Source organism: Virgibacillus halotolerans (genome assembly GCF_016908515.1).
Classification (GTDB): domain Bacteria; phylum Bacillota; class Bacilli; order Bacillales; family Amphibacillaceae; genus Virgibacillus_M; species Virgibacillus_M halotolerans.
In genome coordinates this window covers 1-57,671 of the sequence record NZ_JAFBEA010000010.1, presented here as the reverse complement: position 1 = coordinate 57,671, position 57,671 = coordinate 1, and the positions used below count along the sequence as shown (strand labels likewise).

Annotated in this window: 59 protein-coding genes, 1 tRNA gene and 1 other RNA gene (1 of these 61 running past the window's edge); 57 read left to right on the top strand and 4 right to left on the bottom strand. The window is 39.9% G+C overall.

Annotated features, from left to right (window positions below):
* Both JOC34_RS18175 and JOC34_RS18170 read right to left on the bottom strand, forming a co-directional pair.
* A protein-coding gene (locus JOC34_RS18175; protein ID WP_205138213.1) for a glycoside hydrolase family 18 protein crosses the window boundary here: on the bottom strand, window positions 1-1,192 show its 5' portion. 98 nt of this gene lie to the left of the window's left edge; only the first 1,192 of its 1,290 coding nucleotides appear in the window; the start codon lies at window positions 1,190-1,192; its stop codon lies off the left edge, out of view.
* A 64-nt stretch (window positions 1,193-1,256) separates the two neighbouring features.
* Window positions 1,257-1,784: a cysteine hydrolase family protein gene (locus JOC34_RS18170; RefSeq protein ID WP_338062700.1), complete on the bottom strand. Its 528-nt coding sequence runs from the start codon at window positions 1,782-1,784 to the stop codon at window positions 1,257-1,259.
* Window positions 1,785-1,876: 92 nt separating this feature from the next.
* On the opposite strand from JOC34_RS18170, the gene tadA reads away from it, so the two are divergent.
* From tadA to rsmI, 18 genes are all read left to right on the top strand, one after another.
* Window positions 1,877-2,353 (top strand): tRNA adenosine(34) deaminase TadA, encoded by a 477-nt coding sequence (gene tadA / locus JOC34_RS18165; RefSeq protein ID WP_205138211.1) that lies wholly within the window; start codon window positions 1,877-1,879, stop codon window positions 2,351-2,353.
* A 339-nt stretch (window positions 2,354-2,692) separates the two neighbouring features.
* Window positions 2,693-2,958: signal recognition particle sRNA large type (gene ffs / locus JOC34_RS18160), an RNA gene on the top strand.
* Between the two features lie 190 nt (window positions 2,959-3,148).
* Complete coding sequence (dnaX, locus tag JOC34_RS18155) at window positions 3,149-4,846, top strand: DNA polymerase III subunit gamma/tau (protein ID WP_205138210.1); 1,698 nt, start codon at window positions 3,149-3,151, stop codon at window positions 4,844-4,846.
* A gap of 33 nt (window positions 4,847-4,879) precedes the next feature.
* Entirely contained in the window at window positions 4,880-5,197 is a 318-nt protein-coding gene (locus JOC34_RS18150) for a YbaB/EbfC family nucleoid-associated protein (protein ID WP_205138209.1), read from the top strand.
* Window positions 5,198-5,324: 127 nt separating this feature from the next.
* Entirely contained in the window at window positions 5,325-5,921 is a 597-nt protein-coding gene (recR, locus tag JOC34_RS18145) for a recombination mediator RecR (protein WP_205138208.1), read from the top strand.
* A 16-nt stretch (window positions 5,922-5,937) separates the two neighbouring features.
* Window positions 5,938-6,153: a YaaL family protein gene (locus JOC34_RS18140; RefSeq protein ID WP_205138207.1), complete on the top strand. Its 216-nt coding sequence runs from the start codon at window positions 5,938-5,940 to the stop codon at window positions 6,151-6,153.
* A 284-nt stretch (window positions 6,154-6,437) separates the two neighbouring features.
* Window positions 6,438-6,701, top strand: a complete 264-nt coding sequence (locus JOC34_RS18135) for a pro-sigmaK processing inhibitor BofA family protein (protein WP_205138206.1) — start codon at window positions 6,438-6,440, stop codon at window positions 6,699-6,701.
* A gap of 71 nt (window positions 6,702-6,772) precedes the next feature.
* A complete protein-coding gene (locus JOC34_RS18130; RefSeq protein ID WP_205138205.1) occupies window positions 6,773-6,964 on the top strand; it encodes a sigma factor G inhibitor Gin in 192 nt (63 codons plus the stop codon).
* 87 nt (window positions 6,965-7,051) lie between these two features.
* Entirely contained in the window at window positions 7,052-8,479 is a 1,428-nt protein-coding gene (locus JOC34_RS18125; RefSeq protein WP_205138204.1) for an aminotransferase class I/II-fold pyridoxal phosphate-dependent enzyme, read from the top strand.
* Complete coding sequence (tmk, locus tag JOC34_RS18120; RefSeq protein ID WP_205138203.1) at window positions 8,476-9,105, top strand: dTMP kinase; 630 nt, start codon at window positions 8,476-8,478, stop codon at window positions 9,103-9,105. The genes JOC34_RS18125 and tmk overlap by 4 nt, the downstream gene beginning before the upstream one ends.
* 14 nt (window positions 9,106-9,119) lie before the next feature.
* Window positions 9,120-9,449 (top strand): cyclic-di-AMP receptor, encoded by a 330-nt coding sequence (locus JOC34_RS18115; RefSeq protein ID WP_205138202.1) that lies wholly within the window; start codon window positions 9,120-9,122, stop codon window positions 9,447-9,449.
* Between the two features lie 33 nt (window positions 9,450-9,482).
* Window positions 9,483-9,917, top strand: a complete 435-nt coding sequence (locus tag JOC34_RS18110; protein ID WP_205138201.1) for a YaaR family protein — start codon at window positions 9,483-9,485, stop codon at window positions 9,915-9,917.
* An 18-nt stretch (window positions 9,918-9,935) separates the two neighbouring features.
* Window positions 9,936-10,925 carry a DNA polymerase III subunit delta' gene (holB, locus tag JOC34_RS18105; protein WP_205138200.1) on the top strand — a complete coding sequence of 330 codons (990 nt, stop codon included), beginning with the start codon at window positions 9,936-9,938 and terminating at the stop codon, window positions 10,923-10,925.
* A 7-nt stretch (window positions 10,926-10,932) separates the two neighbouring features.
* Window positions 10,933-11,754 carry a PSP1 domain-containing protein gene (locus JOC34_RS18100; RefSeq protein WP_205138199.1) on the top strand — a complete coding sequence of 274 codons (822 nt, stop codon included), beginning with the start codon at window positions 10,933-10,935 and terminating at the stop codon, window positions 11,752-11,754.
* A 15-nt stretch (window positions 11,755-11,769) separates the two neighbouring features.
* A complete protein-coding gene (gene yabA / locus JOC34_RS18095; RefSeq protein ID WP_205138198.1) occupies window positions 11,770-12,120 on the top strand; it encodes a DNA replication initiation control protein YabA in 351 nt (116 codons plus the stop codon).
* A 152-nt stretch (window positions 12,121-12,272) separates the two neighbouring features.
* Window positions 12,273-13,019: a tRNA1(Val) (adenine(37)-N6)-methyltransferase gene (locus JOC34_RS18090; protein ID WP_205138197.1), complete on the top strand. Its 747-nt coding sequence runs from the start codon at window positions 12,273-12,275 to the stop codon at window positions 13,017-13,019.
* Window positions 13,006-13,299 carry a GIY-YIG nuclease family protein gene (locus JOC34_RS18085; RefSeq protein WP_205138196.1) on the top strand — a complete coding sequence of 98 codons (294 nt, stop codon included), beginning with the start codon at window positions 13,006-13,008 and terminating at the stop codon, window positions 13,297-13,299. The genes JOC34_RS18090 and JOC34_RS18085 overlap by 14 nt, the downstream gene beginning before the upstream one ends.
* Window positions 13,277-14,152: a 16S rRNA (cytidine(1402)-2'-O)-methyltransferase gene (gene rsmI / locus JOC34_RS18080; RefSeq protein ID WP_205138195.1), complete on the top strand. Its 876-nt coding sequence runs from the start codon at window positions 13,277-13,279 to the stop codon at window positions 14,150-14,152. Before JOC34_RS18085 ends, rsmI begins: the two co-directional genes overlap by 23 nt.
* A 565-nt stretch (window positions 14,153-14,717) precedes the next feature.
* On the opposite strand, the gene JOC34_RS18075 is transcribed toward rsmI, so the two are convergent.
* Window positions 14,718-14,993: an AbrB/MazE/SpoVT family DNA-binding domain-containing protein gene (locus tag JOC34_RS18075; RefSeq protein ID WP_205138194.1), complete on the bottom strand. Its 276-nt coding sequence runs from the start codon at window positions 14,991-14,993 to the stop codon at window positions 14,718-14,720.
* Between the two features lie 271 nt (window positions 14,994-15,264).
* Here JOC34_RS18075 and metG point away from each other — a divergent pair, with 271 nt between their 5' ends.
* From metG to JOC34_RS17955, 24 genes are all read left to right on the top strand, one after another.
* Window positions 15,265-17,226 (top strand): methionine--tRNA ligase, encoded by a 1,962-nt coding sequence (gene metG / locus JOC34_RS18070; protein WP_205138193.1) that lies wholly within the window; start codon window positions 15,265-15,267, stop codon window positions 17,224-17,226.
* A 110-nt stretch (window positions 17,227-17,336) separates the two neighbouring features.
* Window positions 17,337-18,113, top strand: a complete 777-nt coding sequence (locus JOC34_RS18065) for a TatD family hydrolase (RefSeq protein ID WP_205138192.1) — start codon at window positions 17,337-17,339, stop codon at window positions 18,111-18,113.
* A 270-nt stretch (window positions 18,114-18,383) separates the two neighbouring features.
* Window positions 18,384-19,703, top strand: a complete 1,320-nt coding sequence (locus JOC34_RS18060) for a G5 and 3D domain-containing protein (protein ID WP_205138191.1) — start codon at window positions 18,384-18,386, stop codon at window positions 19,701-19,703.
* Window positions 19,704-19,878: 175 nt separating this feature from the next.
* A complete protein-coding gene (rnmV, locus tag JOC34_RS18055; protein WP_205138190.1) occupies window positions 19,879-20,448 on the top strand; it encodes a ribonuclease M5 in 570 nt (189 codons plus the stop codon).
* Window positions 20,441-21,316 carry a 16S rRNA (adenine(1518)-N(6)/adenine(1519)-N(6))-dimethyltransferase RsmA gene (gene rsmA / locus JOC34_RS18050; RefSeq protein WP_205138189.1) on the top strand — a complete coding sequence of 292 codons (876 nt, stop codon included), beginning with the start codon at window positions 20,441-20,443 and terminating at the stop codon, window positions 21,314-21,316. The genes rnmV and rsmA overlap by 8 nt, the downstream gene beginning before the upstream one ends.
* A 131-nt stretch (window positions 21,317-21,447) precedes the next feature.
* Window positions 21,448-22,317 (top strand): sporulation peptidase YabG, encoded by an 870-nt coding sequence (gene yabG, locus JOC34_RS18045; protein ID WP_205138188.1) that lies wholly within the window; start codon window positions 21,448-21,450, stop codon window positions 22,315-22,317.
* 341 nt (window positions 22,318-22,658) lie between these two features.
* Window positions 22,659-22,925, top strand: a complete 267-nt coding sequence (gene veg, locus JOC34_RS18040) for a biofilm formation stimulator Veg (RefSeq protein WP_205138187.1) — start codon at window positions 22,659-22,661, stop codon at window positions 22,923-22,925.
* Between the two features lie 185 nt (window positions 22,926-23,110).
* Entirely contained in the window at window positions 23,111-23,293 is a 183-nt protein-coding gene (locus JOC34_RS18035) for a small, acid-soluble spore protein, alpha/beta type (protein WP_205138186.1), read from the top strand.
* A 172-nt stretch (window positions 23,294-23,465) separates the two neighbouring features.
* A complete protein-coding gene (ispE, locus tag JOC34_RS18030; RefSeq protein WP_205138185.1) occupies window positions 23,466-24,317 on the top strand; it encodes a 4-(cytidine 5'-diphospho)-2-C-methyl-D-erythritol kinase in 852 nt (283 codons plus the stop codon).
* A 141-nt stretch (window positions 24,318-24,458) separates the two neighbouring features.
* Entirely contained in the window at window positions 24,459-24,755 is a 297-nt protein-coding gene (gene spoVG, locus JOC34_RS18025; RefSeq protein ID WP_205138184.1) for a septation regulator SpoVG, read from the top strand.
* An 855-nt stretch (window positions 24,756-25,610) separates the two neighbouring features.
* Window positions 25,611-26,984, top strand: coding sequence for a bifunctional UDP-N-acetylglucosamine diphosphorylase/glucosamine-1-phosphate N-acetyltransferase GlmU (glmU, locus tag JOC34_RS18020; RefSeq protein WP_205138183.1), 1,374 nt, complete (start codon window positions 25,611-25,613; stop codon window positions 26,982-26,984).
* Window positions 26,985-27,010: 26 nt separating this feature from the next.
* Window positions 27,011-27,964, top strand: a complete 954-nt coding sequence (locus JOC34_RS18015; protein WP_205138182.1) for a ribose-phosphate diphosphokinase — start codon at window positions 27,011-27,013, stop codon at window positions 27,962-27,964.
* Between the two features lie 138 nt (window positions 27,965-28,102).
* Window positions 28,103-28,738 carry a 50S ribosomal protein L25/general stress protein Ctc gene (locus JOC34_RS18010; RefSeq protein ID WP_205138181.1) on the top strand — a complete coding sequence of 212 codons (636 nt, stop codon included), beginning with the start codon at window positions 28,103-28,105 and terminating at the stop codon, window positions 28,736-28,738.
* Between the two features lie 75 nt (window positions 28,739-28,813).
* Window positions 28,814-29,377, top strand: a complete 564-nt coding sequence (gene pth / locus JOC34_RS18005; RefSeq protein WP_205138180.1) for an aminoacyl-tRNA hydrolase — start codon at window positions 28,814-28,816, stop codon at window positions 29,375-29,377.
* Window positions 29,378-29,500: 123 nt separating this feature from the next.
* Complete coding sequence (locus JOC34_RS18000; RefSeq protein ID WP_205138179.1) at window positions 29,501-29,731, top strand: anti-sigma-F factor Fin; 231 nt, start codon at window positions 29,501-29,503, stop codon at window positions 29,729-29,731.
* Window positions 29,732-29,932: 201 nt separating this feature from the next.
* Entirely contained in the window at window positions 29,933-33,457 is a 3,525-nt protein-coding gene (mfd, locus tag JOC34_RS17995) for a transcription-repair coupling factor (RefSeq protein WP_205138178.1), read from the top strand.
* Window positions 33,458-33,770: 313 nt separating this feature from the next.
* Entirely contained in the window at window positions 33,771-34,307 is a 537-nt protein-coding gene (gene spoVT / locus JOC34_RS17990; protein ID WP_205138177.1) for a stage V sporulation protein T, read from the top strand.
* Between the two features lie 148 nt (window positions 34,308-34,455).
* Window positions 34,456-36,090 carry a putative polysaccharide biosynthesis protein gene (locus JOC34_RS17985; protein WP_205138176.1) on the top strand — a complete coding sequence of 545 codons (1,635 nt, stop codon included), beginning with the start codon at window positions 34,456-34,458 and terminating at the stop codon, window positions 36,088-36,090.
* Window positions 36,087-37,535, top strand: coding sequence for a bifunctional methyltransferase/pyrophosphohydrolase YabN (gene yabN / locus JOC34_RS17980; protein WP_205138175.1), 1,449 nt, complete (start codon window positions 36,087-36,089; stop codon window positions 37,533-37,535). Before JOC34_RS17985 ends, yabN begins: the two co-directional genes overlap by 4 nt.
* A 5-nt stretch (window positions 37,536-37,540) precedes the next feature.
* Window positions 37,541-37,798 (top strand): RNA-binding S4 domain-containing protein, encoded by a 258-nt coding sequence (locus tag JOC34_RS17975; RefSeq protein WP_205138174.1) that lies wholly within the window; start codon window positions 37,541-37,543, stop codon window positions 37,796-37,798.
* Window positions 37,799-37,859: 61 nt separating this feature from the next.
* Complete coding sequence (gene yabP / locus JOC34_RS17970; RefSeq protein WP_205138173.1) at window positions 37,860-38,162, top strand: sporulation protein YabP; 303 nt, start codon at window positions 37,860-37,862, stop codon at window positions 38,160-38,162.
* Complete coding sequence (yabQ, locus tag JOC34_RS17965; protein ID WP_205138172.1) at window positions 38,159-38,758, top strand: spore cortex biosynthesis protein YabQ; 600 nt, start codon at window positions 38,159-38,161, stop codon at window positions 38,756-38,758. The genes yabP and yabQ overlap by 4 nt, the downstream gene beginning before the upstream one ends.
* Window positions 38,759-38,763: 5 nt before the next feature.
* Window positions 38,764-39,144, top strand: coding sequence for an FtsB family cell division protein (locus tag JOC34_RS17960; RefSeq protein ID WP_205138171.1), 381 nt, complete (start codon window positions 38,764-38,766; stop codon window positions 39,142-39,144).
* Window positions 39,145-39,217: 73 nt separating this feature from the next.
* Window positions 39,218-39,604 (top strand): S1 domain-containing RNA-binding protein, encoded by a 387-nt coding sequence (locus JOC34_RS17955; RefSeq protein ID WP_205138170.1) that lies wholly within the window; start codon window positions 39,218-39,220, stop codon window positions 39,602-39,604.
* Window positions 39,605-40,584: 980 nt separating this feature from the next.
* Here the strand turns inward: JOC34_RS17955 and JOC34_RS17950 are convergent.
* Window positions 40,585-40,658: transfer RNA gene (locus JOC34_RS17950), tRNA-Met, on the bottom strand.
* Window positions 40,659-41,011: 353 nt separating this feature from the next.
* Between JOC34_RS17950 and spoIIE the strand changes: the two genes are divergently transcribed.
* The 15 genes from spoIIE to lysS all read left to right on the top strand — a co-directional run bounded on the left by spoIIE (window position 41,012) and on the right by lysS (window position 56,986).
* Complete coding sequence (gene spoIIE, locus JOC34_RS17945) at window positions 41,012-43,465, top strand: stage II sporulation protein E (protein ID WP_205138169.1); 2,454 nt, start codon at window positions 41,012-41,014, stop codon at window positions 43,463-43,465.
* An 83-nt stretch (window positions 43,466-43,548) separates the two neighbouring features.
* Window positions 43,549-44,289, top strand: coding sequence for a VWA domain-containing protein (locus JOC34_RS17940; protein ID WP_205138168.1), 741 nt, complete (start codon window positions 43,549-43,551; stop codon window positions 44,287-44,289).
* Window positions 44,252-45,190 (top strand): protein kinase domain-containing protein, encoded by a 939-nt coding sequence (locus tag JOC34_RS17935; RefSeq protein WP_205138167.1) that lies wholly within the window; start codon window positions 44,252-44,254, stop codon window positions 45,188-45,190. Before JOC34_RS17940 ends, JOC34_RS17935 begins: the two co-directional genes overlap by 38 nt.
* Before the next feature lie 60 nt (window positions 45,191-45,250).
* Entirely contained in the window at window positions 45,251-46,645 is a 1,395-nt protein-coding gene (tilS, locus tag JOC34_RS17930) for a tRNA lysidine(34) synthetase TilS (protein ID WP_205138166.1), read from the top strand.
* Window positions 46,646-46,657: 12 nt separating this feature from the next.
* Complete coding sequence (gene hpt / locus JOC34_RS17925) at window positions 46,658-47,206, top strand: hypoxanthine phosphoribosyltransferase (protein ID WP_205138165.1); 549 nt, start codon at window positions 46,658-46,660, stop codon at window positions 47,204-47,206.
* A gap of 153 nt (window positions 47,207-47,359) precedes the next feature.
* A complete protein-coding gene (gene ftsH, locus JOC34_RS17920) occupies window positions 47,360-49,399 on the top strand; it encodes an ATP-dependent zinc metalloprotease FtsH (RefSeq protein WP_205138164.1) in 2,040 nt (679 codons plus the stop codon).
* A gap of 162 nt (window positions 49,400-49,561) precedes the next feature.
* Complete coding sequence (locus JOC34_RS17915; protein WP_205138163.1) at window positions 49,562-50,329, top strand: type III pantothenate kinase; 768 nt, start codon at window positions 49,562-49,564, stop codon at window positions 50,327-50,329.
* A gap of 37 nt (window positions 50,330-50,366) precedes the next feature.
* A complete protein-coding gene (gene hslO, locus JOC34_RS17910) occupies window positions 50,367-51,236 on the top strand; it encodes an Hsp33 family molecular chaperone HslO (protein WP_205138162.1) in 870 nt (289 codons plus the stop codon).
* A gap of 18 nt (window positions 51,237-51,254) precedes the next feature.
* Window positions 51,255-52,154 carry a peptidylprolyl isomerase gene (locus JOC34_RS17905; protein WP_205138161.1) on the top strand — a complete coding sequence of 300 codons (900 nt, stop codon included), beginning with the start codon at window positions 51,255-51,257 and terminating at the stop codon, window positions 52,152-52,154.
* A 107-nt stretch (window positions 52,155-52,261) separates the two neighbouring features.
* Complete coding sequence (cysK, locus tag JOC34_RS17900; RefSeq protein ID WP_205138160.1) at window positions 52,262-53,194, top strand: cysteine synthase A; 933 nt, start codon at window positions 52,262-52,264, stop codon at window positions 53,192-53,194.
* Between the two features lie 339 nt (window positions 53,195-53,533).
* Window positions 53,534-54,358 carry a dihydropteroate synthase gene (gene folP, locus JOC34_RS17895; RefSeq protein WP_205138159.1) on the top strand — a complete coding sequence of 275 codons (825 nt, stop codon included), beginning with the start codon at window positions 53,534-53,536 and terminating at the stop codon, window positions 54,356-54,358.
* The gene (gene folB, locus JOC34_RS17890) at window positions 54,351-54,716 is read left to right on the top strand and encodes a dihydroneopterin aldolase (RefSeq protein ID WP_205138158.1); all 366 of its coding nucleotides are present in this window, start codon (window positions 54,351-54,353) and stop codon (window positions 54,714-54,716) included. The genes folP and folB overlap by 8 nt, the downstream gene beginning before the upstream one ends.
* Window positions 54,713-55,213 carry a 2-amino-4-hydroxy-6-hydroxymethyldihydropteridine diphosphokinase gene (gene folK, locus JOC34_RS17885; RefSeq protein WP_205138157.1) on the top strand — a complete coding sequence of 167 codons (501 nt, stop codon included), beginning with the start codon at window positions 54,713-54,715 and terminating at the stop codon, window positions 55,211-55,213. Before folB ends, folK begins: the two co-directional genes overlap by 4 nt.
* The gene (locus tag JOC34_RS17880) at window positions 55,195-55,416 is read left to right on the top strand and encodes a helix-turn-helix domain-containing protein (protein ID WP_205138156.1); all 222 of its coding nucleotides are present in this window, start codon (window positions 55,195-55,197) and stop codon (window positions 55,414-55,416) included. Before folK ends, JOC34_RS17880 begins: the two co-directional genes overlap by 19 nt.
* Window positions 55,417-55,528: 112 nt before the next feature.
* Entirely contained in the window at window positions 55,529-56,986 is a 1,458-nt protein-coding gene (lysS, locus tag JOC34_RS17875; protein ID WP_205138288.1) for a lysine--tRNA ligase, read from the top strand.
* Window positions 56,987-57,671: the final 685 nt, after the last annotated feature.

The following is a 57,671-nucleotide window of genomic DNA, read 5'->3' as shown; positions in this document are numbered from 1 at the left end:
ATTCTTTAATCAAATTAAATTTTGCTTGAATGGATCTCGCATCCTCAAACCACACCTCATGCTGATTCCCTTGTTCGTCTGTATAAATAAAAAATGGCGCTTGTGCTCCTTCATCAAATTGGATCTCGGCATGTTGCTGTCGTGCTAACGTAATAGCTTGTTGCGGACTCAGTGCCCGTGCAAGTTCGCCACCTGGAACATGTGGAAGCGTCCAGTCATAGCCATATAAATTTTGTCCTAACAAAATCTTATTTGCTGGTATCTCTGTTAATGCGTAATCGACTACTTTTCGGACTTCGCTAATTGGCGAAACAGCCATTGGTGGACCACCACTATATCCCCATTCATATGTCATAAGCACGACGAAGTCAGCAATTTCACCGTGTGCCTTGTAATCGTGTGCTTCATACCATTGTCCGCTCTGTGTTGCGCTTGTTTTTGGTGCTAGCGCTGTTGACATCTGTAATCCTGCCTGGGATAGACGATCCTTGGCTGTTCTTAAAAAGGTATTATAGGCTTCCCGATCCGCTGCAGGTAAAAATTCAAAGTCAAAATGTACATCTGTAAAGCCAACTGTTTGAGCAGTATTAATAATATTGTCTAACAATGTAGTTTGAACGGCTTGAACGGTCAAAATGATGTGACCTAATTCCGCATTAAACGCCCCCGCTTCTAAATTAGTAACAACGAGCATTAAAGCGGTATTATTCCCATCAGCGATTTGCTTCAAGTCATCCAGTGGTGGCGCAGTTAATGTACCATCACGATTCACATTGTAGCTAAAAGTGGCCAGGTACGTTAAATAAGGAGTGGTCTTGGTTGCTGCGTTGATCAATGTTTCGGAAACAGTATTTCCAAATGGTTCGATGTAGGCACTGGACGTGATTTCTCGCTTTGGTTGTGGTGGAATATATAAACTGTATCCGACTGGAATAATGTTATCAACGGGATAATTGTTTATGCTCGCTAATTCCTGATAGGACATTCCAAACTTTTGTGCGATAGAATAGAGGCTATCCCCAGGTTGGACAAAATAAAATTGCCCGACAATCGGAATAACCAGTGTTTGACCAACAACAAGGTTATTCGGTGCATCCAACTCGTTTGCATCGGATAGTTTTTGGATAGATGTATTGTATGTATTTGCGATATTAAACAAATTATCCCCTTGCTGTACAACGTGTATTTGCAAAATGATCCCTCCCTCGTAAATAGATTTGCTACTTACACTTTATGAGGGGTTGCTTTAGAATATGCTAGATCGGTTCAATATTTGCCTTCATCACCGAACGCATTAAATAGAGTGCGTAATTGTTGGTCTCCTTTTCTTCTGAGGCCATACAATTTTCCGGGATATGCATATTGAACTGATACATATAGGCATCCTTTGCGGTAAACAAAATACAAATATCACCGGCAATCCCTGCCATCATCAAATGGGTTTTTCCTAAATCATTCAGCAATGATTGCAGTGGTGTTTGGAAAAAAGCGGAATGCTGTGGTTTAATTAAAAAGTAATCATCTTCATCAGGCTTTAATTTTTCAATAATATGTTTGCTTCTATCATTCGTACAATGGGCAATGATTTTATGAAAGTCCGCTTGCCATATACCGTAATGATCATTAACATAGATCGTGGGTAAATTGTTTTTCTTAGCAAAAGCTTTTAATTTTATAAGGTTTGGTAAAATTTCTTCGGTGTGTTTATTTAACTTCTCCCCGCCATCGAAATTAAAATCGTTAATAATATCTATAAATAATACAGCAGTATTTACAAGTGAAATAGTCATAAGCAGCTCCTTTTTATTGCTTGGTCTTTACTTATTTATTTCCTACTATGCTATTTTCAAACTATAAATGAAAAGTTGTGATCAATATGACAGATGAAAAATTTATGCGTGCTGCTATAGAGCAAGCAAAAAAAGCAGGCGAAATAGACGAGGTCCCAATTGGTGCTGTTATTGCGTACAATGATGAGATCATTGCGACAGGATACAACCTTAGGGAGACATCGCAAACGACCCTATCTCATGCAGAATTGATTGCGATTCAGGAGGCGAATAGGAAAAACGGCAGCTGGCGTTTGGAAGATTGTACACTATACGTGACGCTTGAACCATGCCCAATGTGTGCTGGTGCGATCATTCAATCGCGAATTAAACGAGTGGTTTTCGGTGCATCAGATCCAAAAGCGGGCTGTGCTGGTACATTGATGAATTTGCTTGATGACGAGCGATTCAATCATCAGGTGGACATTACACAAGGCGTGCTGGAGCAAGAATGTGGGGATCTATTAAGGGATTTTTTCAAAGCGTTAAGAAAAAATAAAAGTAATGATGCTTTATCAAACTGATTCTTCAATAAAAACCAGGGAAACACTTGGTCCTTTTAAACATTGGTGTTCTTGCCGTGAGGATGTTCGCTATGGGAAGTCGCTTTCCGCGGACAACACTTCAGCTTCCTCGAAAGCAAAGTACGCTTTCTGCGGGATCTTCAGTTGTTGCTTTTCCCGCAGGAGTCGACTTCCCTCCGCTCCCATCCTAGATGATATATTTTTAGTTTGCTTTCTTGTAACGACACGTGTAGATAACGCCCTTCGTTTATACATTCTTTACCTGGAACAAAAAATTACCAGATAGGAATTTCTTCTTTTCATTGCATTTTTTAAGTAGAATCGTTATAATGAATCATGTCGTGCTAGGTGGGGAGGTAGCGGTGCCCTGTACTCGCAATCCGCTATAGCGAGGCTGAATTCCCATCCGAGGTGAGGCGACTTTATGGTCTGCCTTAAGGGAGTGGTGTTGACGCTCAGGTCCCGCGCAACAGGAACCTACGAAGTCTGTCAGGTCCGGAAGGAAGCAGCAGTAAGTGGAATTTTCTGTGTGCCGTGGGGAAGCCTAGGCTGAGCCATGAACTTAAGTAACGCATAGGGACGTCACATCAACGGTGGGTGCATGGCTTACATATGAGAAAAACCTTTGTCAGATTTATTTTCTGGTAAAGGTTTTTTATTTATCGCAGTTTGGCGGGCGGTAAAGCTCCCACTGAATGAAGTTACACTTTATAAAAGGATTTATTACTTTTGTATTCACATTCACCCCCGAAATCGGGTATAATTAGATAGAGATCTTAGAGGGGACCGTATATTATGAGCTATCAAGCATTGTATCGCGTTTGGCGTCCGAGAAATTTTGCCGACGTTGTTGGACAAACACATATTACCCGGACACTGCAAAATGCGATTGTTCAGGAAAAATTCTCTCACGCTTATTTATTTTCCGGCCCACGTGGAACGGGAAAAACAAGTGCGGCGAAAATTTTTGCGAAAACGATCAACTGTGAACGTTCGCCGGTTAAAGAACCATGTAATGAATGCGCCGCATGTCGTGGTATTCAGGATGGTTCGATTTCTGATGTGATAGAAATCGATGCTGCGTCAAATACAAGTGTGGATGATATTCGGGAAATCCGTGATAAAGTAAAATATGCATCAAGTTCTGTTCCATACAAAGTGTACATCATTGATGAAGTGCATATGATCTCCGTGAATGCATTTAATGCGCTCCTCAAAACACTAGAGGAACCACCGGGTCATGTTGTATTTATACTAGCAACTACCGAACCGCACAAAATTCCGCTAACGATTATTTCAAGATGTCAGCGTTTTGACTTTAAACCAATTTCAAATCAAGCAATTGTAGATCGTATGAAAACGATTATAGATGTGGAAGATGTTTCCGTTTCACCTGAAGCGCTAGAAACCGTTGCACTAACCGCAGAGGGCGGTATGCGCGATGCATTGAGCATTTTAGATCAGGCGATTTCATATAGTGAAGACAATGTTGAATTAGATGATGTACTGGCAGTGACCGGTGGCGTTTCCCAGCAAATTCTAACCGATATTGTAAAATCAATGCATGAAAAGGATGTGAAGCATGCATTAAAACAATTGGATGAATTAATCAGTGGTGGTAAAGATCCGGGACGTTTTGTGTATGATCTGATATACTTTATGCGTGATTTATTATTATATAAAAGTGCTCCATCCTTGGAAGGATTGTTGGAAAGGGCACGTGCAGATGAAAGCTTTCATGCCCTGACAGAAGCGGTATCAATCGGTTGGATTCAGGATGCGATTATGCAATTAAATCAGTGTCAGCAGGAAATTAAATGGACGAATAGTCCAAAGGTATTTATTGAAATTGCTATTTTAACCATTACGAATCGCTATCAAGCGCAAGAGACATCATCCAGCCCGGCTGATTCCGAGGCAGTTACAAAGCTTTCCTCAAAAATGGAACAGTTGGAAAAGGAATTGCGCACACTGAAACAAAACGCAACTGCGGCTAACCAATCTGCAGTACCAAGAGAACCGAAAAAAGCCCAAGCAAGAATGACGAAAAGTAGTTTTAAAGTTCAGTTCGAGAAAATCCGTCATGTATTGACGCAAGCTGAAAAGCCTGCGCTGAAAAATGTACAATCACAATGGGCAAATTTTTTAAGCAAACTGAAGGCGCAAAATGCACCAGCACATGCAACCATCCAGGATAGCAAACCTGCAGCTGCCTCAGATGAAGCACTTGTAGTTGCTTTTAAATATGAAATTCATTGTTCCCTTTTCCTAGATAATCGGGAGACAATTGAATCTGTACTAGCAGGTGTGATGGATAAACCATTAACCATCATCCCGATTCCAGAAAATAACTGGACAGAATTGCGTACAGAATATATAAACAAACAGGAAAAATCAACAAGCGAACAGACAGGGGAAAACGAACAATCAGATCCACTTGTCGATGAAGCCAGAAAGCTTGTTGGTGATGACTTACTCGAAATACATGATTAAAAAACAAATGAGACTTTGAAGGAGGCGTTTTCCATGAAAGGTGGAAATATGGGCGGTATGATGAAGCAAATGCAACAAATGCAAAAGAAGATGATGAAGGCACAAGATGAGCTGCATGAAATGAGTTTTGAAGCATCTGCAGGCGGTGGCATGGTTACGGTTATTGCAAATGGAAAAAAAGAAATTACAGATGTACAAATTAAAGAAGATGTTGTAGATCCGGATGATATCGATATGCTACAGGATCTTATTTTAGCAGCAACAAATGATGTGCTTAAACAAATTGACGATAAGACAAATGATACGATGGGTAAATTCACGAAAGGCTTGAATATGCCTGGAATGTTCTAGGTTTTATAGTGGTTGTTCAAAAGGTCCGGTAAAAATGACACATCGCATTTCTTTGTTAGCTATGCTGCGTCGAACTGCTTGGTCCTTTTTTCCTCCCTTTTGAACGCGACTTTAGGAGGCACATTAGATGTATTATCCAGAACCGATTTCTAAACTGATTGACAGTTTTACAAAATTGCCGGGGATCGGACCAAAAACTGCTGTCCGGCTGGCTTTTTTTGTTTTAAATATGAAAGACGATGATGTACTGGGCTTTGCCAATGCTTTGGTAAATGCGAAGCGAGAATTGACCCATTGTTCGATATGCGGGCATATTACAGATCAGGATCCATGCTCGATTTGTCAGGATACGTCAAGGGATTCATCGATTATCTGTGTCGTACAGGATCCGAAAGATGTTATTGCGATGGAGAAGATGAAGGAATACAATGGAAAATACCACGTACTTCATGGCGCAATTTCACCCATGGATGGTATAGGACCAGAAGATATCAATGTACCTGATTTGCTGAATCGCTTAAAAGATGAAGAAGTAGAAGAGCTGATCTTAGCAACAAACCCGAATATTGAGGGAGAAGCAACGGCGATGTATATTTCACGTCTTGTGAAGCCATCAGGAGTGCGGACCACACGCATCGCACACGGGTTACCTGTTGGCGGCGATTTGGAATATGCAGATGAAGTAACGCTATCAAAGGCGTTAGAGGGCAGACGAGATTTGTAGAAGTTAGGTGGATCACATGGCTAAAAAGATAAAGAAAAGTGATATGGATGAAGAACTATTAAATACAATCTATGCTTTGCAGCTTGAATGGAAACAAATCGAATCGCTCGTTGAAAAAAGCATCGAACCAACTGCAGATAGTCAGTATCGGGAAAACCTTGCGCGTGCAAAATATTTATTTTTGCTCCGTGAAGCCAGACATCGGCAAATCAATGCAGCAGCACACCTTTAATAGATGAATAAAATAGAATAGAATAGTAAAATAAAAAGACAAATGCGGACCTTTCCCTTTTGTCTTTTTTACACTGATAGGAAAATATACCTTTTATAGGAAACCAGTATAAGTGCAACTAAGGCTTTCACCATTAAAGGCTTGGTGATAAGCCAAGTTTTCTAACACGGATAGGAAAGTATAACTTTTAGGAAACCAGTGTAAGGACATCTTTTTCCGCGTTCTTTTTTCCAAACTTCTAGCATATGTACTATTAAGAGGACAAGGAAGAGGAGATGTTTACTTTGAATTCTGTAATCGTTATTTCCATTATGGTTGCTTTAATTATCGTACTGCTATTTGTTGGTGCCCCGGTAAAGCCAATGCGGTTTATTGGACAGACAACGGTCAAGCTGGGAATTGGTATTTTGTTCTTATTTTTCCTTAATGTTTTAGGTGGGGCAGTTGGGCTGCATGTTCCTATCAATCTGTTTACGGTAGTTGTGTCAGGATTACTTGGATTGTTCGGTGTAGCCTCTCTTGCAGCCATTCACTTTTTTTTGATATAAAAGTTTCAAAGTTTCCTTGTATAGATTCCGTTAGATTAGGAGATACTATTTGCTAACGGAGGTGGGGAAACATGAAACAAACAATTCCATTGGAACGGTGCGGTATATGTGAGGAAGAAAAGGCGAAAGGAATTCATTTATACACCCTATTTATTTGTACAGACTGTGAGCATAATATGATTCACACAGAGCCAAGAGAAGAAAAGTATAGCTACTATCTAAGGAAGTTAAAAAATGTGAACCAACCTAAACTATACTCTTAGAAAATGAAAGTCTTTGCGCAATCACTTGCAAAGGCTTTTTTTGTTACAATGGTATTGTAATAGAAAATCGGAAGGAGGAATCATACCATGGATCAGCATCAAGTTCCTATCTACCAAATATTAAAACAACTTAATGAGACAAATCCTACATCCTTTCATGTGCCTGGTCATAAGAATGGAGATGTGTTCCCTGCCTATGCCCGATCCCATTTTGATGCAATTCTCAAGATGGATATGACAGAGATTCCAGGTTTAGATGACTTGCACGCCCCGACAGAGTCTATTGCTGAAGCGGAAAAGTTAGCAGCAGCATTTTTCCGCACTGAACATACCTTTTTCCTTGTCGGTGGAAGTACTGCGGGAAACTTGGCGATGATTCTAGCAACCTGCAACGCTGGAGATGAAGTGATTGTACAGCGTAATAGTCATAAATCGATTATGAACGGTTTGGAGCTAAGTGGGGCAAGCCCAGTTTTTATTGCGCCAGAATATGATGCTATCGTTGGTCGCTACACGAGCCCCTCTATCGACACGTTAGATAAAGCACTGCAAAGTCATTCGGATGCCAAAGCAGTTATACTAACTTACCCCGATTACTTTGGAAAAACTTATAACATCAAGGGAATGATTGAGCTGGCACATCATCACCATATTCCAGTGTTGGTAGATGAAGCACATGGTGTTCATTTCTCATTAGGAGGTCCATTCCCTGCCCCTGCTTTAGCATTAGGAGCGGATGTGGTTGTCCAATCCGCGCATAAGATGGCACCTGCAATGACAATGGCTTCTTATTTACATATGAAATCGACATTCGTTTCTAAAGAACGGATTGCACACTTTCTACAAATGATTCAATCAAGCAGTCCGTCCTATCCATTAATGGCATCTTTAGATATTGCACGTTCCTTTTTAGCAACCATGACAAAGGAAACAATGACAGACATACTAGAAAGCGTTGAACAAGTCAGAGAAGCATTAGAGGCGCCCGATAATTGGGATATCCATCTCTCAGATGATCCATTAAAGTTAACGTTACACGTGAAACAAGGGTTTTCGGCCAAAGAAATAGCAAATCTCTTTGAAAAAGAAGGCGTCTATCCGGAACTCGTTACCGATGATCAGATTTTATTTATCCATGGATTGGCACCATTTCAGAAAAGGAACAGGTTAATAAAAATAGTGAAAAGCGTGTGTGAACAATTAAAAAATAATGTAAATCATGCTACAATAGAGGTAACAGGGCTTTTTACACATCCTATTCAGGAATTGGCTTTGTCTTATCAAGCAATGAATCGATTACAAACGATACAAGTTCCTTTTCATGAAGGGGCAGGATATATCGCTGCAGAGGCGATTATTCCGTATCCACCCGGCATTCCTTTGATCCTTAAAGGAGAAACAATAACAGCGGCACATATTGAAGCAATCGAATATATGCTGAAGCAGGGTGTTCGCATACAGCAAAGGGAAGACGGCATCAAGGTTTACAGAAACAAAGGAGAAGTGAACACGTGAAAGGACAGTTTATAACGTTTGAAGGTGGCGAGGGTGCTGGCAAAACTTCGATTCTTTCTGCTGTAACAGCTAAATTAGATATGGCAGGTTATGACGTAATGACAACCCGAGAACCTGGCGGGATTGAAATTGCAGAAAAGATCAGGGACATCATTCTTGATCCGCTCCATATAAAAATGGAAGGACGAACAGAGGCATTGTTGTACGCCGCATCAAGAAGACAGCATCTCGTTGAAAAAGTATTTCCGGCGCTAAAACAAGGGAAAATTGTATTATGTGATCGATTTATAGATAGTAGTCTTGCATACCAGGGCTATGCGAGGGGTCTGGGAATCGATGAAGTGTTTGCAATGAACCAATTTGCCATTCAAGATTGTATGCCCGATTTAACATTATTTTTTGATATTGAACCAAAAAAAGGATTAGAACGCATCGCGGCGAATAAAGATAGAGAAAGAAATCGTTTGGATCTGGAGAAGCTCCATTTTCATGAACAAGTTTATGAAGGCTATCAGATTATCAAGGATAAATTCCCGGATCGTATTCAAACGATTAATGCCGATCAAACGATGGAAGCAGTCGAAAAGGATGCACTAGCCTGTATTGTTAAATACCTAAAAAAATAAAGGAGGTCTGCAACATGAAGTTAATTATTGCAGTAATTCAGGATAAAGATTCGAGCCGTCTTGTTGATGCGCTAGGGGAAGAGAATTTTCAAACGACAAAGCTTGCGACAACAGGTGGGTTTCTGAAGGAAGGAAACACAACACTGATGATTGGTTGTGAGGACGAGTATGTAGATGAGGCACTAAAAGTGATCGAGGACAATTGCTCGCACCGTGAACAAATGGTGGCTCCAATTTCACCAATGGGTGGCAATGCGGATTCTTATATTCCGAAGCCAGTTAAAGTGGAAGTTGGCGGAGCGGTTGTATTCATCCTGCCAATCGAGTCATTTTTTCAATTTTAATAGGGTTTAATCAGAGGGGAAGGGACTGAACACATGAAAATCAACCAAGAATTAAGGGCGCAGACAGAAGCGAACTTTACACGTACACCAGCCAGCGAGGCGCAGACATTTAACAAAATGGTTCAGTCCCAAACCAAACATTTGAAGCAGCAGGAATTACAGCAATTAATGAAAAATATTACATTACAAGGGAACAAACTAGCGCGATTTCATACCTTTCGTGATTTAGTAAAGTTCAAACGAATGGTGAAAGGATTTTTACAGGAAACAGTATCAAGTGGACTTGACTTACAAAAGTCAAACAGCTTTAATATTGATGGACAAAATCGTAATTTAGCACTTATAAAAGAAGTCGATGAAAAATTAATGGCGTTAACCGAGGAAATTATGAATCAAGAAAAAAAGACAGTAGACTTATTGGGCCTCATTGGCGAGATTAAGGGACTGCTGATTAACATATATGGGTAAGAGTAAGGAAGGGTATTTATGAAAACGTGGTCTGAGGTTGCAGAAGTTCAACCGTTAGCAAGTAAAATTATTACCAATAGCATCAAAAAGGACCGCATTTCTCATGCTTATTTACTTCAAGGAGAGCGTGGCACTGGAAAAGAAGCAATCGCCTTATTGATCACAAAGGGATTGTTTTGTGAGCATAAACAAGGGATTGAGCCATGCCAGGAATGTAATGCTTGTAAACGCATTGCCTCCGGGAATCATCCAGATGTTCATTGGATTATACCGGATGGACAATCGATTAAAATAGAACAGATTAGAAATTTACAGAGGGAATTTACGTATTCCGGACTTGAATCCAATAAAAAAGTATATATTATTAAAGGTGCTGACACCTTAACATTAAATGCAGCAAACCGGATTTTAAAGTTTTTAGAAGAACCAAGTAAACAAACAATAGCGATTATGCTAACAGAAAATAGTCAGTCCATTATCCCGACAATTCGCTCCCGTTGCCAAGTCATTGACTTGCAGCCGCTAAATCCGGTCTTGTTTGAGCAGCAATTAACAGAACAGGGCATGGGTGGAAAAGATGCGATATTAATGGGTGCTTTAACTAATAACCTGGATGAAGCTTTCTTATTGAACCAGGATACACGGTTTGCCACTGCAAGAAGCTTAGTGGTACAATTGATAGAAACATTTTCAGATCATCCGGAAGATGTTTTCCTATTTATTCATAGTCGATGGGTTCCCCATTTTAAGGAACGAAATGAGCAGGAGCAAGGGCTTGATTTGCTGCTGTTGGCATGTAAGGATATTCTATATTTCCATATAGGTAATGAAGAAGCGATGGTGTTTTTCGCTTCAGATGATACATTGCTTGAGAAAGCAGCGATGTCCTTTTCTCAGGAAAAATTAGTGGATGCTTTAAATGCTATTTTACAAGCAAAAAGAAATTTGAAGCAAAATGTCAATCCTACATTAGTGATTGAACAACTTACACTTCAAATACAGGGGTGATATTAGAATGATAGAAGTAATTGGTGTCCGCTTTAAAAAGGCGGGTAAAATATATTATTTTGATCCCGGCGTCTGCGATATTTCGCAAGATTGCTATGTGATTGTGGAGACGGTGCGTGGGATTGAATTTGGTAAAGTAGTTGTTACCAATAAACAGGTCGAGGAAGAAGATGTTGTACTTCCTTTAAAGAAAGTGATTCGCGTTGCGGATGAACAGGACAAGCGAACGGTTATTGAAAACCAGGAGCATGCAACAAAGGCCTTTCAAACCGGAACAAATAAGATTGTAGAACATAGACTGGATATGAATCTAGTAGAGGTAGAATATACATTTGATCGCAATAAAATCATTTTCTATTTTACGGCAGATGGAAGGGTGGATTTCCGTAATTTAGTAAAAGATTTAGCGTCGATGTTTAAAACACGTATAGAACTACGACAAATTGGTGTTCGAGATGAGGCGAAAATGCTGGGTGGCATTGGTCCGTGTGGCCGGATGCTTTGTTGCTCCACATTCCTTGGCGATTTTGAACCAGTATCCATAAAAATGGCAAAGGATCAAAACTTGTCATTGAATCCAGCGAAGATATCCGGATTATGTGGTCGGTTAATGTGCTGCTTAAAGTATGAAAATGATGATTATGAAGCAGCGAAGCGTGATTTACCGGATATGGGACAGGCTATTAGGACATCCTTCGGAAAAGGAAAAGTAGTTGGTTTAAACATGCTGGAACGACTCATCCAAATCGAAATTCCTGACAAAGAGCGTGTAATTGAATATACTCTAGATGAACTGATTGATGAAGGAATTATTTCTGCCACAGAATAATTGGGGTGAGATAGCATGAACAATAGACAAATATTTGATCAGGTATCAGATATGGAACAACAAATTGGTGAATTATATGAACAACTTGGTGATTTAAAGGGGCGATTGCGTGATTTATTGGAAGAAAATCACCGCCTGGCAACAGAAAATCACCATTTAAGAAACCGTTTAGATAATACAGATGCGGATATCATTAAAGAAGTTACCAATTCAAATGCTGCAAAGGGAGAAATCCCTGGTGAAGGATATGATAATTTAGCCAGACTGTATGATGAAGGCTTTCATATTTGTAACTTGGAATTTGGCAGCCCAAGACAAGACGAGGATTGTATCTTTTGCCTTGATTTCCTGAATAAAGCAAAATAACTTGTGAGTTGGCTGTCTCGAATGATGAGACAGCTTTTCTTTACACTGATAGGAAAATATAAACTTTTAGGAAACCCGTATAAGTTTAACGAAGGCTTCCGCCATTAAGACTTGGCGATAAGCCAAGTTTTCTAACGTGATAGGAGTTAAATATGGTTCAGTTATATCATGATGAACGATTTGATTATTTATTAGCAGATGAAAGTATGAAGATAATACAAAGTCCGTCCGCTTTTTCCTTTTCACTCGATGCTGTACTGCTTGCTGAATTTGCCTATGTACCGATAAAGCGGGGTAAAATTTTAGATCTATGTACAGGAAACGGCGTGATCCCGCTTCTGTTATCGAAGCGTACGCAGGCTAATATTACAGGTGTAGAGATACAGGAAAGAATATTTGGTATGGCGGAACGTAATGTGGCGCTTAATAAGCTATCAGATCAAATCAACCTGATTCATGGTGATTTGAAAGAAATGCAACCAATGCTCGGTCAGAGCAGCTTCGATGTAGTCACATGTAATCCACCCTATTTTCCGACGCCAGCGAAAACCGAGCATAATCATAATGAATTTCTGACGATTGCCAGGCATGAGGTTTATTGTACGTTAGAGGACGTTGTGAAGGCTTGCAAATTACATGTTCGTCCGGGCGGGAAAGTGGCCATGGTTCATCGACCTGGCAGGTTAGTCGATATCATCACATTGTTTCGCGCGTACAGACTGGAGCCTAAGCGGCTGCAATTGGTCTATCCAAAAAAGGGTAAAGAGGCGAATATGCTATTGGTAGAAGGCATTCGTGATGGGAAAGCGGATTTGAAAATTTTACCGCCACTATATATTTACAATAGTGATGGGACATATACAAATGAAGCAGAGGATATTATTTATGGAAGATCATGAGCATATTGTATATATGTTAAAATGTAAGGATAACACGCTATATACAGGATACACCAATGATTTGGAAAAGCGTCTGAAAATGCATACGAGTGGAAAAGGAGCAAAATATACCCGTGGAAGGGGTCCATTTCAAGTTGTTTTCATTGAAAAGTTTCCCAGTAAAGAAGCGGCATTAAAAAAGGAATATCAGATCAAACAACTGTCTCGCAAAAGAAAGTTCGAACTTATCCGGGATAAGCTGAAAGAAGTGATGCAATTTGAACATACAAAAAAGCTTTGATGATCCGACGAAAGGGGTACTATATGTGGTACCGACCCCGATTGGAAATTTAGAGGATATTACCTATCGTGCACTGAAGGTACTGAAATCTGTTAGCATCATTGCTGCTGAAGATACACGAAACACGAAAAAACTGCTCAACCATTTTGAAATCACGACATCATTGATTAGTTATCATGAACATAATAAAGCGTCACGTGCGGATCAATTGCTTGAGCGTGTACAAAGCGGTGAATCGATAGCGATCGTTAGCGATGCCGGGATGCCTGCCATATCTGATCCGGGGTATGAATTGGTAGAAGCGGCAATCGAGCATGATCAGTCCGTTGTTGTATTACCGGGTGCCAATGCGGCATTGTGTGCGTTGGTGGGTTCTGGTCTTCCAGCAAGAGAATTTTACTTTTATGGTTTTTTACCACGGAAAAAAAAGGATAAAGCAGCGGCATTAACCCAATTAAAAGATTTCCAGGCAACACTTTTATTTTATGAATCCCCCTATAGGGTAAAAGATACGTTAAAGACAATAAGTGAACAACTTGGTAATCGGCGGGTGGCGATCGCTAGGGAACTCACTAAACGTTTTGAGGAGTATGTCCGCGGAACAGTTGATGAACTCCTCGTATGGGTGGAGCAGCAGGAGCTAAAGGGTGAGTTCTGTCTTGTGATGGAAGGGAATACTACACCTAGAGAACAAGAGACATTGCTATGGTGGAGCCATTTATCTGTTCTGGACCATGTGAATTATTATATAGCTGAAGACAATGTATCAAGTAAAGAAGCTATAAAGCAAGTGGCAGCAGACAGGAAAATGCCAAAACGGGACGTGTATCAAATATTTCACGTGGATGAATAAAGCGGTGGAAAGAGGCTGACATATCAAATGTCAGTCTTTTTGTTAGGATCTTTTCTCAAAGATTGAGACTGCAGGATGGGTTCGTCCCGCCGAAAAGCTTTGTTGATTTTGACAGAAAAGAAAGTTTAAACCTTTCTTATCCAGCATAAGTACAACGAAGACTCTCGCTATGACAAAAACCAAGTTTTCTAAACAAAAAGCCTATAAACTGTGACAAGACGTAGCGCTCCGGAAATACACTACGCTTTCCGCGGGCTCGCAATGAGCTTCCTCACTCGCAAAGAACGCTCATTGCGGGGTCTCATCGTCTTCGCTGTTCCCGCTGGAGTCTTCGTGTATTTCCTCCACTGGCATTGAGTTTTGCAACTCATCACATTTATTGCTTGATTAAATCAAACAATGACTATTTACTCTTGTAATGGTTGAATGGAGCGAAGGGCAGTCGACTACAGCGGGAAAAGCAAAATCAACAAGACTTACGAAAAAGCGGTTGTTAATAGCAAAAAATACAACGCTTGAGCAAGGCGTTGTATTTTAAATAAGACAAATGCTGAAATGATTCCCTCTACTCAAATCTGGACTGAATTTCTGCAACTAACTCTTTCGCCCCTTCTGGACTAAGTACAAGCTTTCCATTCGCTAGTGAAAGATTGTTATCAGATGTTTCACCGGTGAGGTAACAGGTCATGTTCGGCTGATACTTTTTGAGAATAATCCTGTTTGTATCGGTATATATTTCCATGGCGTCTTTCTCATGAATATCAAGTGTACGTCTTAATTCAATTGGGATAACCACTCGTCCCAGCTCATCAACCTTTCTTACAATTCCAGTAGACTTCATCTTTTTTCCTCCCTAATAATAAACCCGGTATTTAGTATCTTCGAACAGTGAAAAGAATCGTCATATTCCGACAATGGTATATGCAATAGAATACCAACAATTCCTTTTTGTGTCAATATGATTTTTCCTAAAATGGGAAAATTTCAATTTATTTATATGATATTTCATAAAAAGAAGGAAGGAAAACTCACATTGCACAGTATTTGGCAAAAACGGTTATAATAGCTACAATAGGAATAGTTTAAACTTAAGGATCTTAGGAGGTAAATCAATGCCGGAAGATAAGAAAACATTTTATATAACAACACCCATTTATTATCCAAGTGGAAATTTGCACATAGGACATGCCTACTCTACAGTAGCAGGCGATGCAATTGCTCGCTACAAAAGAATGCGCGGCTATGACGTCATGTATTTAACCGGTACAGATGAGCATGGACAGAAGATTCAACGAAAAGCAGAAGAAAATGGACAATCCCCCATAGAATATGTGGACGGCATTGTGAGTGGTATTCAGGATCTTTGGAAAAAACTTAAAATCACGAATGACGATTTTATTCGTACAACGGAAGAACGCCATAAAAAGTCAGTCACGAAGATTTTTGATCAATTGTATAAACAAGGTGATATTTATCTTGATATGTATGAAGGCTGGTATTGTACTTCTGATGAATCCTTTTTTACGGAGCGTCAACTAGAGGATGGGCATTGTCCGGATTGCGGCGGTCCTGTCGAGAAAGTAAAAGAGGAATCTTATTTCTTTAAAATGAGCAAATATGTCGATCGACTTGTACAGTATTATGATGAACATCCTGAATTTATTCAACCGGAAAGTCGTAAAAATGAAATGTTAAATAACTTTATTAAGCCTGGTCTGGAAGACTTGGCTGTTTCCCGGACGACGTTTGACTGGGGGATAAAGGTCCCAGGGGATCCGAAGCACGTTATCTATGTATGGATCGATGCGCTAAGTAACTATATTACAGCACTTGGTTACGGATCAGACAATGAGGACAAGTTTAATAAATATTGGCCGGCTGATGTGCATCTGATGAGTAAAGAAATTGTGAGATTTCATACCATCTATTGGCCAATTATGTTAATGGCGCTCGATCTTCCACTACCAAAAAAGATATTCGCACATGGCTGGATTTTAATGAAAGATGGAAAAATGTCTAAATCCAAAGGGAATGTGGTTGACCCGGTTAAATTAATGGATCGTTATGGTCTGGATGCCCTGCGTTATTATTTGCTGCGGGAAGTGCCATTTGGTTCAGATGGTGTGTTTACACCAGAAGGATTCGTAGAACGCACAAATTATGATTTAGCAAATGACTTAGGTAATTTATTAAATCGTACGATTGCCATGATTGTTAAATATTTTGATGGCGAAATTCCTGCGTTTAAAGCTGCAGAAACAGAGGTAGACCAAGCCCTTGAGGAGTACGCTAAGGAAACGATTGATAAAGTTGAAGATGCGATGGAAAACATGCAATTCTCCGTTGCCTTGTCCTCTATTTGGCAACTCATCAGCCGTACAAATAAGTATATTGATGAAACCACGCCATGGGTACTGGCAAAAGATGAGGCGCAGAAAGAGCGGTTGGGTAATGTGATGGCACATCTAGCAGAGTCATTACGTAAAACAGCAGTTATGCTGCAGCCATTTTTACCGGAGGCACCGGCAGAAATGTTTAGACAGCTGAATATCACGGATGAGTCATTAATGACATGGGAAAGTGTCTATGCAGATGGTCACATTAAAACAGGAACAAAGGTTCAAAAAGGAAATCCGATTTTCCCTCGCCTTGAAGTAGAAACAGAGGTGGAAACGATCAAAGCGATGATGCAGAATCCTGCCCAAGAAGCAGCTAAAGCGAAAGAGGAAGAAACGTCAGAGCAAAAAGAAGAAATTGTATTCGATGATTTTATGAAGATTGATATGCGTGTAGCTGAAATAACACGTGCGGAAAAAGTGAAGAAGACAGATAAACTGCTGAAAATGCAGCTGGATACAGGATTAGACAGACGGCAAGTTGTTTCTGGTATTGCCGAGCATTACGACCCGGAGGAATTGGTCGGTAAAAAGGTCATCTGCATCACCAATTTAAAACCGGTGAAATTACGCGGAGAAATGTCTGAAGGAATGATTCTTTGTGGTGAAGACGATACAGGCAGATTGGTGCTGGCTTCCGTAGAGCAATCACTTCCAAATGGTTCCGTTGTAAAATAAACCGGATTTGATTCAGAATGGTAACAGTTAACAACCACGGAGATAAATATCAATGAGGTCAATCTTCTTATGAGAAGTTGACCTTTTCTTTCATTCTAAGGAGGGATAGCATGTTATTTGATACACATATGCATGTAAATGCATCACAATTTGCAGCGGACCGGAAGGAAGTAATCCAACGCGCATTTGATACAGGTGTAGAATATATGGTTGTCGTTGGTTTTGACCGGGAAACGATTCCATTAGCAATTGAAATCGCTGAACGATATGAGACGATTTATGCGGCAGTGGGCTGGCATCCAGTTGATGCGATCGACATGACGGAGGATGACTTAGCCTGGATTGAGGAGCTGTCTTCCCACCCGAAAGTGGTCGCTATCGGTGAAATGGGATTGGACTATCATTGGGATAAATCTCCGAAAGATGTTCAGAAAGAAGTTTTTCGCAAACAAATTCGTTTAGCAAAGAAAGTGAACATGCCGATCATTATTCATAACCGGGAGGCAACGGAGGACATTATTGAGATCCTACAGGCGGAAAATGCACAAGAAATTGGCGGTATTATGCATTGCTATAATGATTCTATTGATTATGTCCAAGCGTGCCTGGATATGAACTTCTATATCTCGTTAGGGGGAACAGTTACATTTAAAAACGCCCCGCTCCCGAAAGAAGTTGCAGTTCAGGTTCCATTAGATCGTCTATTGGTGGAAACTGATGCCCCATTCCTTGCGCCGCATCCAAATCGTGGAAAAAGAAATGAACCAGCATATGTAAAATTGGTCGCGGAAAAGATCGCTGAACTTAGGGAAATGCAATTCTCGGAAATAAGTGAACAAACGACACAAAACGCTTTAAAATGCTTTGGAATTGAACAAAGTCAATGATAAAGTGTCGTAATTAAAATGAAATAGAATCATCCTGTCGAACGAAAAAAAGGGGGGTGCGAAGGAAAAAAAGCACCCTTTTTTTGCTGTTTTGTAATATTTTAAAATGCTTGTATACCAACATAAATTAACTGTTTTCGAGTGAAAGACGGCTGCAATATTACAGATGAAAATTCATGTAATCCTTTTGTAAAATAACCGTAATCGGAATTGCTTTGACTTTGCATATAACTGTTTATATAATCGAATCCGTATAAGGGGGCAGGATGCATGCGAATTTTTTCAAAGCTATTGCCGGCATCGAAAATGAAGCTGGTTATTTCAGGTATTGGTGTTTTGGCGCTTTTGGTATTTGCTGGTATCTTACTATTTGAGGCGACAAAGGCAGAAGTAGTAGTAACAGACAACGGTGAACAACAAACAGTGAAAACACATCAGGATACAGTGAAAGACTTGCTCACAGAAGTAGGCATTGCTGTTGAAGAGCATGACGCAATATCACCTAGACTGGATGCGCCAGTCGAAGACGGTATGACGATTGATTACAGGGCAGCAAGGGAAATTTTTGTAACTGTCGATGGGGATAAACAGAAGTATTATACAACCACCGATACAGTTGAAGATTTCTTATCTGAACAAAATCTTTCTTTTACGGCGCACGATGATGTATCGAGTAAAATGACAGAGGCAACCAAAGATGGACTACATATAGAAGTCACAAAAGCTTACGAAGTTACAATCAATGATGGTGGAAAGAAAAAGAAGGTATGGACAACGGGTGGAACCGTTGGCGAATTACTAAATGACTCCGACATTAAGTTTGATAAGAAATTGGATAAAATCAAACCGGGGATTAAAAAGGATGTCACTGCAGATACGGCGATCTCCGTCGTTCGCGTGGAAAAGACCTCTGATGAGGTTACTGAAAATATTGACTTCGGTACAGTAACGAAAGAAGACAGTTCACTTGAACAAGGGAAAGAGGAAGTTGTGTCAGAAGGAAAACCGGGTACGCTTGTAAAGAAATTTGAAGTTACAAAGGAAAACGGAAAAGAGGTCAATCGAGAGCTTACGGAAAAAGAAGTAAAAGAAGAAAGCAAGGATAGGGTTGTTGCGATTGGGGCGAAGGAACCCGAGCCCGAACCCGAAGAGAAACAAAAAGTTGTACAATTATCGGAAAGTAAACCAAAACCAGAATCCAAACCGAAATCAGAATCAAAACAACAACCAAAGGCAGCGCCTGAAAAAGGCTCTGAGTCAAAGCCGGATAAAAGTAAATCCAGCAGCAGTAATAACGGTGGTAAAGTGTATCAGATGAATTCAACTGCGTATACTGGCTCTTGTAATGGTTGTTCCGGTGTTACAGCAACAGGCATTGATTTAAACGCTAATCCGAATATGAAAGTGATCGCCGTGGATCCAAACGTGATTCCTTTAGGTTCAAAAGTTTGGGTTGAAGGGTACGGTGAGGCAATTGCCGGAGATACAGGTGGAAGTATCGTAGGTAACCGTATTGATGTTCACGTATCCTCAAAGTCAGCTGCAAATAGTTGGGGAAGGAAGACGGTTCAAGTAAAAGTACTTCATTAACCAAAGGATGTAGAATAAATTGCTCTTACCATGATATAATGGTAAGAGCATATTTTTTTGGCAGTTAAGAAAGTATAGCTACTTTCTTACTGCATAAGTGCAACTAAGGCTTTCGCCATTAAATGCTTGGCGAAAAGCCAAGTTTTCTAACATAGGTAAGGAAGTTGGTTGTGTTTTGAAAATAAAAGAAGTAATTGTGGTCGAAGGAAGAGACGATACAGCAAAAATCAGACGGGCTGTTAACGCGGATACGATTGAAACAAATGGCTCAGCTGTAAATAAGGAAATATTAAAGCAAATCCAGCATGCAAAGGATAAACGTGGGATTATTATATTTACGGATCCGGATTATCCTGGTGAGCGAATCAGGCATATTGTTGATCAGGCCGTCTCAGGCTGTAAGCATGCCTTTATAACGCAGGATAATGCACGGGCGAAGAACCCCCACAACAAGAGCCTTGGCATCGAGCATGCGTCCATACAAGTGATTCAGCAGGCTTTAGCAGATGTTTATGAACTAACCGAAGTAAAGGCAAGCGAAATAGAGAAGCAGGATTTAATTTATCGTGGTTTGATAGGTGGTCCAAATGCGAGTATGCGTCGAAGCAGACTCGGGGAAATATTACAGATCGGGCATACAAATGGAAAACAACTGTTAAAACGGTTAGCGATGTTTCAAATTACAAAAAAACAATTCGATGAAGCGGTGAAACAGCTGCTGCAGGAGGAAGAGGATCATGCCTAAAAAGCATATAGCTACGCCGTCCAGAACAAAGGAAATTTTATCAAAATATAAATTTTCTTTTAAGAAGAGTTTGGGTCAGAACTTCTTGGTGGATGTAAATATATTGGAAAATATCATTAAGCACGCAGGAATTGATAAATCTTCAGGTGCCATTGAAATTGGACCAGGAATTGGTGCGTTAACAGAGCAATTAGCTATATACGCGGATCAAGTGGTTGCTTATGAAATTGATAAACGTTTATTTCCAATCTTAGCAGATACACTACAGGATTATTCGAACGTGGAACTCATTCATCAGGATATTTTACAGGCAGATGTAGCTGCTGCGATTGAAGCGCATTTCCCTCCCGAACAGTCCATTCATATTGTAGCAAACTTACCCTACTATATTACAACGCCTATTTTGATGAAATTACTCCGTGAAAGACTACCGGTTTCCAGTTTGACGGTGATGATTCAAAAGGAAGTTGCGGAGCGGATGGCGGCGAAACCGAATAGCAAGAGCTATGGATCCCTGACGATTGCGGTTCAATATTATACGGAGGCATCTGTTGTAATGCGGGTGCCAAGGCAGGTCTTTATGCCTCAGCCTAATGTGGATTCGAGTATATTGAATCTTGTCGTCCGGGAAAACCCACCTGTTCAAGTAGAAGATGAAGATTTCTTCTTCAAGCTTGTCCAAGCGTGCTTTGCCCAACGACGGAAAACATTGCGTAATAATCTAACCAGTTTTTACAAAGAAAAATATGATAAAGAAACAATTACAAACCTATTGGATAGCATCGAAATCGATGGCATAAGGCGTGGTGAATCTTTGAGTATGGAGGAATTCGCATTATTAGCCAATACGTTTTTTAAACTGGAATAAGTAAAAAAAGCTATTGCACATGCAGGTGCAATAGCTTTTTTAATGCACAAATAGCGGCTCGCTTCATAGGCTAAAAGAGGAATGTTTTTAACATGGATAGAAAGGCTTTTAATTGGCTGTGAGGTGACATGATGGGTTTTACCAATGGTGATTTAGTTACGCGCAAGTCCTACAATAATGATTTATTATTTCGTATTGCATCGATAAAGCAAGACCAAGCTATTTTGTACGGGGAGGACACACGTTTACAGGCAGATGCCCCAACGGACGATCTTGTCCCATTACAGGAAAGAGAATTAGAAAAAAGACGGCAAAAGGAAAAGGAAAAGGAAGAGTTTTCTTACCGTCTATTCCGGCAGGATTACCAATTGATGAAAGAAAAACGGGAGTATCAAGCAACAGACGGCTATTTTAATGACTCCAGTTATTTTCAGGTACCAGCGCGTGTACTGCATTTAGATGGAGATCAAATGTATCTGAGAAAGTGTATTGCGTTATATCAACGGATGGGTTTACAGGCACATGGTGTACATTTACATGAAAAAGAAATGCCCCATGAGATCGGTGCTTTGGTGGAGAAGATCCAACCGGATATCATTGTAATTACCGGACACGATGCCTATTCGAAAAATAAAGGTCAAAAAAACGATCTTCGCGCATATCGGAACTCCAAATATTTTGCAGAAACCGTCAGAGAGGCCAGAAGGATAAATCCGCACCTGGATCAGCTCGTTATTTTTGCTGGGGCATGTCAATCCCATTTTGAATCCCTAATCCGTGCAGGAGCTAACTTTGCCAGCTCCCCATTGCGAATTAATATTCATGCACTTGATCCGGTGTTTATTGCGGCAAAAATAGCTTACACCCCATTTATGGAAAAGGTGAGCGTGTGGGATGCGCTTAGAAATACATTGACAGGTGATAAAGGAATGGGCGGTATAGAAACAAAAGGATTATTGAGAACAGGTATGCCGTACCTTGTTGAAGAATCAGACGAATAAACTTCATGGGATCTTATCTTCGTAATCAGTTGAAGGTGAGATTCGCTCTGCCTAAAAAATGGGACAACTTAAAAGCGTAAGTCGCAGGTTATTACAGTTAAAGCCAGACGGTAATATACCAAATACTAAACTGCGATAAAAATAAATTGTTAAGCTCGATTATGTATGATAAAGGCAGTTATTATGCGTAAATCATACATATTTTGTTAACAAATAGGAATAATAATGAAAACGGACAAATTTTATTGTTGACATGAAAATTGGTATACTGTTATAATATAAAGTTTCATTTGACTATTATACAAGCATGTGGTATGATATAACCAGTGAGGTGGAGTGTATTGGCTAAAACATTAATCGAAATAAAGCAAGGTCTTGAAGGTCACGTTGGAAAACGTTTAAGATTGAAAGCCAACGGTGGTAGGAGAAAGACGATTGAACGTTCTGGCGTGCTAGCAGAAACATATCCTTCTGTCTTTATCGTTGAGCTTGACCAAGACGAAAATGCCTTCGAACGTGTTTCATACAGCTATGCAGACGTTTTAACCGAAACAGTGGAATTAAGTTTTTTAGATGGTAAAAGTGCAGCAATTGCAATGGAGCAGTAGACAAACAGTCTATTGCTTCTATTTTTTTTCGTTCATTTCAGTTTTGCACAGTAACTTAAAAGTATGCGCCATCGATTGCTATTAAAATTTTCCTTAATTGTATACATGTAACTGGTGTATTCGACCATCAGTTACATATGCTATAACTGTCGTAAGAATGGATAACAGAAGGGGGTTGTTCTTTCATGGCTAGACGTCGCGGTATCATGTCAGACCATTTGAAAGAAGAAATTGCCAAGGAGTTAGGATTTTACGACACGGTACAACAGGAAGGCTGGGGCGGTATCAAGGCACGTGATGCCGGAAATATGGTGAAACGCGCAATTGAAATAGCGGAGGAAAATATGCAACAAAAAGGCAGACCCTAATTGGGTTTGTCTTTTTTTATGAATATATATGATCGCATTGTATGGAGGATACCCTCGTTGCCCGTAATAATTGTAAAGATCCTTCATTAAAATTCACATAGCAGTCGCTACTCTTTTTCTGTTGTGTTACAATTTGTTTATCTTTTTAGAACGGAAAAAGTAGGTGAGGGTGTTGGTACTTTTCGAAAAAGCACCAGCGAAAATCAACTTATCACTTGATGTACTTGGTAAACGGACTGATGGGTATCATGATGTAGAAATGATCATGACGACTATAGATCTGGCTGATCGTGTGAGGTTATATGCGATTGAGCAGGATCGAATTGAAGTCTCTTTAGAAAGCAGGTATGTGCCAAGTGATGAGCGGAATTTAGCATATAAGGCGGCAGTTGCTTTCAAACGAAGGTACGGGCTACCGTTTGGGGTCCATATTCATATTGAAAAAAATATCCCTGTATCCGCTGGACTTGGCGGAGGAAGTACGGATGCTGCGGCTGTGTTGCGCGGTCTTAATCGGCTGTGTTCTTTTGGAATCCCCGAGGAAGAGTTAGCGGATCTTGGAGCTGGTATCGGTTCAGATGTACCCTTCTGTGTGTATGGGAATACAGCAATTGCAACCGGACGTGGAGAAAAGGTTGAACCGTTAGCGTCGCCGCCTTCTTGTTGGGTTGTTTTAGCCAAGCCAAATATCGGTGTATCAACGAGAACAATTTTTCAGCAAATAAAACTAGAACAACTCATGCATCCAAATACGAAGGAAATTGTCCATGCATTATCAAACAAAGATTTTGAGCATATGTGTAGCAGTATGGGAAATGTGTTAGAAAACGTTACTTTAACGTTATATCCAGAAGTGCAACGTATCAAAGATATTATGAAACATATGGGAGCACCAGGTGTCTTAATGAGCGGAAGTGGGCCGACCGTGTATAGCTTAGTTGAAAATTACAGTAAGGCAAAGCGAATCTATAATGGTATGCGTGGGTTTTGTCAGGAGGTTTACCTTGTTCGTCTATTGGGATAAGAACCTTAAAGCAATAGCATTTCATCCCTTTTGCTAACCATATTTAAAAAAATATAACTTTTTTAAATATTTAGCAGGAGTTTCCTTAACTTTGTTGAATTATATTATATAAGTTCAAAAGGGAAAAGGTGGTGAAACATCATGGAAGTAACTGACGTAAGATTACGCCGCGTTAACACTGAGGGAAGAATGCGTGCAATAGCATCAATTACTTTGGATCAGGAGTTTGTAGTCCATGATATCCGCGTTATCGATGGAAACAATGGATTATTTGTAGCAATGCCGTCCAAACGTACCCCTGATGGAGAATTTAGAGATATTGCACACCCGATTAATTCGAATACACGTTCAAAGATCCAGGACGCTGTATTGGAAGCGTATCGCCGTGCAGGTGAAACGGAAACAGAAGGTGCCTATGAAGGGGCGGGGGCATCCTAATAAGACGAACACAAGAAGACTAACCCGTAATTGGTTAGCCTTCTTTTTTTGCAGGTAAAGAAAGTATAATTGAATGGTGTGTTAATACCTACCGCTCCAGAAATATACTACGCTTTCCGTGGGCTTGAGCTCAGCCTCCTTGTAAAAGAAAAGCGCTTTTACTGCGGGGGCTTCGCGCTACGCTTTTCCTTGTCGTAAGGAAGGCCGACTAAAAGCGGGCTTTGCGCCCAACGTCGGCATACCCCTTTGAAGGGGTATATATTTCTTCCGCTCTGATGATAGTGCTTCTTGACAGTTATCTGTCCTTGCATGATTAAAAAAGTAAACAAAAGAAAAATCGCTGCTTCTTTTTTAGAGAAGGAAGGTTACCTTCGATTATCATGGATGGTCGCGGAAGGTAGTCGACTCCTGCGGGAAAAGCAACAAATCTTTATGGTGGGACGAGTTAGCGCAGTCCCAACTGAAGATCCCGCAGAAAGCGTTCTTTGCTTTCGAGGAAGCATTGATGAAGGTCGACTAAAACCGCCCTTTGCGGGCAACGTCGACATACCCCTTGCCGGGGCACCCGCGGAAAGCGACTACTTGGAGCGGACATCTTACTAGATGGAGATCCATAAGAGCCAAGTGGTCTTCTTGGTTTTTCTTGCAGTTAAGAGAGTATAGCTATTTTCTAACTGCATAAGTGCAACGAAGCATACTCCTAAAGGCTCGGCGTATGCCAAGTTTTCTAATTAAAAGAAATAAAGCGTTCTGTCTATTCTTTATTAAAATCGGCATTTATAAGCTGTTAACTATTGAAAATAACTGGTTTTTACGATATATTCATAATGGATAAAAGATAATGGAGGTCTCCTTATGGTAAAACGATATGCTGTTATTCTGGCAGCCGGGCAAGGAACTCGAATGAAGTCAAAGCTTTATAAAGTACTTCATCCTGTAGCTGGAAGACCCATGGTACAACATGTAATCGATCAGTTGGAATCGGTTCAATTAGATAAAATGGTGACAATTGTTGGCTTTGGTGCCGATAAAGTAATTGAACATATTGGGGAAAAAAGTGAATTTGTCATACAAGAAGAGCAATTAGGAACTGGGCATGCTGTCATGCAAGCACAAGAATTGTTAAAAGATAAAGATGGAACAACCATTGTCGTTTGTGGAGACACGCCATTAATTACAAATGAAACATATACAGCATTATTTGATCATCATGAAAAATCCGGAGCCAAAGCAACTGTTTTAACGGCAAAGGCGCTTGATCCTAAAGGATATGGCAGAGTAATTCGTAATGATGCCGGTGAAGTAGAACGGATTGTTGAGCATAAGGATGCCAATGCGCAGGAGTTGCTTGTAAATGAGATTAATACAGGTACATACTGCTTCGATAATCAAGCATTGTTTTCAGCATTACAAGATGTATCAAATGACAATGCGCAAGGAGAATATTACTTGCCTGATGTAATAGAAATTTTGCGTCACAAATCGGAGAAAGTCAGTGGCTATGTATCACCTGACTTTGGAGAAACACTAGGTGTAAATGATCGGGTTGCCCTTGCACAGGCTGAAAAGATCATGAAGCTTCGGATAAACGAAAGACATATGCGGGCCGGTGTAGCGATTATCGATCCGGATCAAACATATATTCACCCCGATGTGGTGATTGAACAGGATGTCGTGATTCATCCAGGAACGATCATTACGGGAAAAACAACCATTAAAGCGAATGCGGAAATTGGACCAAACACCGAGATTTCCAATTGTTTAATTGGTGAAGGGTCAAATATTAGGCAAAGTGTAGCAAAAGATAGTAAAATAGGGGATGGTGTAAATATTGGTCCATTTGCCCATATTCGACCGGAGTCTGAAATTGGTAACGAAGTGAAGGTCGGTAACTTTGTTGAAATTAAAAAGACAAAAATTGATCATAATAGTAAGGTTTCCCACTTAAGTTACATGGGTGATGCACATTTAGGAAGCAATGTGAACATAGGTTGTGGTACAATTACAGTGAACTATGATGGAAAAAACAAATATTTAACAACAATCGAAGATGATGCTTTTGTTGGCTGTAATTCTAACTTAATTGCTCCGGTAACGGTTGGAAAAGGATCCTATGTTGCCGCCGGATCAACCATCAACAAGGATGTCCCGGAGGATGCATTATCGATCGGCAGGGCTAGACAAACAAACAAAGAAGGATACGCCAAAAAGCTTAAAAACAGGAAGTAAAAAAATATTATCGGAGGGTTTATTTTATGGCATCGAGCTACAAGGATCCATCTTTGAAAGTATTTACATTGAATTCAAATCGGGAGTTGGCAGCAGAAATTGCTAACCACATTGGAACAACGCTCGGTGAATGTACGGTTTCAAGATTCAGTGATGGGGAAATTCAAATCAATATAGAAGAAAGTATCCGGGGCTGTGAGGTATATGTTGTACAATCAACAAGTGAACCGGTGAACCAGCATATTATGGAATTGCTGATTATGATTGACGCGCTAAAGCGTGCATCTGCAAAATCCATTAATATTGTTATGCCTTATTATGGCTATGCACGACAAGATCGTAAAGCCCGTGCACGTGAGCCGATTACAGCGAAACTTATGGCAGACTTACTGGAAACAGCAGGTGCTACCCGTGTGATTACACTTGATTTGCATGCACCCCAAATACAAGGATTCTTTGATGTTCCGATTGACCATTTACAAGGGGTTCCGATTTTATCTGATTACTTTAAAGAAAAAAATCTTGAGGACATTATTATCGTTTCTCCAGATCACGGCGGCGTAACGCGTGCTCGTCGTATGGCTGACCGCTTGAAAGCGCCAATTGGTATCATTGATAAGCGAAGACCGCGCCCCAATGTGGCGGAAGTGATGAATATTATTGGTAATATTGAGGGGAAAACGGCTATACTAATTGATGATATCATTGATACGGCAGGAACCATCACGCTAGCTGCAAATGCATTAGTTGAAAGTGGTGCAAAGGAAGTATACGCTTGCTGTACACATCCTGTGTTATCCGGGCCGGCACTTGATCGAATTGATGAGTCCGTAATCAAAGAACTGGTCATTACAAACAGTATCATGCTTCCAGAAGATAAACACAGTGAAAAAATCACTATTCTATCGGTTGCCCCACTCATTGGTGAAGCAATTATACGTGTCCATGAATTACAATCTGTAAGTATCCTGTTTGATTAAATGTTTAGCTAAACGTTTTATAGGGTATTATCTATAAGAAATATTTTTAAAACGTATATAGTATCCTTGAATATAGAGAAAATGAATACGATAAAATAATTTCGAATGATTTTTACAAAAATATGGAGGATGATTAACATGGCTTTAGATTTAAAAGCAGCAAAAAGAGAAGACTTTAAACATTCAACAACAAAGCAATTAAGACAGGAAGGTTTAGTTCCTGCAGTTGTATATGGGCAAGATAAAGGACCTAAACATGCTTCAGTTGTTAGCATAGACTTACTGAAAATGGTTCGTGATGAAGGTAGAAACGCGATTATTTCGCTTAATATTGACGGGGACAAGCCTGTAGATGTGATGCTTCACGATTATCAAATGGATCCAATTAAAAATGAACTTGTTCATGTAGACTTCTACATTGTTAATATGTCTGAAGAAATGGATGTTGAAGTATCGCTTCGTTTAGAAGGTGAAGCACAAGGATCGAAAGATGGCGGTGTACTGCAACAGCCACTATATGAATTGCAGGTTCGTGCAAAACCGAATAATATTCCGGATGAAATTACTGTAGATGTTGCTGCACTGGAGATTGGTGACAGTATTACAATCGGTGATCTGCCTGTATCTGATAAATATGAATTCCTTGAAGAAACGGATACAACAATTGCAACCGTGCTACAGCCGGATGTGTTGAGTGAAGAAGATGAAGCTGGAGACGCAGATGCATCTGCTGAACCTGAACTTGTAGGTGCGGACGAAGAAGAAGAAAAATAATTATAAGGTAAAAAAAGCAGCCCTCCTTCTTATTAGGAGGGATTGTTTTATTTTCCAAAAAGGGAAGAAGTTAACATGAAATGTATTGTTGGTTTAGGAAACCCGGGCAGGAAATATAAAGATACCCGTCATAATATCGGTTTCATGGTGATTGAAGAACTGCTGGATCGTCATCAATGGAAACTGGATAAGAAGAAATTTAATGGGAAGTACAGTATGGAGTTTTCCAAAGGGGAAAAGGTTATTTTGCTACAGCCACAAACCTATATGAATCTTTCCGGTGAGTCGATTCGTCCCTTGATGGATTTCTATGATATGAATACAGAAGATGTACTCGTTATATATGATGATCTGGATTTGCCAACAGGGAAAATCCGTTTACGTCAAAAAGGTGGTCATGGTGGTCACAACGGGATAAGATCCACCATCGATCATTTGGGTACAAAGGAATTTAAACGACTGAGAATTGGGATTGGAAGACCAACAACACCTATTCCAGTTGTTGATTATGTGTTGCAGTCGTTTTCTAGAGAGCAGCAGGATGATGTGGTTAGCAGTGTTAAAAAAGCAGCTGATGCCTGTGAGTCCTGGTTTGATAAAGATTTTCTCGAAGTAATGAATGAATATAATCAATCATGATCACATATCATGACGTAATATCGCTTTTTAAACAGGGATAAATGGATCAATCATGTATAAAAGGTCACTTTTCGGATAAACTTTTAAGTAGGATGCCACTTGTTTATTCGAGGAGGTTGTATTATGTCTATCATCTATACATGTAGGCATTGCGGGCAAGAGATTGGTGCATTGGATCAAGACGTCGTTGATACAACGATGTTAGGGATCGATAAATTGTCTATTGGAGAAACAAAAGAAATGATACATTTTAAGCAAAATGGTGATGTAGCCATTCAAGTTATTTGTGAGAGTTGTGAGAACGCATTGGAAGATCACCCACACTACCATGAACTTGATTTTTTTATACAATAATAGCATATGCAAGAACAGCTTTGGTGCCTTTACCAAGGCATTTTTGCGCTTAAACTGATAGAAATGACATCAGTGAATGAGGTTTTTTAATGGCAGTAAGAAAGTATAACTACTTTCTTACTGCATAAGTGCAACTAAGACATACGCTATTAAAGGCTTGGGCGTATGCCAAGTTTGCTAAGATAATTCGGGGGTTTAATGATGAAAGGGATTAATAATTATTTAGAATCAAAGGAAGACATACAATCAATTATCAGTGGTATATCCAGTGGGATGAAGGAACAGCTTGTTGCTGGTTTATCCGGATCTGCCAGAAGTCTGCTCGTGTCTGTTATTAATGAATCGACGAGTAAGCCTGTTTTACTTGTTACACACCAATTGGTACAGGCACAACAGCTTTATGATGATTTATCCGAGTTCATGGATAATAAGAACGTACATTTATATCCAGTGAACGAATTAATCGCATCTGAAATTGCTATTGCCAGCCCTGAATTAAGAAGTCAGCGCATTGATTCGTTGACGAAATGGTTAGATAAAGAATCAGGTATTCTAATTGCACCAGTTGCGGCGCTCAAAAGAATCATGCCACCACCTGACTATTGGCATAAATACCAATTAAATTTCACAATCGGTGAGGAAATTAATATCGATGATTATCTATCCTCATTAGTTGATATGGGCTATGAACGAGCCTCAATGGTGACGACACCGGGTGAATTTAGTCTGCGCGGTGGTATTGTTGATATCTACCCCATTACAGAGGAACACCCCATCCGTATTGAATTATTTGATGAAGAAATAGATTCTATACGTTATTTTGACGCGGAAACACAACGCTCTTTAGACAAACAAACATCCATTATTGTCGGGCCTGCTACAGAACTGTTACTCACTGGTGAGGATATTTTAACTGGTGCTGAGCGACTGGAGGAAGCGCTAGCAGAAACGTTGAAAAAGATGAAAGCATCAGCGGCTAAAGAGTCGTTAATTGAAGTAATGGAACATGATATAGGACGATTGAAAAACCTAGAACATTTTCAGGAAATGCATAAATATATCGGCTTCTTATATAAAAAACCTGCTAGTTTATTAGATTATCTTCCATCCAACGGGCTCGTTATTTTAGATGAAATGAGCAGAATACAAGAATCGGCAACCAATCTCGATACAGAAGAGGCGGAGTGGTACAGTAGCCTATTAGCATCTAATCAAATGGTAAGGAACAGTAAATTTTCATTTGATTGGCAGTCGATATGGGATAACATGCACCAGCAGCGCCTTTACATGTCCGTCTTTTTACGACATATTGCGAATACACAGCCTGAGAATATTATCAATCTTTCTTCCAGAGCAATGCAGGAATTTCACGGTCAAATGCACTTGTTCAAAAACGAGCTAAACCGCTGGGAAAAAGGAGACTTTTCTGTCGTTATTTTGGCTCCTGATGCAGAACGTGCAGAGAAGATACATGGTATTTTAATGGATTATGATATTGAGGCAACCGTGTCAAAAAACTTAACACTTCCCGTTGCTAAGCCAACAATTACAGTGGGTAATATCAGTAATGGTGTCGAACTCCCAATGCATAAATTGGTCTTAGTTACAGAAAATGAGTTATTTAAAAAACGTTCCAAACGGCCCAAGAAACGGCAAAAGCTTTCTAACGCTGAACGGATACAAAATTATCAAGAATTAAAGGTCGGAGATTATGTTGTCCATGCCAATCACGGAGTTGGTAAATATTTGGGAATTGAAACACTGGAAGTAAACCAGCTGCATAAAGATTATATGCTCATCAAATACTCCGGCGATGATAAATTGTTCGTGCCGATTGATCAAATTGATCTGGTCCAGAAATTTGTTGGTTCAGAAGGAAAGGAACCAAAGCTCTATAAATTAGGTGGAACAGAGTGGACGAAGGTGAAGCGAAAGGTCCAGTCATCTGTAGAGGATATTGCGGATGATTTGATCAAGCTTTATGCGGAAAGAGAAGCGAAGAAAGGTTATGCATATACATCGGATACAGAAATGCAGCGTGAATTTGAAGCATCCTTCCCCTATCAGGAAACATCGGATCAATTGCGTTGTATAGAAGAAATAAAACAGGATATGGAAAAGGAACGTCCAATGGACCGTCTGCTCTGTGGGGATGTAGGCTATGGGAAAACAGAAGTAGCCATCCGTGCTGCTTTTAAAGCGGTGGCTGATGGGAAACAAGTTGCGATTTTAGTTCCAACCACGATCCTTGCACAACAACATTTTGAAACGATTCAGGAACGATTTCAGGACCATGCGATTAACATCGGTTTATTAAGCCGATTCCGTACAAAGAAACAGCAAACGGATACCATTAATGGCATAAGAAGAGGAACGGTTGACGTTGTTATAGGTACACATCGCTTATTATCAAAGGATGTAGAATATCGAGATTTAGGTTTACTTGTAGTGGATGAAGAACAACGTTTCGGTGTAAAAAACAAGGAAAAAATAAAACAGCTGAAGACGAATGTAGATGTACTTACGTTAACAGCTACACCAATCCCAAGAACATTGCATATGTCCATGCTCGGTGTCCGTGACTTGTCTGTAATCGAAACCCCACCGGAAAATCGTTTCCCGATTCAAACGTATGTGATGGAATATAACCCCATTTTTATTAGGGAAGCAATCGAACGGGAAATGGCTCGTGGCGGACAAGTGTTTTTCCTTTATAATCGGGTGGAAAACATTGATAAAGTTGCCCGTGACCTTGGTATGTTGGTAGATGACGCCAAAATAGCGGTTGCACATGGACAGATGAATGAAACAGAACTTGAGAACGTCATGGTTGGCTTTTTAGAAGGGGAATTCGATGTACTTGTCAGCACAACGATTATTGAAACAGGTGTGGATATCCCCAATGTAAATACGCTGATCGTCAATGACGCGGACCGTATGGGACTCAGCCAGCTTTATCAACTAAGAGGACGGGTTGGTCGTTCTAATCGTATAGCATATGCCTATTTTACGTATAAAAAGGATAAAGTATTAACGGAAGTAGCGGAAAAGCGTCTGCAGGCCATTAAAGAGTTTACGGAGCTTGGATCCGGCTTTAAAATTGCCATGCGAGATCTATCTATCCGTGGCGCGGGAAATCTGTTAGGATCCCAACAACATGGTTTCATTGATTCTGTCGGTTTTGATATGTATTCACAAATGCTTAAAGATGCGATTGATGCACGTAAAGCAGGCAAAGAGACAGAGGATATCGTCCCGTTCGAACCAGAGCTGGCATTAGACATTGATGCGTATATTCCGGAAACGTATATAAAAGATGAAAAGCAAAAAATTGATATTTATAAACAGTTTCAAACGATGACTGCTGCTGAAGATATTGATGAATTAAAGGACGAATTAATTGATCGATTCGGTGACTATCCAACAGAAGTAGCAAACTTATTCGCTGTATCCGTATTGAAAATGTATGCAAAAAAAGAACGGGTAGCATCGATCAGTGAGAAGAATAAGAAAATAGTACTGACTGTCGATGAGAAGCGTAGTGAGCAGATGGACGGTGCTAAACTTTTTGAATTAGCCAACACGTTTGGTCGTAATGTCCTGCTGGGGACAGAGCATAATAAATTAAAGGTTTCATTCAAATATTCAAGTGAGACAAAGCAAAACCGTTATGAAGTTGTGGAGGAATTTATCTCAAAATTAACAGACGTGGATAGAACTGGATAAAAATATGGTATCTTATGTATAGTTCCTTAAGGATGATTCATACTAAAAGCATAGTTGGTGATATTTTCATTTTATCGCAGTTTGGCGGGCAGTAAATCCCCCACCTCAAAAACATAGGGAAACAGAAAAAATTATGGGGGATAACTACCTGCACAAGCCCGATTGGTTTAACTAACATTCAGTGGGAATGACAGACTAAATTCGCGACGTCCTGTGCGTCGAAAACGCGCACTGAATGAAGTTTCACTTTATGAGGATAATTTGAAGTAAAGGCACGAACTTCAATCATCATGAGAAAGCGAGGCTACTTAGTATGAAGGCAACAGGAATTGTACGACGAATTGATGATTTGGGAAGGGTAGTTGTTCCAAAAGAAATTAGACGAACGTTACGTATTCGTGAAGGTGATCCACTGGAAATATTTGTTGATCGGGAAGGCGAAGTCATTTTAAAGAAATATTCACCCATCAATGAACTGGGTCAATTTGCGAAGGAATATGCGGAAGCATTGTTTGATTCCCTGCAAGTACCAGTAATCATTTGTGATAGAGATCAGATTATTGCGGTGGCTGGAGAATCGAAAAAGGACTATTTAAACAAAAATATTGGTTCCGAGGTCGTAAAAGCGATTGAAGGCCGATCCCAGGTTTTTGAAACAGAATCGAACAATATTGAGATAGTGGACGGAAATAAAGAGGAGTTAACCGCTCATTGTATCAGTCCAGTTATTGCAAATGGCGATCCGATCGGTTGTGTGATGATATTTTCCAAAGAAGCTGACAAACTGAGTAAAGTGGAACAAAAAGCTGCGGAAACGGCCGCGGTATTCCTGGCAAAGCAGATGGAATAATATGTACATGAACAAAGGGCTGTCTTAAGAAGTGTATAACTTTTAAGACGGCCTTTTATTATGGTTCTTGAAAATAAATCTAAAAATGACGCAGTAATATTATATGCTATAATAATATATAATTTGTAAGCTTAGAAAGGCGTTTAACATGGACGGTAATGAATCAAATAAATTAGTTAAAGGTGCGCTTGTTTTAACGTTAGCGGGTTTGATCAGTAAGATTTTGAGTGCAGGCTACCGGATTCCACTGCAAAACATGACAGGAGATATCGGCTTTTATATTTATCAGCAAGTGTACCCGATACTAGGCATGGTGACGGTGTTGGCTTTATACGGCTTTCCATCGGCAATATCTAAAATGGCTGTTGACTTAAAAGCAGCAGGAAAGCGTCTTTCTTTTAGGGGCTTTTACATACCGATTTTTTTATTGTTAGCAGGAATCAATGGTCTACTATTTCTATTCTTGTATATCTTTGCACCGACACTAGCAGTTTGGGTGGGTGACGGGGATTTAACGAGCACCTATCGCTTTGCTGCATTTGCTTTTTTGTTCATTCCCTTTACGGCACTATTAAGGGGTGCCTTCCAAGGTAACTTTGAGATGAAGCCAACAGCCTATTCACAAATTGGGGAGCAGTTTATACGTGTGTGTATTATTATTTCCGCTGCGGTTTTTGTCGGACTTCATGGCTGGGATGTCTATAAAATTGGAAAAGCTGCTGCAATGGCATCCATTATCGGAAGCATTACAGCCATTCTGATTCTTGGTTTTTATTTTTGCAAGAAAGAAAATATATCTCTATTTTCTTTCCGGATAAGTGTAATGAAGCGCAAGCTGGTTACACATGAACAATGGCAAATTCCGTGGAAATATTATATGAAAATCTTAATCACTTTAGGAATGATCGCGGCGCTCAATCATATGGTTCTCTTGGTGATCCAATTTGCAGATGCGTTTACACTCGTTCCAGGCTTGATGGAGCATGGTTTTTCAAAGGTTACTGCAATGGAAGCTAAAGGGGTTTTTGACCGTGGCCAGCCTCTAATTCAGCTTGGGACGGTGCTGGGGTCATCGTTTGCACTTGCGCTTATACCAACGATTTCCAGGGAAAAGTTAGAAAGCGACCCAGCAGGATTTTATCAATACATACGGACTGCGTTATTGTTCAGTTTTTATTTAGCAGTTGGCGCAACCGTTGGATTGATTGCCATTTTCCCGGACGCGAACTTATTATTGTTTCAGGACAATAAAGGAACATTCGATTTGCAAATTTTAGTACTCTCTATTTTTCTCTGCTCGATGGCGATTACAGCATCCTCTGTGCTGCAAGGGCTGGGATATGTTAAACGAACAGCTGGATTTATCCTTATCTCCCTTTTGATGAAATGGATAGGAAACGAACTGTTTGTACCAATATGGGGGATTACGGGAAGCGCGATTGCGACAATCTTTAGTTTAACGATCCTATATTTATTGGTGTCCCTGTCATTGAAAAGGAAATTGCCAGCACTACACTTTTTTAGGAGGCTAAACGTCTGGGCATTGATAAGAGCAATTGTAGCCATGGTACTTTATCTATTCATATTGGACTATATTTCCTCCTCTTTTGCCATAGTATCCCGGCTGGGTTTATTCATGTATGTCCTATTTATAGCGATCACCGGCGGCGGTCTTTTCATGCTTTGTTTGTTAAGGGGACGGGCTTTTACGGAAGAAGAGCTGACAATGCTACCATTTGCTTCATTTTTTATTCGTATTCATAAAGGGAGGAAAAACAGATGAGTCATACCATTGAAATTATTGGTCTTGGTGCAGGTGATATGAATCAATTGCCACTAGGTATTTATAAAAAACTAACAGACGCCAACCATGTTGTTTATACACGAACAACCGATCATCCTGTTATCCATACATTGGAGCAGGAAGGTGTTAAATTTGAATCTTTTGATGAAAATTATGAAGCGGAGACACAATTCGCCGCTGTTTATCATGCAATTGTAGAAAAGTTAATTGAAAAGGCGAAGGAATCACCTGTTATTTACACGGTTCCGGGACATCCGATGCTGGCGGAAAAAACGGTTCAGCTATTGCTTGAACAAAATGAAATAGAAGTAGAAGTTGTCGGGGGAAAAAGCTATTTAGATGATTTGTTTACAGCATTAAAAATAGATCCCATCGAAGGGTTCCAATTTGTTGATGGTACTTCCTTTGTCCGCAGTCAGCTCGACTATCGACACCATCTTATCTTTTGTCAGGTATATGATCGTTTTACCGCTTCAGAAGTAAAACTAGCTCTATTGGAAGATTTGCCTGCTGATTATGAGGTTGTTATCGTAGAAGCGGTTGGTAGTGCGGATGAGCGCATATGGAAGTTACCAATAGAGGAACTTGATCGCTCCATGGAAATCAGTAATTTAACCAGTGTCTATGTTCCACCGGCACCAGCTGATTTGTTACATCACATCTTTTCCCGGCTACGTGAAGTTATAGCCACGCTAAGGGGACCAGACGGTTGTCCATGGGATCAGGTGCAAACACATGAATCACTAAGGGAACATGCGATAGAGGAAGTGTACGAATTGATTGAAGCAATCGATGACCAGGATGATGATGGCATCATTGAGGAGCTTGGAGACTTACTCCTACAGGTGATGCTTCATAGTCAAATCGGGGAAGATGATGGCTATTTCATGATTGATGACGTTATTCGCTCGGTTACAGATAAAATGATCCATCGTCATCCACATGTTTTCGCCGACACTACAGTTGATTCAGTAGCAGAAGTGAACAAAAACTGGGATGCATTGAAGCAGGAAGAAAAGGGCGATCAACGTAAAAGGGTATTAGATGGTGTCCCAAAAGGGCTGCCAGCACTGGCAAGGGCGTTTAAAATCCAGAAGAAGGCAGCAAAAGTAGGTTTTGACTGGGTGAACGTTTCGGAAATCTGGGATAAATTGGATGAGGAAATAAAGGAAGTCAACGAAGCAATCGCAAATAATGATCATGTTGAAATAGAGAAAGAATTTGGCGATGTTCTATTTGTACTGGCCAATCTAACGAGGTATTATAAAATTAACCCAGAAATTGCGTTAAATCAAACCAACCAGAAATTTATGTCCCGGTTTTCTTTTATCGAACAACAATTTACGAAAAACGAAAAAGATATCCAACAAGCATCAAGGGAAGAGATGGATCGGTACTGGGAACAAGCAAAAAGAGGAGAGTGATCGTCATGCGATTGGATAAATTTTTAAAAATTTCCCGCCTTATTAAGCGTAGAACCATGGCAAAAGAGGTTGCTGATCAGGGACGGATTACAATTAATGGCAATAAAGCGAAGGCCGCCTCGATCGTCGAAATAGGGGACGAGCTTGTCATTAAGTTTGGACAAAACATTGTAACACTAAAAGTGATGGATCTCAGAGAAAACGTCAAAAAGGATGAAGCGGAAACATTATATAAAGTGATCAAAGAAGAGAAAAATGAATAGTTAACCGTTCTATACTTGTCCCTCCTATCATAAAGTAATAATGATAAGGAGGGCTTTTAATATGAATTATTATGAGAATCGGGAAAATATCACGCGCGTTGAAACAGATCATACTGTAAAGATGAACAACCGGAAGGACCTCGAGATTACGGGTGTTAAAGAAGTAGATAGCTTCGATAATGAGGAGTTTCTACTGGAAACAGTGATGGGTTATCTTATTATCCGCGGGGAAAATTTGCAATTAAAAAATTTGGATGTTAGTGAAGGCTCTGTCATCATCAAAGGGAAAATATATGAGCTTTCCTATGTGGACGAGCAGCAACAGGAGAAAGCTAAAGGCTTCTTTAGCAAGCTATTCAGATGACTTTAAGTGTGCAATTTATCACCATGATTACGATGGTTTTATGTGGCTTTTATTTGGGTATCATAAAAGATACCTATTATCGATTTAGACCTTATTGGAAAGAAAGGCTTATTTTAACTTATTTGCTGGAAATCTGCTTTTGGTTGACACAAACTGTCTTGCTATTTTATGTGTTATTTCGTGTCAATGGCGGCGAACTAAGATTTTATATATTTGTAGCCTGTCTGCTTGGGTTTTCTATTTATCAGGCACTTGCCCGAAGTATATATATAAAGGTGCTGGAGCGGGTTATCCTTATGGTGGCCGCCATCTACCGTTTTATTGCAAGGTTAATCCAGGTACTGTTTATTACTCCAATCAAGTGGATTGTGAAGGCGATATTTACGATTATCCTTTTCATCATCCATGTAGTTGGAGTCGTGCTTCTCTTCCTGCTCAAGATCTTGTTGTTTCCAATAAAAGGACTTCTCAAGCTGTTATATCGCTTATTACCAAAAAGATTAAAAAAATTATTATACAAATTAGCAGGGTTTTATAGTACAATGAAGAATATAACTACCAAGTGGATGAAGTATATTACGTTTAAAAGGAGGTAGAGGCTTTGACTTCAAAGGAAAAAACAGTTACAAGATTAGATTCAAATTATATGCAGCAGTATGATGCTTACATAGGAAGGCAAAAGAGAAAAAGAAAACGGTTAATGCGCCGACTTGTGTTATTTTCTGTAGTGGCAATGATTGTGATCGGGAGCATGGCGACATACCACATTAAGCAGCGTGTACTTCAGGCAGATAAAGCAGAGCAATATGAGCAATTAGAAAAGGATCTAACATCGTTAAAAAAACAGGAAGATGACATGAATGAAGAAATTGAACTGTTAAAAGACGAGGATTATGTATTGGAAATAGCCCGAACGAACTATTTCTTCTCGAAAAAGGGCGAAATGATTTTCAAATTACCTAATGAGGATCCGGCATATTGACACACTTTGCCTTTATTGGCTATACTATAGGTAGAACGATATATTTATAATTTTAAGGAGGAGCATTTTTTTTATGTCAATCGAAGTAGGCAGCAAGCTGCAGGGAAAGGTAACTGGTATTACTAATTTTGGAGCGTTTGTTGAGTTAGAGGAAGGCAAGACAGGCCTTGTCCATATTAGTGAGGTTGCTGATAACTATGTCAAAGACATTAATGAACATTTTAGCGTCGGTGACGAAGTAAAGGTAAAAGTTATTAATGTTGAGAAAGACGGCAAAATTGGGTTGTCTATTAAGAAAGCAAAAGACAGACCAAAACGCCCACAAAGAGATACCCGTGAGCGCACGGAAACATTTGAATCAAAAATGAACCGTTTCCTCAAAGATTCAGAAGACCGTTTAGCCTCTTTAAAGAAGCACACGGAATCCAAACGCGGGGGTCGAGGTGCTAAAAGAGGATAGCAGTTGCTGTCTATTAGAATGCTCTATAATCATAGATGATAAAAGCAGGTACTACTTTCATAAAAAGTGGCACCTGCTTTTTGTTTAACCTAAATTTTGGCAAAAAAGAATAATAAGCGCACTACAAACCCTATTGATCTCGAATTTCACTTTTAAAATTGCGATTGTAGTGACCTAGCGAAAATTTGTCATTTCTCGTTTTTTCTTCTATTGTTATTTTAAATTAAAAGAGCGATGTGTTTTTGTTACTCCGATAAACTAGTGCAACGTTTCAAAAATATTTTCCAGAACCTTGAAATGAAAAATTGTATACTTGAAAAAAGGGTGAAGACAAAATGTTCTCTTCGATTGCCGCAACTGGAATACACTCGCTTTCCGCGGGCGGCTAATGAGCCTCCTTGAGCTAACGCTCTGCGGGGTCTCATCTAGGCCTTTTTCCCGCAGGAGTCTCGCGTATTCCAGTTGCTAGGTTGGATTTTCATTTTCGGCAGTTTGCATTACTGTTTTGGTTCATAGGAGCCAATTTCGTAAGCACTTCAACTTATCCATAGTCCCAAATATAAGATACACTATCATTTAATCATTCATTAATTCGAAGCACTACATCGTTGATTGGAACGGAAGGCGGCGACTCCAGTGGGAAAAGCACGTGTCTGAAGACCCCGCAGAGTGGGTTTCTCAAGGAGGCTGAAGCCGTGCCCGCGGAAAGCGTCCGCCTGCAGTGCAAATCAACGGTTTTTAGCACACATCCAAATAGTTCGACGAAATTGACTCAAATATTTGCACCAGAAAGAACTTCTGATATGTTGCAGCAGTATTTTGAATAAACAGATATATATCACGGTTTGGCGGGAAGAAAAACCCCTACTGAATGAAGTTTCACTTTATCAATATAAATAAAAAACAGCCCGGTTAAAGTAAAAATTTACTTTAACCGGGCTATCTTCTCTTAAACTTGCATGATAGCAAGTTATTCATTATAGCGGCAGAGGGGATCGAACCCACGACCTTACGGGTATGAACCGTACGCTCTCGCCAGCTGAGCTACGCCGCCAAATAAGCCAACAGGAGCTATCATACAATAGAGTTAGGTTTGTGTCAATAGGAATATTTTTTCAAAAAACTTGGCTTACTGATTTATACTTTAATCGAATTATTGAGGATAAGGAAAAAAAGGGAACTTTCTTTCGTCACAACCTCAGCCTTTTCGCCAAAAGTAGAAAGTGAGTTTTTTCCCATAAATCGCTTATCTAACCGATAAACGAAAAGACAACGTACAGTCGTTCGTGTTGAAATCTGCTTGTAAGCTTAGAAAGCGTCGAACGATTTATTGGGTCTGCTCTGTTGTTTAGACAAAAAAAGGATGCCTCATGTGGTTTAATATCTTCAAAGACAGGAGTGGATTATATGATGCGTTCGGTTCCGGAAGTTGCCCCTAAAACATTCGGGGTGGAAAAGACGAAACAAATAGAAAAAATCCGTAAGCAAATGTATAGAGCGGCACATACGATATTACTAGAAAAGGGATGGTTATTTTTTATCGTCGGGTTTTTATTAGGACGAGCTGTCATTTTGTCTGTCGTATCACCGTTTGCTGTGGCTTTTATTGCGACAATGTGGTTTGTACATAAGAACAAAACCGCAAAGTCAATGCTTGCTGTCCTTGCTGGGGCATTGACTTATTCCTTAAACCAAAGTGTTTTTCTTGGACTAGCGATGCTTGTGTTTATTTTTATCGCGGCACTATTTAAAAACACAAAAAATCAGCAGGTGATTGTTCCGATTCTTGTTTTCATATCTACGATAGCACCACGGTTATTTCTCTATTCCTTCAATGGACAGTTATCCTCTTATGAATGGATGCTCCTTCTCGTTGAGGGGGTGTTGGGAACGGTCCTTGTACTAATCTTTATGCAAAGCATTCCATTATTATCACCAAAAAGATATAAACCTGTATTAAAAAACGAAGAAATTGTCTGCATGATTATTTTAATCGCTTCCATTCTTACTGGTACAATCGGTTGGGAAATTTACGATGCTTCAGTCGAGCAAATTCTGTCGCGTTACTTTGTATTAGTACTTTCCTTTGTAGGGGGTGCGGCGATTGGCTCTACAGTTGGTGTTGTGGCCGGGTTAATTTTATCCTTAGCAAATGTTGCAAACCTGTACCAAATGAGTTTACTTGCCTTTTCAGGGCTGCTGGGTGGATTGCTGAAGGAAGGAAAGCGCGTTGGGGTGGGCGCTGGCTTGCTTGTCGGGACATTTATGATTGGGATATATGGTGATTTCGATTCATTGGTTCCTTCTATTATTGAATCTTCTATTGCGATCGCTTTCTTTTTTATTACGCCGGGAAGTTGGTTCACAAAGCTTTCCCGCTATATACCTGGAACAGAGGAATATACAAATGAACAGGAGCAATATTTACAAAAGGTCCGTAATGTAACAGCAAAGCGCGTAGAACAATTTTCTGATGTATTTGAAGCGTTATCAAAAAGTTTTACAACGTCCGATAACTTTTCAGAGGATGAGGACGAGAAAAAGCGGGAAACCGATTATTATTTAAGTAAGGTAACGGAAAGGACTTGTCAAAGTTGTTTCATGAAAGACCGTTGCTGGCAAAAAGAATTTGATAAAACCTACTCCTTAATGGAGGAAATGAAAGAGGATGTTACGGATGGACGAGAACCAAATCGAACAGTTATGAGGTCGTTTGAAAATCATTGTGTGAAATCCAAAAAGGTAGTGGAAGCGATGAAAGAGGAGACGAGCTTTTTTGAAGCAAACCGCAAACTAAAGCAGCAAGTCATGGAAAGCAAGCGATTGGTAGCGGATCAGCTACAAGGGGTGTCCGAGGTGATGGATGATTTTGCGAGTGAAATTTTAAAAGAACGGCAGCAGCATGAGCAACAGGAAATGCAAATTATTCACGCATTGAAGCATATGGGGATTGATTTAGAAAAATTGGATATTTACCGACTCGAAAAAGGAAATGTAGATATTGAAATGACGCTCTCCTTTTATAATTATCATGGGGAAGGTGAGAAACTGATTGCGCCAGTGTTATCCGATATTTTAAAGGAAATGATTATTGTTAAGCAGGAGGAAGTGTCGCCATTTCCTAATGGGTATTGTTATTTATCGTTTGGCTCAGCGCGGGAGTTCATCGTGGAAACTGGAGCGGCAAATGCAGCAAAAGGTGGTGGATTAATTTCAGGTGACAGCTATACAACGATCGAACTTGGGGCTGGAAAATATGCAATGGCAATTAGTGATGGGATGGGCAATGGGAAGCGAGCAAGAGAAGAGAGTATGGAAACACTCCGGCTCCTCCAGCAAATTCTGCAAACAGGTATACCGGAAAAAGTAGCAATTAAATCGATTAATTCTATATTATCTTTACGCTCAACCGATGAAATGTTTGCAACGCTTGATTTGGCAGTGATTGATTTGCACAATGCATTTGTTCGTTTCTTGAAAATTGGATCGACACCGAGCTTTATTAAACGGGGAGAGAAAATGTTGAAGGTGGAAGCAAGTAATTTACCAATGGGAATCATTCAGGAGTTTGATGTTGATATCGTTAGTGAGCAATTAATTTCAGACGATTTATTGATCATGATGAGTGACGGTATTTTCGAGGGACCGAAACATGTGGAAAACACTGATTTATGGGTGAAGAGAAAAATTCGGGAAATGGCTACAAATGATCCACAGGAAATAGCAGATTTATTATTGGAGGAGGTTATTCGGACAAGATCCGGGGAGATTGAAGATGATATGACAGTACTCGTTGCCAAAGTTTCAAAAAACATGCCTGAATGGGCAAGCGTACCCGTGTATCAGGATAAAGCACTTTAGAGAATAGATCTGTACGATCAACCATGTATAATTCTTTCCAATACCGGCAATGATGTTAGCCAACTAGTTGGGAGGAATGAGCTGTGATGAAAGGAACATTGAAGCAAATATTATTATTAACGGATGGCTGCTCAAATAAAGGGGAGAATCCTGCTCAGACGGCGGAACTTGCATATGAACAAGGGATCACAGTCAATGTGATCGGCATTTTGGATGATGAACATACAGAAGATGCGGAAGGTCTACAGGAAGTAGAAGATATTGCACGCGCTGGTGGTGGTGTAAGCCAATTGGTGTACAAGCAAACATTGGTTCAAACCGTACAAACCGTTACAAAACAAGCAATGACACAGACCCTACAAGGATTTGTTAATAAAGAGTTGCAGCAAATTCTTGGTGAAAAACAAACATTAGAGGATTTAGATCCTGAAAAGCGCGGCGAAATTATGGAAGTCGTTGAAGATATGGGTGAAACCTGTGATTTAGAAGTACTTGTGTTAGTCGATACGAGTGCAAGCATGTATGACAAACTACTCACTGTAAAAGAAGCGCTGATCGATCTATCCATCAGTTTGAATTCAAGAATAGGCAGGAATCGCTTTTGTATCTTTAGTTTCCCGGGAAAAAGAAAGGATATTGACAGGGTGTTTGATTGGTCGCCCAAATTGGACAGCGTATCCACTGTTTTCCCGAAATTATCAAGTGGCGGTATTACACCGACAGGGCCGGCAATCCGTGAGGCCATGTACCAATTTGGTAAGAAAAGCTTATTAAGGAGCTTTAGAGATGAAGATGAATCAAACGTGGAAGAGACAGGATATTGATATTCGCCCAGGAATGCGGATCAAGGGGAAATGGCACGATAAACACTACATCGTAAAAAGGAAACTCGGTGAAGGTGCAGTGGGCACAGTTTATCTGTGTGAATCGAATGGTCGCCCCGTTGCTTTAAAAATTAGTGATCAAGGCGCATCCATGACAGTGGAAGTGAATGTGTTGCAATCATTAAAGAAGGTCCAGGGAAATCTTCTTGGGCCTTCTTTACTGGATGTTGATGACTGGGTGTCAGCTTCTGGCGCTAAATATGCCTTCTATGTGATGGAATATTTACAAGGTGAGTCAATCACTTCTTTTATCAAACGCCATGGGGATGAATGGATCGGTGTATTGATGCTTCAACTGCTGGACGGGCTGGAACAGCTACATCATTCAGGTTGGATATTTGGAGATTTAAAAATAGATAACTTGCTTGTGATCACGAATCCCCCAAGCATTCGCTGGGTAGATGTCGGTGGAACAACACGAAAAGGAAGAGCAATTAAGGAATATACCGAGTTTTATGATCGCGGCTACTGGGGAATGGGCACGAGGCGTGCAGAACCAAGCTACGATCTATTTTCATTTGTTATGGTATTTTTACATGTGTATTATCCAAGGAGATTTGATAAAGGCACAGATCCGGAAAAAACGTTGGTTCAAAAAATAAATGCTGTGCGTGTATTAACGCCATACAGAGAGCCATTGAAGCGGGCGATTAGAGGGAAATATCAATCAAGCGTGGAAATGAAACAAGACATAACGGACATTCTTAGGAAACAGCAAAGGCAAATACGAACACGCACAAGTAGGAAGGCTAAAAAAGCTTCCCACGCTCCCTTTTTAATAGAATCAGGAGGAATCGTGATGATGGCAACCCTGTATTATCTTTTTTCTCTACTTTTATAGCATAAAACGTTATGATAAGGTATAGCTAGTTTACTAATTTAGTCTTGGAGATGGAATGATATGAAACAAGAGGTTACCGCATTTATTAACAGGCATCACTTACTTGAGAAAAATGCTACCGTACTAGTCGGTGTTTCGGGCGGGCCGGATTCGATGGCCTTGCTGCATCTACTTCATTCAATGAGGGAGGAGTGGAACCTGAAACTGATTGCAGTAATGGTTGATCATCAATTAAGGGGAGAGGAATCGCAAGCGGATCTGGATTATGTGCGCGATATTTGTGCAAAATGGGATATTGTATTTGTGGGTACTTCGATAGACGTTCCGGCGTATAAACGGCAGCACCAGATGGGAACACAGCTAGCAGCCCGGGAAGTACGTTACCAGTTTTTTGCAGAACAGATGGAATACTTTCAAGCTGATTACTTAGCGCTTGGCCACCATGGTGATGATCAGGTGGAAACGATGCTGATGTCATTTGTTCGAACAGCTGATTCAAGCGGCTTTTCCGGAATACCATCGAAGCGGCGCTTTGCATCTGGGGCAATCATTCGTCCTTTGCTTTCCGTAACAAAAACAATAACGGAAGCCTATTGCGAGAAGTACGGTATTATACCCAGAATTGATCCGTCAAACCATGAAACAGTGTATACGAGAAACTATTTTCGCAAGCATGTAATTCCACTACTAAAGGAAAAAAACCAAAAAATACATACAACGGTACAATACTTGAGTGAAAGCCTGCAATCGGATGAGGATTTTTTGCAAACAGAGGCCAATAAAGTACTGGAAGATATCGTTGATTTAGATATAGAAAACAAAACGGCTTCACTAAAAATTAATCAATATAAATCGCATCCTCTTGCTTTACAAAGACGTGTATTTCATCTAATATTAAAATATCTGTATGATGAATTACCTAAAGATTTATCTTATGTGCACGAGGCACATCTGTTTACTTTAATAGGGAGTGAAAAAAGTAATGCCCGAATGGATTTCCCTTCCCAATTGAAGGTTGAAAAGTCATATGGGAATTTGTCATTTTACTTCTTGCATCAGCATCCACTTCATTCTCCTTTTCATGAGGTCCTTTCCATTCCAGGCGAACTGGAGTTGCCGGATGGTTCCAGCATAAAGGCAAGTTTAACAGACGTTGCCTATCGTGAAGAAAAGCATATTTATTGTTGTGACGTGGAACAAGTTGCTTTACCATTACATATAAGAACGCGCAAGCCTGGGGACAGAATGCGCTGGAAAGGATTAAATGGCAGTAAAAAACTGAAGGATATTTTTATTGACGAAAAAATACCATTAAGAGAACGAAATAAATGGCCAATAATGGTTGATAATAATAATGAGATCCTATGGCTGATCGGAATTAAAAAAGGACAACCAGCAACACAGGGCAAACCAACCGAATATATTCAAATCGAGTATAAGGAAGCAATCATGTAGGAGGCAGCGCATATGCATAATGATATTGATCATATATTAATATCACGTGAGGACATAGATAAAAAGTGTAAAGAAATTGGTAAGCAGTTAACTTCGGAGTATGACAACAAATTCCCATTAGTAATTGGCGTATTAAAAGGTGCATTGCCTTTTATGTCTGATATAATACGGAATATAGAAACCCATTTGGAAATGGACTTTATGGACGTATCAAGTTATGGTGGGGAAATGCGCTCTTCAGGTGAAGTGAAAATTGTAAAAGACCTTGACACAAAAGTGGAAGGTCGTGATTTATTAATTATCGAGGATATTATCGATAGTGGCCTAACCCTAAGCTATCTTGTTGATTTGTTTAAATACCGTAAAGCGAAATCAATTAAGATTGTTACATTACTTGATAAGCCTTCTGGAAGAACGGCAGCGATTAAAGCAGATCTGGTCGGATTTGAAGTCCCTAATGAGTTTGTTGTGGGTTATGGTTTGGATTATGATCAAAAATATCGTAATTTGCCATATATCGGTGTTCTTAAACCGGAAGTTTATGGTGGGGAAGAAGCGTAATTAGTGTTATGGTAAACAGTGTATGATTTAATTCCTGCTGTTTACGATCAGCGTTCAGAAAGAAAAAGGTTTTTCAGATGAAATTAGTTGTATTTAAACTTTTTCATATGGTACGATATACTATAGTTTTTCCCGTTTGGGAGGAGGTTGGCAATGAATCGGATATTTCGGAATGTATTCTTCGGACTACTTATTTTTCTAGGCATTGTTGCTGTTATAAGTATGTTTAATGGACAGAACGAAGAAGAAAAGGAATTTAATGTAAAGGAATTTACGGAAGCTTTAAATAATGGTGAAATCGACGAAATGACGATGCAGCCAGCAAACGGTATTATTCGATATACTGGAAAGTTAACAGAAGGCGATAAGACATTTGTTGCGCAAGTTCCGGATAATACAGATATCGTTGCAAATATTACAGATCAGGCAACAGAACAAAGTATACTTAAAGTAGAGGAAGAGGAAAAGCCAAGCGGATGGGTTACGTTCTTAACAACCATGATTCCATTTTTAATTATTGGTCTATTTTTCTTATTTATACTTAGCCAGGCACAAGGTGGCGGCGGCGGTGGCGGCCGTGTCATGAACTTTGGTAAGAGTAAGGCGAAAATGTATACAGAAGATAAACAGAAGGTTCGTTTTAAAGATGTTGCTGGAGCCGATGAAGAAAAGCAAGAACTTGTTGAAGTTGTTGACTTTTTGAAGGATCCACGCAAATTTACTGCTGTTGGTGCGCGAATTCCAAAAGGGGTACTCCTAGTTGGACCTCCGGGAACAGGTAAGACATTACTTGCCCGTGCAGTTGCAGGTGAAGCAGGAACACCGTTTTTCTCTATCAGTGGTTCTGACTTCGTTGAAATGTTCGTTGGTGTGGGTGCTTCCCGTGTTCGTGATTTATTTGAAAACGCGAAGAAAAATGCGCCATGTATCATATTTATAGATGAGATTGATGCGGTTGGTAGACAACGTGGTGCCGGTCTTGGTGGTGGTCACGATGAACGTGAACAAACACTAAACCAACTACTTGTTGAAATGGACGGATTTGGTGCGAATGAAGGTATCATCATGATTGCGGCAACAAACCGTGCAGATATCCTTGACCCGGCATTGCTGCGTCCAGGCCGTTTTGACCGTCAAATTGTGGTAGACCGTCCAGATGTTAGGGGACGTGAGGATGTACTGAAAGTCCATTCCAGAAATAAGCCGTTTGATGATACAGTTGACCTTAAAACGATAGCAATGCGTACACCTGGATTTTCTGGTGCAGATTTAGAGAACCTGCTAAACGAGGCGGCGCTTTTTGCAGCAAGAGGAGAGCGTACTACAATCGGTATGTTAGATATTGATGAGGCGATTGACCGTATCATTGCAGGACCTTCGAAGAAAAGCAGGGTAATCTCGAAAAAAGAACGGGATATTGTTGCTTATCACGAGAGTGGTCACACGATTATCGGTATGGTGTTAGATGACGCGGATGTGGTTCATAAAGTGACAATCGTTCCTCGTGGGCAGGCTGGCGGTTATGCTGTCATGCTACCAAGGGAAGACCGTTATTTCATGACCAAGCCAGAGTTGTTTGATAAGATTACCGGTTTGCTTGGTGGACGCGTAGCGGAGGAATTAATCTTTGGTGAAGTGAGTACTGGTGCTTCGAATGACTTTGAACGTGCCACATCGATTGCTAAGAAAATGATAACCGAGTATGGTATGAGTGATAAAATAGGACCAATTCAATTTACCAGCGGCAGTGGTAATCAAGTATTCTTAGGTCGCGACATTCAGGATGACTCAAACTTTAGTGATTCGATCGCACAAAAAATTGATGAAGAAATGCAAAACTTCATTAACCATTGTTATGATCGGGCGAAAAGCATTCTGACAGAACATAAGGATAAGCTGGAGCTGATTGCTTCAACATTGCTTGAGGTAGAAACGTTGGATGCAAAACAAATTAAATCATTATTTGAAGATGGTGTACTACCAGAACCGGAAGAAGATTTAAAAGTTAACATTCAGTCCAAGGCGGATGAAGAACCCCATCCAGAGACTTACGAAGAAGCGAAAGAAAGAGCAGAAAGGCAAAGGCAGGAAAAACGTAAAGCCGAAGCTGAATCTGAAGAGAATGAAACGAGCGCAGATGAAGAAAAAGAAATAGATACTCCATCGGAAGACGGAGATAATAATAAAGCTTAAAAAAACAAGCAGCCACTTATTTATAGAAATAAGTGGCTGTTTTTTACTTTTATTAACACCCCAGGCCATCTAATTCTAATACATGGTGAAGTGTGGTATATTAAAAAAATAGTAAAGCTAAATTTTAAAGTGCATATATTTCGCGGGAAGGTTTGGTGAACAATGCTATTTGTTCTGGATGTGGGAAATACGAATATGGTATTAGGTGTATTTGAGCAAGAGCAATTAAAACATCAATGGCGGATCAAAACAGATCGGTACAAAACGGAAGACGAATTTGGGATGTTAATCAGTTCATTATTTGACCATAGAGGAATTGGCTTTTCAGATATTAAGGGAATTATTATATCTTCTGTAGTCCCTCCAATTATGTTTGCATTGGAAAAAATGTGCAGGACATATTTTAAAATAGATCCTTTAGTTGTAGGCAAGGAAATGGTACAAACGCATTTAAAAATGAATTACCCCAATTCGAAGGAAATCGGTGCTGACCGAATTGTTAATGCTGTCGGGGCAATTGAAACATATGGCGCACCACTCGTTATTATTGACTTCGGTACTGCTACTACCTTTTGCTATGTCGATGAAGAACAATCCTACCGTGGTGGGGTGATCACCCCGGGGATTCAGATTTCTATGGATGCCCTATATAGTAAAGCGTCGAAACTGCCTAAGATTGAAATTCAGGCACCAGAGCAGGTTGTGGGAACGTCAACTGTAGGTGCCATGCAATCAGGTGTGTTCTATGGCTATGCAGAACAAGTTGATGGTTTGGTGAAACGGATAAAGAAAGAAGTCAATACTGCACCAAGGGTCATTGCAACAGGCGGCCTGGCAAAGTTAATGGCCGAAGCTTCGGATACAATTGATGAAGTTGATCCCTATTTAACGTTAAGGGGTTTATATTCGATCTATCAAAAGAACAAATGAAGTGACAGGATTATTAAATAAAGAGGGAGTAATCATAATGAAGGATTATTTGGTGAAAGCAACAACATATAATGGAATGGTTCGTGCGTATGCAATTAGCTCTACTAATACAGTGGGTGAAGCAAGCAGGCGACATGATACTTGGGCAACGGCTTCCGCTGCTTTAGGTAGAACGATTACGATAACAGCGATGATGGGTGCAATGCTAAAAGGGGACGACTCTATTACTGTTAAAGTGGAAGGAAAAGGTCCTATAGGAGCAATCATCGCTGACGGTAATGCGGAAGGACAAGTCCGCGCTTATGTAACGAATCCGCATGTCGACTTTGATCTAAATGAAAAGGGAAAACTGGATGTAGCGCGTGCCGTAGGTAAGGAAGGGAATATAAGTGTTACTAAAGATTTAGGGTTAAAGGATTATTTCACTGGAGAAGTTCCAATTATTTCCGGGGAAATTAGTGAAGATTTTACCTATTACTTTGCCAATTCCGAACAAATACCTTCTGCCGTTGGTGCAGGTGTATTGGTAAATCCAGATCTTTCTATTCTGGCTGCAGGCGGCTTTATTGTTCAAGTCATGCCGGGTGCGGATGAGGAAATTATTGATCGATTAGAAGAAGAAATTCAATCCTTTCCAGCCATTTCGACACTGATCCGGGAAGGGAATACACCTGAGCAGATCCTTGCGCGGTTGTTTGGTGATGAAGAAGTGAAAATTCATGAAAAGCTCCCAATTGAATTTCGCTGTAAATGTTCTAAAGAACGTGTGGAGCAGGCTATTATCGGCCTAGGGAATGCAGAAATACGAAGTATGATTGACGAAGATAAAGGGGCAGAAGCAACTTGCCACTTTTGTAATGAAACATACCATTTCAATGAAACAGAACTAGAGGCATTGATTCAGTAATGAAGGGAAGTTGTTACCGTGTCGAAAAGATTATTACTAGGCATAGTTATCGTCCTTTTAATTACGAACATTGCAACATTGCTTTTTTGGAATAAGGGTGAAACGGTTGTTGTGGAGGAAGATGTAAAGGTAAGGACGAATGGGCCAGTCGCGTCAATAGATGGAGAATCGATTTCCTTTGAAGATTGGATGCGCGATTTGCGTCATGCGAACGGAAAGCAGCAGCTAAAAACGATGATAGATCGTACCGCTGTAAAAAAACTAGCGAAGAAAAATAAAATTGAAGTTCCCGATAAAGTAGTAGACCGGGAACTAGCATTGTTAACATCTATGCAGGGGATTATGACGAAAGAAGAGATGGAAGAAAAGGAAGCAGGTTGGCGAGAGGATATTCGCTACCGGTATCAATTGGAAGCACTGTTAACGAAGGATGTAGCGATTGATGAACAAAAAATCAAGGAATTCTATGACACGTATAAAAATCAGTACAACTTTAAAGCCGCAATGCAAATGTCCCATATCGTAGTGGAAGATAAGGATGTTGCTGAAAAGGTGGTCAAGGAGTTAGATGATGGTGCATCATTTGATTTACTTGCCCGGGAGTATTCCATTGATGAAGATTCAAAAAAAGACGGGGGATATCTTGGCTTTATCACGACAACGAGTCAGTTTTTCCCTAGCGAATATGAAACAGTAGCAGATAAGATGAAAGCACATTCGTATAGTGAGCCAATTAAAGTAGACAAGGGGTTTTCCATCCTTTATTTACATCAAAAGCTTCCATCCATTGAATTTACCTACGATGAAATCAAACCCTATGTAAAAAGCGAGCTTGCCTTACAGGAACAGGGGCAATCATTAACGGCAGACCCACTATGGGATAAATTAGACATTGAATGGATATTCGAAGAAAAATGATTTATCAAATATTTGCCTTTTTTCAGTTGGAATTGTTGACAAATAAGCGGAAACAACGTACATTGTAATTAATCATACAAATTAACTATGAATTGGGAGGTTGTTTCATGAGAGTTGCAGATAATATAACTGGCTTAATTGGAGAAACACCGATTGTTAAATTAAATCGCATGACAGACGAAAACAGTGCAGATATTTATTTGAAATTAGAGTTTATGGGTCCAGGTAGTTCGGTAAAGGATCGAATTGCATTATCCATGGTAGAAGCTGCGGAAAAAGAAGGGCTTTTAAAAGATGGGGATACGATCATTGAGCCAACTAGCGGTAATACAGGGATTGGTTTGGCGATGGTAGCAGCAGCAAAAGGATATAAAGCTGTTCTTGTTATGCCGGATACGATGAGTAAAGAGCGTCGTAATCTGTTGCGCGCTTATGGTGCTGAACTTGTTTTAACGCCTGGTGCAGATGGAATGAAAGGCGCAATTAAAAAAGCCGAAGATCTTAAAGCAGAACATGGTTATTATATGCCGCAACAATTTAACAATGCAGCCAATCCGGAAGTACATGCCCGTACAACTGGGAAGGAAATTGTAGAACAAATGCGTGATGGTTTGGACGGATTTGTTTCCGGAATTGGAACAGGCGGAACCATTACAGGAGCTGGAAAAGTGTTAAAAGACAACTTTTCCGGAATTAAAATTTATGCAGTAGAACCGGAAGACTCTCCTATTCTATCTGGTGGATCACCGGGACCACATAAAATTCAGGGGTTGGGTGCCGGATTTGTCCCAGGCGTATTAGACACGGATATCTACGATGAAATCATCCGTATTTCTAATGATGAGGCATTCGCCACGTCACGTGAAGTTGCAACCACAAATGGTATTCTAGGCGGGGTCTCTGCGGGAGCGGCTGTTGCAGCAGCTCAACAAGTAGCCAAAACACTTGGTAAAGGGAAAAAGGTCCTCGCCATCATCCCGGATAACGGTGAACGATACTTATCCACGCCACTATATCAATTTGATCAAGAAAATGAATAAATAAACCAGTTTATCAAGGGGGTTAACACTTTTGTTTCAGTGTTAATCCCCTTTTTTAGTTGTCCGGATTCGACTACAGGGCGTACTAGTGTCATCGTCGCCACTGAACGTGGTGTTAAGAGACCAGCGCCCAACAACTAGCAGCTCTCGGAATTCTTCCTCTGATAAGTCAACAGCAATTCGCTACCACCTATCGTGTTTTTTTATCCCGTCAGCATATTTCCCGTTTGCACGTTGTTAAAAAGAGACTTTTGCTGTTCTAAATTTCTACTAGATAAAGGCATTATATGATACGATAGTAAAGGAATAAGGCTACTAGAGGAAGGTAACGATATAAAAATGAAAATAAACACACACACATATGATTTTTCATCGCGAACACATATTATGGGTATTTTAAATGTTACCCCGGATTCTTTCTCTGATGGAGGAAACTATACATCCATTGACATTGCAGTAAAACAAGCGGTGGAGATGGAACGGCTAGGTGCAGATATAATCGATATTGGTGGAGAATCTACACGGCCGGACCATCAGCCAGTATCATTAGAGGAAGAACTGGAACGCGTCATCCCGATGATTCAAGCAATCAAGGATGAAATAACCATACCTATTTCCATTGATACATATAAAGCAGCGGTTGCTAAACAAGCAATTGAGGCAGGCGCGTCTATTGTGAACGATGTTTGGGGTGCCAAGCGCGAGCCTGAGATTGCCGAAGTCGCAGCAGAAAAGGGTACACCAATTATTTTAATGCATAACAGAACAAATATGAATTATACATCTCTGATTGATGATATGAAGCAGGATTTATCGGAAAGCATTGACATCGCACTGGAAGCAGGAGTGCACAGAGATAAAATAATAATAGACCCCGGAATTGGCTTTGCTAAGACAGGGGCAGATAATTTAGTTGTATTGAATAACTTGGAACAGTTAACTGAATTAGGCTACCCGCTTTTATTAGCTGCTTCACGAAAAACATTTATTGGAGAAATACTCGACTTGCCTCCAGCAGAACGAGATATTGGAACGGGTGCCACAACCTGTTTAGGGATCAACAAAGGTGCTCAAATTGTTCGGGTACATAATGTGAGGCTTACGGCGGAGCTAACAAAAATGATGGATGCAATGTTAGGAAAGGGAGGAACTGCAATTGGATAAAATAGTCCTTAACCAAATGCAATTTTATGGCTTCCATGGCTTATTTCCAGAAGAAAATAAGCTGGGACAACGGTTTAATGTCGATGTGGCATTATTTGTGGATTTAAAAAAGGCAGGTAAGTCTGATGACATGAATGATTCTATTCACTATGGACATGCTTATGAATTAATTAAAGGAATTGTAGAGGGAGAAGCGAAAAAACTTGTCGAGGCAGTTGCAGAGAAGATAGCAGATAAGTTACTTACTTCCTTTGACTTGTTAGAAGCGATTCAAGTGAAGGTAATTAAACCGGACCCACCTATACCGGGACATTATCAATCAGTTGCAGTTGAAATTTATCGGGAGAAGTCAGTATGAACAAAGCATATATAGCACTAGGAACCAATATAGAACCAAGATATGAACATATCACAAGTGCATTACAATCGCTGACCAATCAGCGGTCTATTACGATTGTCAAGCAATCTTCCATTTATGAAACGGCACCTGTTGGTTACACAGATCAGGCGGATTTTTTAAATATGGTCGTCGAGATAGAAACATCACTATCTTCCATTGAACTGTTAAATTGCTGCCAGCAAATTGAACAGTTATTAGGAAGGAAGCGGGTTATTCGGTTTGGACCAAGAACAATAGACCTTGACATTTTACTCTATAATCAAGAAAATAGTAAAATGGACAGATTAATTATTCCGCATCCGCGAATGCATGAGCGGGCATTTGTGTTGATTCCATTGAATGAAATTGCACCAACAGCCATTATACCGCCATGGGATAGGCCAGTTGCGGATTATATAGATGAACTTCCACCTACAGACAAAAAGGATGTAAAAGAATGGACACCAAGCGAATAGGAAGAAGGATTAGAGGTTTTCGGAAATTAAAAGGCTATACGCAAGTTGAACTTGCAAAGCAATTAGATGTCTCTATGGCAGTGATTGGAAAAATTGAACGTGGTGTAGCGCCTGCATCTGAAGCATTATTGGAGGACATCGCTGCCCAGTTGCAAATTGCAAAAGCGGAGCTGACATTAGAGCCAGATAGCGAACAAAATTAAATGTCGATTCGTCGATAGGTAATTATTACATGAAAGAAATGCAGTTTTCCTATATAATGATAGACAACAATGACTGGAGTGATGAAAGGTGTCAGAAGAAATAACGGAACAAATGCAAGTGCGGCGGGACAAATTAAATGAATATCGCGAACAAGGTCTAGACCCTTTTGGTGGTAAATTTAATCGAACCCATCTATCGGAGGATTTATTGACGGCATATGATCAATTCTCAAAAGAGGAATTAGAAGAAAAAGAAGATCAAGTGACCATTGCTGGCAGAATAATGACGAAACGTGGAAAAGGAAAAGCAGGATTTGCACATATTCAAGATTTAAAGGGACAAATCCAAATCTACGTTCGAAAAGATGCAATCGGTGAAGCGGCTTATGAAATTTTTAAATCAGCGGATATGGGGGACATCGTTGGTGTTACGGGTGTTATGTTTAAAACGAAAGTCGGAGAACTGTCCGTTAAAGCAACTGAATTTCAGTTATTAACAAAATCTCTTCGACCACTTCCGGAAAAATATCATGGTTTGAAAGATGTGGAACAACGCTATCGTCAACGTTACTTAGATTTGATCACGAATTTGGATAGTAGAGAAACGTTCGTACTTCGCAGTAAGATTATTCAATCCATGCGCAGGTATTTAGATGGAAATGGATTTTTGGAAGTTGAAACACCAATGATGCACGGTATTCCAGGTGGAGCGTCTGCGCGTCCATTTGAAACACACCACAATGCATTGGATATTCCGCTATATATGCGTATAGCAATTGAACTGCACCTAAAACGATTAGTTGTTGGTGGGTTGGAAAAAGTGTATGAAATTGGTCGTGTATTCCGTAATGAAGGTGTGTCTACAAGACATAACCCTGAATTTACGATGATTGAATTATACGAAGCGTACGCTGATTTCAATGATATTATGTCGCTAACAGAGAACTTGATCGCCCATATTGCAAAAGAAGTACTTGGATCAACAACCATTACTTATGGTGAACACGAAATACATTTAGAACCCGAGTGGACAAGATTGCATATGGCTGATGCTGTAAAAGAGAATACAGGCGTTGACTTCTGGAAACAGATGACAGACGAAGAAGCACGTAAATTAGCGAAGGAACATGGCGTTGAAGTGAAAGACTCAATGACATATGGACATGTATTGAATGAATTCTTTGAGCAAAAGGTAGAAGAGACATTAATTGAACCAACTTTTATTTATGGACATCCAGTAGAAATCTCGCCATTGGCGAAGAAGAATAAAGAAGATGAGCGTTTTACAGACCGATTTGAATTATTTGTTGTTGGTCGTGAACACGCGAATGCTTTTAGTGAATTAAATGATCCAATAGATCAGCGTGAACGATTTGAAGCGCAAGTTAAGGAAAGAGCGGAAGGGAACGATGAAGCACATCTTATGGATGAGGATTTCCTTGAAGCATTAGAGTATGGTATGCCGCCAACGGGTGGACTAGGCATTGGAATTGATCGTCTGGTTATGCTGTTAACGAATGCACCATCGATAAGGGATGTATTATTATTTCCACAAATGCGTAATAAGTAATTTTTTAAAGGCCCCTGATGTTTTTTGATCAGAGGCCTTTTTACTATAGAAGAAAGAACTTCTTTTTTGCAGATTAAAATTATAAACTTACCTATCTGCTTAAGTACGATTAAGGCATTCACCATTAAAGGCTTCGCGAATGCCAAGTTTTCTCAGAAGTTAATGAAGATTGTTGTTTTCAAACTTTGAAGAAAGTCGTTTTTGAGGTTTTATAATCATTACTTACGGGTATGTTAAGTATAGTTGATGATAACCACAGGGTTAAAACAGCCATTTAAGTAGTTATATCGCTTTGAAAAGTCAGTAAGGACAAGGGTTGAGGGATTAACTGACAATTTCCAATAAATTATTTTTAAATTCTTCTTGCTTTCGACGAATAATCATGGTAAATTTAATATCGTTGCTTAACCAACTGCAACAAACTTATTCAACAGATTAAAAAAAGATACAAAAAAGAGTTGACATTAAAAACTCGATATGGTATATTAATGAAGTCGCTGTTTTAAAGCGATGCAAAACATTTGCTCCTTGAAAACTGAACAAAACAACCAGTATGTCAAGAAAAACAGAGACTGTTTTTCGAACATCTGAAGGCTTGCCTTTAGATGAACAAGTAACAAGCTAAGACAATTGATAGAGTCGATTGGTGTCGATTCTATTTCAAACACTTTTTTGGAGAGTTTGA

What these genes read in the sequence shown, in the direction of transcription:
- JOC34_RS18035 (WP_205138186.1), top strand. Translation starts at nt 23,111, where the DNA reads ATGGCTAGACGTCGCGGTATCATGTCAGACCATTTGAAAGAAGAAATT.
- cysK (WP_205138160.1), top strand. Translation starts at nt 52,262, where the DNA reads ATGAGAGTTGCAGATAATATAACTGGCTTAATTGGAGAAACACCGATT.
- JOC34_RS18000 (WP_205138179.1), top strand. Translation starts at nt 29,501, where the DNA reads ATGTCTATCATCTATACATGTAGGCATTGCGGGCAAGAGATTGGTGCA.
- mfd (WP_205138178.1), top strand. Translation starts at nt 29,933, where the DNA reads ATGAAAGGGATTAATAATTATTTAGAATCAAAGGAAGACATACAATCA.
- tilS (WP_205138166.1), top strand. Translation starts at nt 45,251, where the DNA reads ATGAAACAAGAGGTTACCGCATTTATTAACAGGCATCACTTACTTGAG.
- JOC34_RS18100 (WP_205138199.1), top strand. Translation starts at nt 10,933, where the DNA reads ATGATAGAAGTAATTGGTGTCCGCTTTAAAAAGGCGGGTAAAATATAT.
- JOC34_RS17935 (WP_205138167.1), top strand. Translation starts at nt 44,252, where the DNA reads ATGAAGATGAATCAAACGTGGAAGAGACAGGATATTGATATTCGCCCA.
- JOC34_RS18015 (WP_205138182.1), top strand. Translation starts at nt 27,011, where the DNA reads ATGGCATCGAGCTACAAGGATCCATCTTTGAAAGTATTTACATTGAAT.
- JOC34_RS17955 (WP_205138170.1), top strand. Translation starts at nt 39,218, where the DNA reads ATGTCAATCGAAGTAGGCAGCAAGCTGCAGGGAAAGGTAACTGGTATT.
- hslO (WP_205138162.1), top strand. Translation starts at nt 50,367, where the DNA reads ATGAAGGATTATTTGGTGAAAGCAACAACATATAATGGAATGGTTCGT.
- spoIIE (WP_205138169.1), top strand. Translation starts at nt 41,012, where the DNA reads ATGATGCGTTCGGTTCCGGAAGTTGCCCCTAAAACATTCGGGGTGGAA.
- JOC34_RS18140 (WP_205138207.1), top strand. Translation starts at nt 5,938, where the DNA reads ATGGCTAAAAAGATAAAGAAAAGTGATATGGATGAAGAACTATTAAAT.
- JOC34_RS18090 (WP_205138197.1), top strand. Translation starts at nt 12,273, where the DNA reads ATGGTTCAGTTATATCATGATGAACGATTTGATTATTTATTAGCAGAT.
- JOC34_RS17880 (WP_205138156.1), top strand. Translation starts at nt 55,195, where the DNA reads ATGGACACCAAGCGAATAGGAAGAAGGATTAGAGGTTTTCGGAAATTA.
- rsmA (WP_205138189.1), top strand. Translation starts at nt 20,441, where the DNA reads ATGCCTAAAAAGCATATAGCTACGCCGTCCAGAACAAAGGAAATTTTA.
- yabN (WP_205138175.1), top strand. Translation starts at nt 36,087, where the DNA reads ATGAGTCATACCATTGAAATTATTGGTCTTGGTGCAGGTGATATGAAT.
- JOC34_RS18130 (WP_205138205.1), top strand. Translation starts at nt 6,773, where the DNA reads ATGAAACAAACAATTCCATTGGAACGGTGCGGTATATGTGAGGAAGAA.
- JOC34_RS18085 (WP_205138196.1), top strand. Translation starts at nt 13,006, where the DNA reads ATGGAAGATCATGAGCATATTGTATATATGTTAAAATGTAAGGATAAC.
- dnaX (WP_205138210.1), top strand. Translation starts at nt 3,149, where the DNA reads ATGAGCTATCAAGCATTGTATCGCGTTTGGCGTCCGAGAAATTTTGCC.
- JOC34_RS18115 (WP_205138202.1), top strand. Translation starts at nt 9,120, where the DNA reads ATGAAGTTAATTATTGCAGTAATTCAGGATAAAGATTCGAGCCGTCTT.
- lysS (WP_205138288.1), top strand. Translation starts at nt 55,529, where the DNA reads ATGCAAGTGCGGCGGGACAAATTAAATGAATATCGCGAACAAGGTCTA.
- JOC34_RS17985 (WP_205138176.1), top strand. Translation starts at nt 34,456, where the DNA reads ATGGACGGTAATGAATCAAATAAATTAGTTAAAGGTGCGCTTGTTTTA.
- JOC34_RS17975 (WP_205138174.1), top strand. Translation starts at nt 37,541, where the DNA reads ATGCGATTGGATAAATTTTTAAAAATTTCCCGCCTTATTAAGCGTAGA.
- yabP (WP_205138173.1), top strand. Translation starts at nt 37,860, where the DNA reads ATGAATTATTATGAGAATCGGGAAAATATCACGCGCGTTGAAACAGAT.
- ftsH (WP_205138164.1), top strand. Translation starts at nt 47,360, where the DNA reads ATGAATCGGATATTTCGGAATGTATTCTTCGGACTACTTATTTTTCTA.
- holB (WP_205138200.1), top strand. Translation starts at nt 9,936, where the DNA reads ATGAAAACGTGGTCTGAGGTTGCAGAAGTTCAACCGTTAGCAAGTAAA.
- JOC34_RS18075 (WP_205138194.1), bottom strand. Translation starts at nt 14,993, where the DNA reads ATGAAGTCTACTGGAATTGTAAGAAAGGTTGATGAGCTGGGACGAGTG.
- pth (WP_205138180.1), top strand. Translation starts at nt 28,814, where the DNA reads ATGAAATGTATTGTTGGTTTAGGAAACCCGGGCAGGAAATATAAAGAT.
- tadA (WP_205138211.1), top strand. Translation starts at nt 1,877, where the DNA reads ATGACAGATGAAAAATTTATGCGTGCTGCTATAGAGCAAGCAAAAAAA.
- recR (WP_205138208.1), top strand. Translation starts at nt 5,325, where the DNA reads ATGTATTATCCAGAACCGATTTCTAAACTGATTGACAGTTTTACAAAA.
- yabA (WP_205138198.1), top strand. Translation starts at nt 11,770, where the DNA reads ATGAACAATAGACAAATATTTGATCAGGTATCAGATATGGAACAACAA.
- hpt (WP_205138165.1), top strand. Translation starts at nt 46,658, where the DNA reads ATGCATAATGATATTGATCATATATTAATATCACGTGAGGACATAGAT.
- JOC34_RS18065 (WP_205138192.1), top strand. Translation starts at nt 17,337, where the DNA reads ATGTTATTTGATACACATATGCATGTAAATGCATCACAATTTGCAGCG.
- JOC34_RS18010 (WP_205138181.1), top strand. Translation starts at nt 28,103, where the DNA reads ATGGCTTTAGATTTAAAAGCAGCAAAAAGAGAAGACTTTAAACATTCA.
- JOC34_RS17915 (WP_205138163.1), top strand. Translation starts at nt 49,562, where the DNA reads ATGCTATTTGTTCTGGATGTGGGAAATACGAATATGGTATTAGGTGTA.
- glmU (WP_205138183.1), top strand. Translation starts at nt 25,611, where the DNA reads ATGGTAAAACGATATGCTGTTATTCTGGCAGCCGGGCAAGGAACTCGA.
- folK (WP_205138157.1), top strand. Translation starts at nt 54,713, where the DNA reads ATGAACAAAGCATATATAGCACTAGGAACCAATATAGAACCAAGATAT.
- JOC34_RS18060 (WP_205138191.1), top strand. Translation starts at nt 18,384, where the DNA reads ATGCGAATTTTTTCAAAGCTATTGCCGGCATCGAAAATGAAGCTGGTT.
- metG (WP_205138193.1), top strand. Translation starts at nt 15,265, where the DNA reads ATGCCGGAAGATAAGAAAACATTTTATATAACAACACCCATTTATTAT.
- JOC34_RS18125 (WP_205138204.1), top strand. Translation starts at nt 7,052, where the DNA reads ATGGATCAGCATCAAGTTCCTATCTACCAAATATTAAAACAACTTAAT.
- folP (WP_205138159.1), top strand. Translation starts at nt 53,534, where the DNA reads ATGAAAATAAACACACACACATATGATTTTTCATCGCGAACACATATT.
- JOC34_RS18150 (WP_205138209.1), top strand. Translation starts at nt 4,880, where the DNA reads ATGAAAGGTGGAAATATGGGCGGTATGATGAAGCAAATGCAACAAATG.
- JOC34_RS18110 (WP_205138201.1), top strand. Translation starts at nt 9,483, where the DNA reads ATGAAAATCAACCAAGAATTAAGGGCGCAGACAGAAGCGAACTTTACA.
- spoVT (WP_205138177.1), top strand. Translation starts at nt 33,771, where the DNA reads ATGAAGGCAACAGGAATTGTACGACGAATTGATGATTTGGGAAGGGTA.
- yabQ (WP_205138172.1), top strand. Translation starts at nt 38,159, where the DNA reads ATGACTTTAAGTGTGCAATTTATCACCATGATTACGATGGTTTTATGT.
- spoVG (WP_205138184.1), top strand. Translation starts at nt 24,459, where the DNA reads ATGGAAGTAACTGACGTAAGATTACGCCGCGTTAACACTGAGGGAAGA.
- yabG (WP_205138188.1), top strand. Translation starts at nt 21,448, where the DNA reads ATGGGTTTTACCAATGGTGATTTAGTTACGCGCAAGTCCTACAATAAT.